Origin of the sequence: Paenibacillus sp. YIM B09110 (assembly GCF_037167145.1) — a bacterium.
In the GTDB taxonomy this organism is placed as follows: Bacteria; Bacillota; Bacilli; order Paenibacillales; family Paenibacillaceae; genus Pristimantibacillus.
In genome coordinates this window covers 56,733-114,403 of the sequence record NZ_JBANSP010000008.1, presented here as the reverse complement: position 1 = coordinate 114,403, position 57,671 = coordinate 56,733, and the positions used below count along the sequence as shown (strand labels likewise).

General features: G+C 48.8%; 59 protein-coding genes, 1 riboswitch and 1 other annotated feature (2 of these 61 cut by a window edge). Of the genes, 51 read left to right on the top strand and 8 right to left on the bottom strand.

Annotation, left to right across the window (positions count from 1 at the left end; all coding sequences use genetic code 11):
* The 7 genes from V8F51_RS14400 to V8F51_RS14370 form a co-directional block, all read left to right on the top strand.
* A protein-coding gene (locus tag V8F51_RS14400; RefSeq protein ID WP_337100973.1) for a class I SAM-dependent methyltransferase crosses the window boundary here: on the top strand, positions 1 to 358 show its 3' portion. 455 nt of this gene lie to the left of the window's left edge; the window shows 358 of its 813 coding nt (coding positions 456-813); its start codon lies off the left edge, out of view; its stop codon occupies positions 356 to 358.
* Positions 359 to 842: 484 nt separating this feature from the next.
* Positions 843 to 1,628 (top strand): ABC transporter ATP-binding protein, encoded by a 786-nt coding sequence (locus V8F51_RS14395; RefSeq protein WP_337100972.1) that lies wholly within the window; start codon positions 843 to 845, stop codon positions 1,626 to 1,628.
* Positions 1,629 to 1,735: 107 nt separating this feature from the next.
* Positions 1,736 to 1,888: a hypothetical protein gene (locus V8F51_RS14390; RefSeq protein ID WP_337100971.1), complete on the top strand. Its 153-nt coding sequence runs from the start codon at positions 1,736 to 1,738 to the stop codon at positions 1,886 to 1,888.
* Positions 1,889 to 1,971: 83 nt separating this feature from the next.
* A complete protein-coding gene (locus V8F51_RS14385; protein ID WP_337100970.1) occupies positions 1,972 to 2,868 on the top strand; it encodes a polyprenyl synthetase family protein in 897 nt (298 codons plus the stop codon).
* A gap of 129 nt (positions 2,869 to 2,997) precedes the next feature.
* The gene (gene comX / locus V8F51_RS14380; RefSeq protein WP_337100969.1) at positions 2,998 to 3,171 is read left to right on the top strand and encodes a competence pheromone ComX; all 174 of its coding nucleotides are present in this window, start codon (positions 2,998 to 3,000) and stop codon (positions 3,169 to 3,171) included.
* Between the two features lie 39 nt (positions 3,172 to 3,210).
* The gene (locus tag V8F51_RS14375; protein ID WP_337100968.1) at positions 3,211 to 5,610 is read left to right on the top strand and encodes a sensor histidine kinase; all 2,400 of its coding nucleotides are present in this window, start codon (positions 3,211 to 3,213) and stop codon (positions 5,608 to 5,610) included.
* Positions 5,588 to 6,238, top strand: coding sequence for a response regulator transcription factor (locus V8F51_RS14370; protein ID WP_337100967.1), 651 nt, complete (start codon positions 5,588 to 5,590; stop codon positions 6,236 to 6,238). Before V8F51_RS14375 ends, V8F51_RS14370 begins: the two co-directional genes overlap by 23 nt.
* A 68-nt stretch (positions 6,239 to 6,306) precedes the next feature.
* Here the strand turns inward: V8F51_RS14370 and V8F51_RS31580 are convergent, their stop codons facing one another.
* Positions 6,307 to 6,375, bottom strand: a complete 69-nt coding sequence (locus V8F51_RS31580) for a phosphotransferase (protein ID WP_442956433.1) — start codon at positions 6,373 to 6,375, stop codon at positions 6,307 to 6,309.
* Positions 6,376 to 6,475: 100 nt separating this feature from the next.
* Entirely contained in the window at positions 6,476 to 8,410 is a 1,935-nt protein-coding gene (locus tag V8F51_RS14365) for an ABC-F family ATP-binding cassette domain-containing protein (RefSeq protein ID WP_337100966.1), read from the bottom strand.
* Between the two features lie 159 nt (positions 8,411 to 8,569).
* Here V8F51_RS14365 and V8F51_RS14360 point away from each other — a divergent pair, with 159 nt between their 5' ends.
* From V8F51_RS14360 to groL, 12 genes are all read left to right on the top strand, one after another.
* Complete coding sequence (locus V8F51_RS14360; RefSeq protein WP_337100965.1) at positions 8,570 to 9,178, top strand: 5-formyltetrahydrofolate cyclo-ligase; 609 nt, start codon at positions 8,570 to 8,572, stop codon at positions 9,176 to 9,178.
* A gap of 36 nt (positions 9,179 to 9,214) precedes the next feature.
* Positions 9,215 to 9,694, top strand: a complete 480-nt coding sequence (gene moaC / locus V8F51_RS14355; protein ID WP_337101076.1) for a cyclic pyranopterin monophosphate synthase MoaC — start codon at positions 9,215 to 9,217, stop codon at positions 9,692 to 9,694.
* 26 nt (positions 9,695 to 9,720) lie between these two features.
* A complete protein-coding gene (locus V8F51_RS14350) occupies positions 9,721 to 10,215 on the top strand; it encodes a MogA/MoaB family molybdenum cofactor biosynthesis protein (protein ID WP_337100964.1) in 495 nt (164 codons plus the stop codon).
* The gene (locus V8F51_RS14345; RefSeq protein WP_337100963.1) at positions 10,212 to 11,282 is read left to right on the top strand and encodes a molybdopterin-binding protein; all 1,071 of its coding nucleotides are present in this window, start codon (positions 10,212 to 10,214) and stop codon (positions 11,280 to 11,282) included. Before V8F51_RS14350 ends, V8F51_RS14345 begins: the two co-directional genes overlap by 4 nt.
* Positions 11,283 to 11,372: 90 nt before the next feature.
* On the top strand, positions 11,373 to 11,606 hold the full coding sequence (locus V8F51_RS14340; RefSeq protein WP_337100962.1) for a twin-arginine translocase TatA/TatE family subunit: 234 nt from the start codon (positions 11,373 to 11,375) through the stop codon (positions 11,604 to 11,606).
* A gap of 77 nt (positions 11,607 to 11,683) precedes the next feature.
* The gene (gene tatC, locus V8F51_RS14335) at positions 11,684 to 12,493 is read left to right on the top strand and encodes a twin-arginine translocase subunit TatC (protein ID WP_337100961.1); all 810 of its coding nucleotides are present in this window, start codon (positions 11,684 to 11,686) and stop codon (positions 12,491 to 12,493) included.
* 321 nt (positions 12,494 to 12,814) lie between these two features.
* A complete protein-coding gene (locus V8F51_RS14330) occupies positions 12,815 to 15,634 on the top strand; it encodes an S-layer homology domain-containing protein (RefSeq protein ID WP_337100960.1) in 2,820 nt (939 codons plus the stop codon).
* 131 nt (positions 15,635 to 15,765) lie between these two features.
* A complete protein-coding gene (locus tag V8F51_RS14325) occupies positions 15,766 to 16,926 on the top strand; it encodes a YhgE/Pip domain-containing protein (protein ID WP_337100959.1) in 1,161 nt (386 codons plus the stop codon).
* A 33-nt stretch (positions 16,927 to 16,959) separates the two neighbouring features.
* Positions 16,960 to 17,553 (top strand): TetR family transcriptional regulator, encoded by a 594-nt coding sequence (locus V8F51_RS14320; RefSeq protein ID WP_337100958.1) that lies wholly within the window; start codon positions 16,960 to 16,962, stop codon positions 17,551 to 17,553.
* Between the two features lie 215 nt (positions 17,554 to 17,768).
* Complete coding sequence (locus V8F51_RS14315; RefSeq protein ID WP_337100957.1) at positions 17,769 to 18,953, top strand: DUF2264 domain-containing protein; 1,185 nt, start codon at positions 17,769 to 17,771, stop codon at positions 18,951 to 18,953.
* A gap of 217 nt (positions 18,954 to 19,170) precedes the next feature.
* Positions 19,171 to 19,452: a co-chaperone GroES gene (gene groES / locus V8F51_RS14310; RefSeq protein WP_042170723.1), complete on the top strand. Its 282-nt coding sequence runs from the start codon at positions 19,171 to 19,173 to the stop codon at positions 19,450 to 19,452.
* Positions 19,453 to 19,540: 88 nt separating this feature from the next.
* Positions 19,541 to 21,175: a chaperonin GroEL gene (gene groL, locus V8F51_RS14305; protein ID WP_337100956.1), complete on the top strand. Its 1,635-nt coding sequence runs from the start codon at positions 19,541 to 19,543 to the stop codon at positions 21,173 to 21,175.
* A gap of 205 nt (positions 21,176 to 21,380) precedes the next feature.
* On the opposite strand, the gene V8F51_RS14300 is transcribed toward groL, so the two are convergent.
* A complete protein-coding gene (locus V8F51_RS14300) occupies positions 21,381 to 22,358 on the bottom strand; it encodes a tRNA dihydrouridine synthase (protein WP_337100955.1) in 978 nt (325 codons plus the stop codon).
* Positions 22,359 to 22,580: 222 nt separating this feature from the next.
* Between V8F51_RS14300 and V8F51_RS14295 the strand changes: the two genes are divergently transcribed.
* The 5 genes from V8F51_RS14295 (at position 22,581) to tyrS (ending at position 28,874) form a co-directional block, all read left to right on the top strand.
* The gene (locus tag V8F51_RS14295) at positions 22,581 to 23,765 is read left to right on the top strand and encodes an ROK family transcriptional regulator (protein ID WP_337100954.1); all 1,185 of its coding nucleotides are present in this window, start codon (positions 22,581 to 22,583) and stop codon (positions 23,763 to 23,765) included.
* A 135-nt stretch (positions 23,766 to 23,900) separates the two neighbouring features.
* The gene (locus V8F51_RS14290; protein WP_337100953.1) at positions 23,901 to 24,806 is read left to right on the top strand and encodes an aldo/keto reductase; all 906 of its coding nucleotides are present in this window, start codon (positions 23,901 to 23,903) and stop codon (positions 24,804 to 24,806) included.
* Between the two features lie 17 nt (positions 24,807 to 24,823).
* Positions 24,824 to 25,678 carry an amidohydrolase family protein gene (locus tag V8F51_RS14285; RefSeq protein WP_337100952.1) on the top strand — a complete coding sequence of 285 codons (855 nt, stop codon included), beginning with the start codon at positions 24,824 to 24,826 and terminating at the stop codon, positions 25,676 to 25,678.
* Between the two features lie 351 nt (positions 25,679 to 26,029).
* On the top strand, positions 26,030 to 27,244 hold the full coding sequence (locus V8F51_RS14280) for an MFS transporter (RefSeq protein ID WP_442956428.1): 1,215 nt from the start codon (positions 26,030 to 26,032) through the stop codon (positions 27,242 to 27,244).
* A gap of 76 nt (positions 27,245 to 27,320) precedes the next feature.
* Positions 27,321 to 27,542: a binding site (T-box leader), on the top strand.
* 66 nt (positions 27,543 to 27,608) lie between these two features.
* Positions 27,609 to 28,874: a tyrosine--tRNA ligase gene (gene tyrS, locus V8F51_RS14275; protein WP_337100951.1), complete on the top strand. Its 1,266-nt coding sequence runs from the start codon at positions 27,609 to 27,611 to the stop codon at positions 28,872 to 28,874.
* Positions 28,875 to 28,941: 67 nt separating this feature from the next.
* Here tyrS and V8F51_RS14270 read toward each other — a convergent pair whose 3' ends face one another.
* A complete protein-coding gene (locus tag V8F51_RS14270) occupies positions 28,942 to 29,238 on the bottom strand; it encodes a hypothetical protein (protein WP_337100950.1) in 297 nt (98 codons plus the stop codon).
* A gap of 101 nt (positions 29,239 to 29,339) precedes the next feature.
* Positions 29,340 to 29,540: riboswitch (cobalamin riboswitch) on the top strand.
* Between the two features lie 160 nt (positions 29,541 to 29,700).
* Between V8F51_RS14270 and V8F51_RS14265 the strand changes: the two genes are divergently transcribed.
* Genes V8F51_RS14265 through V8F51_RS14245 form a run of 5 tightly spaced genes read left to right on the top strand, consistent with a single transcriptional unit; the run spans position 29,701 to position 35,538 of the window.
* Complete coding sequence (locus V8F51_RS14265; RefSeq protein WP_337100949.1) at positions 29,701 to 31,329, top strand: S-layer homology domain-containing protein; 1,629 nt, start codon at positions 29,701 to 29,703, stop codon at positions 31,327 to 31,329.
* A gap of 33 nt (positions 31,330 to 31,362) precedes the next feature.
* Positions 31,363 to 32,274 carry a DUF4430 domain-containing protein gene (locus V8F51_RS14260; RefSeq protein WP_337100948.1) on the top strand — a complete coding sequence of 304 codons (912 nt, stop codon included), beginning with the start codon at positions 31,363 to 31,365 and terminating at the stop codon, positions 32,272 to 32,274.
* On the top strand, positions 32,271 to 33,176 hold the full coding sequence (locus tag V8F51_RS14255; protein ID WP_337100947.1) for an energy-coupling factor transporter transmembrane component T: 906 nt from the start codon (positions 32,271 to 32,273) through the stop codon (positions 33,174 to 33,176). The genes V8F51_RS14260 and V8F51_RS14255 overlap by 4 nt, the downstream gene beginning before the upstream one ends.
* Positions 33,149 to 34,828, top strand: coding sequence for an ABC transporter ATP-binding protein (locus V8F51_RS14250; protein ID WP_337100946.1), 1,680 nt, complete (start codon positions 33,149 to 33,151; stop codon positions 34,826 to 34,828). Before V8F51_RS14255 ends, V8F51_RS14250 begins: the two co-directional genes overlap by 28 nt.
* Positions 34,810 to 35,538, top strand: a complete 729-nt coding sequence (locus tag V8F51_RS14245) for an ECF transporter S component (RefSeq protein WP_337100945.1) — start codon at positions 34,810 to 34,812, stop codon at positions 35,536 to 35,538. The genes V8F51_RS14250 and V8F51_RS14245 overlap by 19 nt, the downstream gene beginning before the upstream one ends.
* A gap of 233 nt (positions 35,539 to 35,771) precedes the next feature.
* Here V8F51_RS14245 and V8F51_RS14240 read toward each other — a convergent pair whose 3' ends face one another.
* A complete protein-coding gene (locus tag V8F51_RS14240) occupies positions 35,772 to 36,182 on the bottom strand; it encodes an ImmA/IrrE family metallo-endopeptidase (protein ID WP_337100944.1) in 411 nt (136 codons plus the stop codon).
* Between the two features lie 8 nt (positions 36,183 to 36,190).
* On the bottom strand, positions 36,191 to 36,613 hold the full coding sequence (locus tag V8F51_RS14235; protein WP_337100943.1) for a helix-turn-helix domain-containing protein: 423 nt from the start codon (positions 36,611 to 36,613) through the stop codon (positions 36,191 to 36,193).
* Positions 36,614 to 36,860: 247 nt separating this feature from the next.
* On the opposite strand from V8F51_RS14235, the gene V8F51_RS14230 reads away from it, so the two are divergent.
* The 22 genes from V8F51_RS14230 (at position 36,861) to V8F51_RS14125 (ending at position 55,623) form a co-directional block, all read left to right on the top strand.
* The gene (locus tag V8F51_RS14230) at positions 36,861 to 37,481 is read left to right on the top strand and encodes an ECF-type sigma factor (RefSeq protein WP_337100942.1); all 621 of its coding nucleotides are present in this window, start codon (positions 36,861 to 36,863) and stop codon (positions 37,479 to 37,481) included.
* 201 nt (positions 37,482 to 37,682) lie between these two features.
* Positions 37,683 to 37,871 (top strand): hypothetical protein, encoded by a 189-nt coding sequence (locus tag V8F51_RS14225; RefSeq protein ID WP_337100941.1) that lies wholly within the window; start codon positions 37,683 to 37,685, stop codon positions 37,869 to 37,871.
* Between the two features lie 3 nt (positions 37,872 to 37,874).
* On the top strand, positions 37,875 to 39,191 hold the full coding sequence (locus V8F51_RS14220) for a phage tail sheath family protein (RefSeq protein ID WP_337100940.1): 1,317 nt from the start codon (positions 37,875 to 37,877) through the stop codon (positions 39,189 to 39,191).
* A 1-nt stretch (position 39,192) separates the two neighbouring features.
* Positions 39,193 to 39,657: a phage tail tube protein gene (locus tag V8F51_RS14215; protein WP_337100939.1), complete on the top strand. Its 465-nt coding sequence runs from the start codon at positions 39,193 to 39,195 to the stop codon at positions 39,655 to 39,657.
* Between the two features lie 35 nt (positions 39,658 to 39,692).
* Entirely contained in the window at positions 39,693 to 40,115 is a 423-nt protein-coding gene (locus tag V8F51_RS14210; RefSeq protein WP_337100938.1) for a phage tail assembly chaperone, read from the top strand.
* 50 nt (positions 40,116 to 40,165) lie between these two features.
* Positions 40,166 to 40,288: a hypothetical protein gene (locus tag V8F51_RS14205; protein ID WP_337100937.1), complete on the top strand. Its 123-nt coding sequence runs from the start codon at positions 40,166 to 40,168 to the stop codon at positions 40,286 to 40,288.
* Positions 40,289 to 40,347: 59 nt separating this feature from the next.
* Positions 40,348 to 42,588 carry a hypothetical protein gene (locus V8F51_RS14200; RefSeq protein ID WP_337100936.1) on the top strand — a complete coding sequence of 747 codons (2,241 nt, stop codon included), beginning with the start codon at positions 40,348 to 40,350 and terminating at the stop codon, positions 42,586 to 42,588.
* Positions 42,588 to 43,265 (top strand): peptidoglycan-binding protein LysM, encoded by a 678-nt coding sequence (locus tag V8F51_RS14195; protein ID WP_337100935.1) that lies wholly within the window; start codon positions 42,588 to 42,590, stop codon positions 43,263 to 43,265. Before V8F51_RS14200 ends, V8F51_RS14195 begins: the two co-directional genes overlap by 1 nt.
* A gap of 1 nt (position 43,266) precedes the next feature.
* On the top strand, positions 43,267 to 44,235 hold the full coding sequence (locus tag V8F51_RS14190; RefSeq protein WP_337100934.1) for an XkdQ/YqbQ family protein: 969 nt from the start codon (positions 43,267 to 43,269) through the stop codon (positions 44,233 to 44,235).
* Positions 44,235 to 44,546 carry a DUF2577 domain-containing protein gene (locus V8F51_RS14185; protein ID WP_337100933.1) on the top strand — a complete coding sequence of 104 codons (312 nt, stop codon included), beginning with the start codon at positions 44,235 to 44,237 and terminating at the stop codon, positions 44,544 to 44,546. The genes V8F51_RS14190 and V8F51_RS14185 overlap by 1 nt, the downstream gene beginning before the upstream one ends.
* Before the next feature lie 32 nt (positions 44,547 to 44,578).
* Positions 44,579 to 44,944, top strand: coding sequence for a DUF2634 domain-containing protein (locus tag V8F51_RS14180; protein WP_337100932.1), 366 nt, complete (start codon positions 44,579 to 44,581; stop codon positions 44,942 to 44,944).
* A complete protein-coding gene (locus tag V8F51_RS14175; RefSeq protein WP_337100931.1) occupies positions 44,937 to 45,998 on the top strand; it encodes a baseplate J/gp47 family protein in 1,062 nt (353 codons plus the stop codon). Before V8F51_RS14180 ends, V8F51_RS14175 begins: the two co-directional genes overlap by 8 nt.
* Positions 45,991 to 46,563 (top strand): putative phage tail protein, encoded by a 573-nt coding sequence (locus V8F51_RS14170; RefSeq protein WP_337100930.1) that lies wholly within the window; start codon positions 45,991 to 45,993, stop codon positions 46,561 to 46,563. The genes V8F51_RS14175 and V8F51_RS14170 overlap by 8 nt, the downstream gene beginning before the upstream one ends.
* Before the next feature lie 11 nt (positions 46,564 to 46,574).
* Complete coding sequence (locus V8F51_RS14165) at positions 46,575 to 49,052, top strand: gp53-like domain-containing protein (RefSeq protein WP_337100929.1); 2,478 nt, start codon at positions 46,575 to 46,577, stop codon at positions 49,050 to 49,052.
* A gap of 14 nt (positions 49,053 to 49,066) precedes the next feature.
* Positions 49,067 to 49,567 (top strand): hypothetical protein, encoded by a 501-nt coding sequence (locus tag V8F51_RS14160; protein ID WP_337100928.1) that lies wholly within the window; start codon positions 49,067 to 49,069, stop codon positions 49,565 to 49,567.
* On the top strand, positions 49,568 to 49,681 hold the full coding sequence (locus V8F51_RS14155) for a CD1375 family protein (RefSeq protein WP_337100927.1): 114 nt from the start codon (positions 49,568 to 49,570) through the stop codon (positions 49,679 to 49,681).
* Between the two features lie 68 nt (positions 49,682 to 49,749).
* A complete protein-coding gene (locus V8F51_RS14150; protein WP_337100926.1) occupies positions 49,750 to 50,220 on the top strand; it encodes a phage holin family protein in 471 nt (156 codons plus the stop codon).
* The gene (locus V8F51_RS14145) at positions 50,207 to 50,959 is read left to right on the top strand and encodes a peptidoglycan recognition protein family protein (RefSeq protein ID WP_337100925.1); all 753 of its coding nucleotides are present in this window, start codon (positions 50,207 to 50,209) and stop codon (positions 50,957 to 50,959) included. Before V8F51_RS14150 ends, V8F51_RS14145 begins: the two co-directional genes overlap by 14 nt.
* Positions 50,960 to 51,370: 411 nt before the next feature.
* Positions 51,371 to 52,990, top strand: coding sequence for a spore germination protein (locus V8F51_RS14140; RefSeq protein ID WP_337100924.1), 1,620 nt, complete (start codon positions 51,371 to 51,373; stop codon positions 52,988 to 52,990).
* A 14-nt stretch (positions 52,991 to 53,004) separates the two neighbouring features.
* Positions 53,005 to 54,204, top strand: coding sequence for a Ger(x)C family spore germination protein (locus tag V8F51_RS14135; RefSeq protein WP_337100923.1), 1,200 nt, complete (start codon positions 53,005 to 53,007; stop codon positions 54,202 to 54,204).
* Between the two features lie 36 nt (positions 54,205 to 54,240).
* Entirely contained in the window at positions 54,241 to 54,450 is a 210-nt protein-coding gene (locus V8F51_RS14130; RefSeq protein WP_337100922.1) for a hypothetical protein, read from the top strand.
* Positions 54,451 to 54,495: 45 nt separating this feature from the next.
* The gene (locus V8F51_RS14125; RefSeq protein ID WP_337100921.1) at positions 54,496 to 55,623 is read left to right on the top strand and encodes a GerAB/ArcD/ProY family transporter; all 1,128 of its coding nucleotides are present in this window, start codon (positions 54,496 to 54,498) and stop codon (positions 55,621 to 55,623) included.
* Between the two features lie 474 nt (positions 55,624 to 56,097).
* On the opposite strand, the gene V8F51_RS14120 is transcribed toward V8F51_RS14125, so the two are convergent.
* Both V8F51_RS14120 and V8F51_RS14115 read right to left on the bottom strand, forming a co-directional pair.
* Positions 56,098 to 56,562, bottom strand: a complete 465-nt coding sequence (locus V8F51_RS14120) for a RidA family protein (RefSeq protein ID WP_337100920.1) — start codon at positions 56,560 to 56,562, stop codon at positions 56,098 to 56,100.
* Between the two features lie 51 nt (positions 56,563 to 56,613).
* Positions 56,614 to 57,671, bottom strand: the 3' portion of a protein-coding gene (locus V8F51_RS14115) for an alanine racemase (protein WP_337100919.1). Its footprint extends 82 nt past the window's final position; only the last 1,058 of its 1,140 coding nucleotides appear in the window; its start codon lies beyond the right edge, outside the window; it ends in the stop codon at positions 56,614 to 56,616.

Genomic DNA, 57,671 nt, shown 5'->3' with positions numbered 1-57,671 from the left:
TGTTATGACGTCGTTACTGTATCCGCAGTCTTGGAAGCCGAACGATACGATTGAAGGGATTAGGACTTTTCTAGAGACAGGTGTGTTCAACCATCTTGATCAAGGTCGGTTCACGGGTGCATACTTCTATAAGCTCGAGGAGATTGAGCCCTTCATGCAGGAGCATGGCTTCCAATGTGTCAAGCTGGTCGGTTCATCAAGCACGGCCGGTCTATTCCAACAAGAGCAACTCGAATATTGGCGTAACCAGGGTGATGATGCGTACGATGAGGCAATAAAGCTAATGGCCGAAATGGCAGGAGAGCAGAGCCTTCTAGGCCTCTCCCCGCATGTGATGTACATTGGACGGCGGATATAAAAGGATGTTTTACCAGCGGGCAAGGTTATCCACATCGATAAGGCGAATTGTGCATAACCTTGCGAAAGCCTTGGTACACCAACGTTTTTGATCAATTGTAAATGTGGGGTAAACGGGGATAGTTTTTTCACAGCCTTCTTGTGGATAATGTGGATAACGAGGACAATTGAGAAGGTAATTGTTAACAGTTACAGTAAGCCAATATTTTTCGTTAATTTATAATATGTCGAAATAGTCGGTATCGACTGAATTAACTAACAATTTATGCAGATATGTGGATAACTATGTGTATAAGTCTAATGAAGACGTGTATCCAATTTTGGCCTCCATTTTGCGCATTTGTTGCGGAGCGCAAAATATTTGCGGAAATTACGAGATAGGTTTTCGGTGAAAAATAGAGATGTATACGTTATCTTAAGAATATGATTTCTATGAAAACGAGCATCTCAAACTGCGCTTAAGCGTGAATGGAGGCCAATCATAAATGGATACGCAGACAGTCATTCAGGTAAGCTCAATAAGTAAGTATTATGGGTCGAACACGGCGGTTGACAATGTATCGTTTCAAGTGAAGAAAGGTGAGCTATTCGGGATCGTTGGCACGAACGGTGCCGGTAAAACAACGTTGCTCGAGATGATGATGGGCTTGCGAATGCCTGATTTGGGCACGATTCATGTGCTCGGACGCGATGTTTTGTCTGAGGCGGATTTGCTGAAGGAGGACATTGGCATTCATCTGCAAAGCACGACGTTGATCGATAAAATGAATGTTCGCGAGGCGTTGGAACTGTTCCAATCCTTTTACAAACGAAAAAATGATCTCGATTTAATTATAAATCAATTCGGTTTAGAACCTTATGTTGACAAAATGGTCAAGCGTTTATCAGGCGGCTGGAGACAGCGTACAGCGCTCGCTATTGCACTTGTTAACGATCCTCATATTATATTTCTTGACGAGCCGACGACCGGGCTTGACCCGACAGCCAAAAGAGATTATTGGTCGCTTCTGCTTGAGCTCAAGCGTCAAGGGAAGACCATCGTAGTAGCTTCACATGATATGGAAGAACTCCAGCGCAATTGCAATCGTATTGCCGTCATGCGTAAAGGGGAATTGGTTGCATGCGATAGCCCGCCGGCTCTTATCTCCAACTTGCCGGGAGGGGGAATGACAATGGAGGCCGTATATATGCAGTATGCGGTCGAATATAAGAAAGAACAACAACATCATATTACGGATGACAGCATTAGGGCGCTCAATTTGCTTATGTAATCCTCAAGGAGGGCTTTGCGCACATGGATCATGGCGATCACACCAGTAGTCCGTCAGCCCGCAAGACACAGTTATATCAGAAGAGAATGGAGATGATATCGCGTTTAATGAATCGACTAGATGAGGAGGCGAATGACGAACAGATTAGATTAACAGCCGAAGTTAGCAAAGCGAAGAAGAAGGCAGGGATTAGGGAGCGTCTATCGAAATCGATTGGGCTTGATAAATGGTTAAATGTCGTTTATCGTATGTTTACATAAGAGATTCATAGTATACTTGGTAATAAATTGTATCTCCCGGGGGCAAGCGAATGATGAACGGCAATACCTTAATAGAACAGCATATGCGAGCCTTGATTGGGCAATATTTTACCGCGGAGCCGCTGTTGCACTATGCGCTTCGATTTACGGAGGATAAGCTTAGCGAGACGATTAAATTCGGTCGGCTGACGCTTCTCCACTATCGAATGTTCGGAGGCGCAGATTCTGTTATCTACCAAGCGGCTGCAGCGGTCGAGCTGTTCATATTAGCGTCTGATATATTCGATGATTTGCAGGATCAGGATGCTCCGGGAAGAAGCTGGATGCAAGTGCCGCCGCCGATTGCGATTCACGTCGCTACTTCGCTGTTGACGTTGTCGCAGCAGGCGATGCAGAGCTGCAAGTTTGATCCGTCCGTACGATTACAGCTTGTCGATCTCATGAACAGCCAGCTGCTGCAAGCGGCTAATGGTCAGATGCTCGATCTGATGGATCATGCTACGGATGAAGAAACGTATTTGGAGACGGTAAAATTGAAGTCCGCCTCTTTGCTGCTGTTCGCTTGTATGACGGGGGTTATTGCTGCAGGCAAGCCTTGGCAGCCGATTGTGGCTGAATATGCAGTTGAGATCGGCATTGCCGCACAAATTCGCAACGATCTGCGAGATTTGCTGAGATGGGACGAGAAAAGCGACTTTTTGCAGCGAAAGCGTACGATATTAACGATGTACTTAGTAGAGAGTGCAGCCGGTGACGATCAGTGGATTGCAGATTATTTTGGAGGCTCGCTCAGCATTCAAGAAGTAGAGCAAAGATCAGAGCTGTTCGAAGAGGCATGCGAACGATCGGGAACGCTGTTATACGGGGCAGTCATGAGTCGTATGCACTATAATCGCTTCGAGGAACTGCTGAACTCCATGCAGGAAATAAGTCCCTGGAAAGCGGAGTTTTTGCACGTGTTGAACGGGGAAATTGCATAAATACATACCACGCAAAATCTATTTCGGTAAATACGAATCAGTTTTGCGTTTTCTGTCGAATCATTTCCTGTTATATTAGAAATGTGTCATACACAAGTCTATTTTAATAGTGAAACGGAGGAGTTTTAAATGTTGAAAGAAACAATTCGTCAATTGGCAAGCAGTACGGAAAAAATGTCTTTGGTTATGGGTGGACAAATGCAATTAGCGGGTGTTTCTGCAGCTGAACAAAAAGCTCTTTTCGGAGAACTGAAAAACAAAAACGATAAAAAAGAAAACTATCGCTTGTCGTTCTGGGTATAAGAAATAAGATATTCTTGTGCAGGCAATGGGGGAAAGAGCATGAAGTCCTACATACCAAATCGAGTCATATTTCTTCTATTCCTGTTGGTTTTAATAACGATATTATCCTACCTTACTATTATTATCGTTCGCGAACCTTTCATAGGCGCAGAAGTTGTAAAAAACGATGACGGACAATTCGTTGTTAAGCTAGTTGAACCTGCCGGACAAGCCGTGTTCAAGGGAATACGTGCCGGAGATCTCATTATTGAGGTTAATGGCGGTCCGGCGGGTCAATACAAGAACGTAATCAAGTTCAATTCAATCGAAATGGCCGACACTGTAATCGTTAAGCATTTGGACGGCAATGTTCAACGCATGACTTTTACCGGCGGCTGGACTGGGGATCATTCTAACTGGGAGCTTCTCATCCAACTATACATACCGCTTATTTCTTTTATACTCTTCTCCGCATTGTCGATATTTCTATATATGAAGCGTAGAAATGATGGCGCGGCGCTTATGCTTATTTTGTTTTTTGTCGTAATAGGCTTAAGCTATTACTCCTCGGCTGCATCCTATCGAAGTGATCAGGTGGGTATCTCCTTTATTTATCTATTGTTGCCTTACGTTTCTATTCTATTTATGTTATTCATGAATAAGTATCTCAGCCGTTTCAAGGTTGTGTTCATAGCCAAGAAACATCTGATCATACTGTCTATAGTTGCAGCTGTCATAGCTGCATCTTGCCTCATATATGTATGGACGGATCTGATTTCTCAAGATGCGTTTTTTTATGTGAAAATGTTCTACTTTGGCATCATTTTAGTGGGCAACTTTATTATCGTACTGCAATTAGTACGAAAGTTTTTGTTTTATCGGAATTCAAAGCTTATCTCGCTATTTAAGATTACGCTTATGTCTCATCTGGTTGCCTTTACGCCATTTACTATGATGAATTTGCTTCCGCTTTTTGTCGGTGGAGGTCAAATACTGCCTGCAGCTTTTACAGCGCTCTTTCTGTTTGTCCTTCCTATTGTGTATTTTTATTTGTTGACCTCCAATCAACTATTCGATATCGACTTTATCCTAACAAGGTTTAAATATTATACGCTGCTAGCAATTGTGCCTTCGATAGCCATTGCTGCCGTATTGTTGTTTATCGTGAGCAATACCAGCTACCATTCAACATGGGGTAGCGGATTGGTTATGTTTGTCGTTATCTATACCGGTATGACTTTGTTCTTGTATATGAAGGAACAAATTGACCATCGTTATCGTCCCAAGCTGTTCAAAGCGATGTACAGCTATCAAGATAGTCTCGATCGCTTCTCCCGCAAAATAGCTCGTGTAATGAAGCAAGCTGACTTAGAAGAAATCTTGAAGCAGGAGATCAATGAGCTTCTGCCGGTAAGCGGCATTCATTTCTTGCTCGTCGATTACTCGGAGAATGCCGTATATCCAATGGGAGAGACGCCTGAGGAGCTTATTACGGGAGAATTTCTGCTAGGGGCGTCATACTCGATGCAGGTAGGCGAGTTAATTGATCTTCCATACGGACTCGGTTTAGTTATCGGACGGCAGCGGACCCGCTATCACATTTTGTGGATCGGCATGAAGAGCAATCATACGAGATTCAACTCAGATGAGCTGCGTTGGCTGAAGACGATGTCCAACTATGCGAGCATTGTATTCGAGAATTTGTATTTAATTGAAGGCTTGATCGAGGATTTGGAATCGGAGCTTAAGAAGGAACATAACACTTCTCCTTGGGTACTGCGCCTCTTATTCTGTCTGTCCGAGAATGAGCGTCGGAAGCTGGCTGCCGATCTGCATGACTCGGCACTGCAAGATCAGCTTCTATGGTATCGGAAGTTAGAAGCGATTATGATGGATCATCCAATGACGGATAAGCTCGAGATGGAGCTGCAGGATATTAAGGAAGGCTTGCTCGACGTTATTCATCAAATTCGGGAAACGTGCAATGAGCTTCGTCCTCCCCTCCTGAAGGAGATGGGGGTTATTGAGGCGGTTGAATCCATTATTGAGCTTACACAAATGCGCGTAAACTTTGCGGTTGATTTCCGAGCGAAGCCATTCGACCGTCCGCTTAATGAAGAACAGATTACGGCCATTTACAGAATTGTGCAAGAGCTTTTGCGAAATGCAGGGAAGCATTCCAATGCTAAGCTCATTCGGCTTGAGCTGGAAATGAAGCATGACATGATATATTTCAGATATAAAGATGATGGAATTGGAATGGATGTCAATCAGATGATTGCGACATTCGAGCATATGGGGCTATCCGGCATCAAAGAGAGAGTGACGAGCCTTGAAGGCGACATCACCTTCCATTCGCAGCGGGGAAGAGGCCTAGAAGTAATTATTTTGATACCGGAGAAAATGACCTCTGGGCTGTCGGAAATGGGGATTTCGCGTGATTCGTATCTTATTGGTTGACGATCATCCTTCTGTAGGCGAAGGGACAAAAACGATGATTGAGCAAGACCCCGACATGGAAGTAACGGTCGTTCTCTCAGCGATAGAAGCGCTTGATATGATTCAATCGAAAAGCTTCGACTTGATCTTGTGTGACTTGAACATGCCGGGAATAAGCGGCCTCGAATTAACGAAGCGGTTAATACAGCAGGATGCTGAACGGAAAGTCATTATTTATACCGGTTATGAGATAGGCACGCACTTCAACTTGTTAATCGAGTCAGGAGTATCTGGGTTCATCTCGAAGACGATATCGAGGGAGCAATTACATAATGCGATCCGCTGTGCGATGCGGGGCGACGCGGTTATTCCAATCTCGCTGCTGAAGCAGCTGCGAAGGAACGAGATTAAGCTTGAACGTCCGGAGCTGTCGATTGAGGATGTATCGATTAATGAGAAGGAGCAAACGATCCTGCATGAAGTAGCAACAGGCGTCAGCAATAAGGAGCTTGCCGCAATGCTGCACGTGAGTCAGCGCAACGTTGAATATCAACTTTCCAAAATATTCGAGAAGCTAAGTGTTCGCTCACGTTCAGAAGCGATCAAAGAGGCGCAGCGCTTAGGCTTAATAAGCTTGGAGCAGTATTAAGAAGAAGCCGGTTGGACATGAATTATCCATGTCCAGCCGGCTTCTTGCCATTCATACGATTAACGAGACTAATCATATATACCGCTAACCTTATTATCCTGCCAAAGGATATTTGTTGGATGGTAGTCGCGGTGGATATGCGGGCTGTGGGTTCAATTACATTCGATAACCATTGCATCGTTTGTTCAGATAATGGATGACTGAATTGCTGCATGAAACGATTTCTCTGTTTCGTAGCTACATATATTTCTCCCATTCCTCATATGCGCTTGCCAGAGCGGTCTTGTGCTTCTCGATCTCGGCTTGTATTTCCTGAATGCGAACATAATCGTTAAAAATAGCCGGGTCAGCCAACTTCTCTTCCCATTTAGCGATCTGCTGCTCCTCGGAAGCAATATCTTGCTCAAGCTGCTCGAGCTTCCGTTGGCGACTCCGCTCTTCTCGCTTCGCTTGCTTGTCTGCCTCATACGAAGTAACGGGAGCGTTGTCAATTGCTGCCGATTTGGAGGTGTTTGTGGCTTGCTTAGCTAACGCTTCAAGGCGCGCTTCCTCGATCTCGGATTTTTTCTCTATCATATCGTCATAATTTCCTAGGAAATGATCTGTACCGTTCGGATTTAATTCGACAATACGCTCGGCCATCTTATTTAGGAAGTAACGGTCATGGGAGATGAATAGCAGCGTGCCTTCGTAATCCATAAGCGCTGCTTCAAGCACCTCTTTACTGAACAAGTCCAAATGGTTGGTAGGCTCATCGAGAATAAGCACATTCGCTTGCGCGAGCATAAGCTTGGCTAGCGAAACTCGTGCCTTCTCTCCGCCGCTTAGCGACGAGACACGCTTCAATACATCTTCACCGCTGAACAGGAAGTTGCCTAGAACAGTGCGAATTCGAGCTTCTTCCATGTGAGAATAGGCGCTCCATACTTCTTCCAAGACGGTGTTGCTTCCGTTCAGACGTGTATGCTCTTGATCGTAATAGCCGATCTTCACGTTCGTCCCCCATCGGACGGTGCCGCTGGAAGGCTCGTTCTGTCCGACCAGAACTTTAAGCAATGTTGATTTGCCGATCCCGTTCGGTCCAATCAAGGCAACCGTTTCGCTGCGGGAGAGCTGGAAGGAGACGTTATTGAATAGCGGCTTCGGTTGTCCAGGAAATGTTACGGACAAGCCGCTGACGTCAAGTACGTCCTTGCCGGTCATTCGCTCAATCTCGAAGCTGAAGTGGGCTTTCTTCAAGTCGCCCATCGGCTTGTCGAGGCGATCCATCTTATCCAGTGCTTTGCGTCTGCTCTGCGCTCGCTTTGTCGTAGAAGCCCGTACGATATTTTTTTGTATGAATTGCTCCAACTTGGAAATCTCGTCCTGCTGCTTCTCAAATTGCTTCATATTACTCTCATAATCGGCAGCCTTCAGCTCCATGTAGCGGCTGTAATTGCCTGTATACCGCTTAGAGACATGACGCTCGATCTCAATGATGGTCTGGGCGAGCGCATCGAGGAAGTAGCGGTCATGGGAGACAACGACGATTGCGCCGGAGTATCCGCGCAGGTAGCCCTCTAGCCATGTCAACGTTTCGATGTCCAAGTAGTTAGTTGGTTCATCGAGCATAAGCAGGTCTGGCGCTTGCAGTAGAATTCGGGCGAGCGCCAGACGCGTCTTCTGTCCCCCGCTTAATGTAGCGATTCGCGTATCAGGCGGGAACTGTCCGAAGCCCATCCCGTGCAGCACGCTGTTGATGCGTGTGTTGATCTCGAATCCGCCTTGCTCGCGGAACCAGTCCGAACGCTTCGCATATCTCTCAAGCGTGTCAGCATAACGTTTCTGATCATCATGCAAGGCAGGATCGGCAATCTTTACTTCAAGATCGCGCAGCTCCTGCTCAGCCTCCAGCAGATGAGCGAAGACAGCCCTCATCTCGGCTTCGATGGTTCGATCCGTGTTAAGACCGCTATTTTGCGCTAAGTAACCGATTCTGGTTTCTTTCGCTTTATGAATATCACCGGAATCGGCAGTGATCTCGCCGGCAATAATTTTTAACAATGTCGATTTGCCTGCACCGTTGACGCCGACGAGTCCGATTCGTTCGCGTTCCAGCACTTGCATTGAAATATTGGATAGTACGACGTCAACGCCGTAGCTCTTCGTTATGTTGGATACTTGCAGCAGCATCTTGAAACCTCCAGCCAATAATTGCATCAGAATTTGTTGCTTGCCATCCTCTCTAGTTTACCATAAATGGGCGCTTCCATTGGCGAAAGTTGTATAAGAGTGGTAAACTAAAATAAATGGAAGCATATGACGGGACATAGAGTAGGTGGTCTGCCCTTGATGGAGGATAAGGAACGGAATGGGAAGCAGGCTATCCGCTCGGAAATGACGCGAATACGGAATGGGCTAGCAGAGGAAGAGCGGAGAGCTTGGTCGCTCGCGGCTAGCGGACACGCAGCGGCGTATTTGGAAGAAAGCTCGGAGGAAGCCTTTATGGCGTATGTATCCTTCCGCAGCGAAATGGATCTTTCATCTCTAATCGAATGGGGCTGGGAGAAGGGGCTGGAAGTGATCGTTCCCAAATGCAATTCTGCCGATCGCTCCATGACACTCTACCGACTCAAGAACTGGGATCAATTGAAGCCTGGCGAATATGGCATAATGGAACCGGACCCGCTTGCAGCCGAGGAGCTTAATCCTAAGCGGATGCCGCAGGTCATCTTTGTACCAGGTATTGCTTTCGATCTGAAGGGCGGCAGAATGGGCTATGGAGGCGGCTATTATGATCGGTTCGCTGCGAAGCTTTATGATGCTGGGAGAGCGGTTAATCGCGTTCAGTGGATAGGAGCATCGTTCGAAGCTCAATTGGTAGAGGAATTGATGCTTGAGCCGCATGATATTCGTATGAATGGAATATTGACGCAGCGTCAGCTATATTTGACAATATAGGAAGCAGAAGAGTATGGATAGAAGGAGCGAATAGTGGTGGAGCTGACTCACTTTAACGAACAAGGCCGCGCGCGCATGGTGGATATATCGGATAAGGAAGTTACGGCTCGCTCGGCAACAGCAAGTACGCTGGTGAAGATGAATCCGGACACATTATCGCGCATCAAGGCAGGAACAATCGGCAAAGGCGATGTTCTTGCCGTTGCTCAGGTGGCAGCGGTTATGGCTGCTAAGAAAACATCAGACTGGATACCGATGTGTCATCCGCTTCCGCTAACAGGCGTGAATATTGTATTTACCGATAATGGAACGGATGAGCTTTATATAGAAGGAACGGTTAAGACGACCGGTAAGACAGGCGTTGAGATGGAGGCGCTGACTGCGGTATCTGCGGCTGCGCTGACCGTATACGATATGTGCAAAGCATTGCAGAAGGATATGATTATCGGACCGACGCAGCTCATTGCGAAGAGCGGCGGCAAGAGCGGCGATTACCGAATATCAACAAACCTGTAATCGGACTTGGATGGGAGGAATAGCAGATGCGTTGGAAGGTAGCCATACTGACGGCAAGCGACAAAGGCTCGCGCGGGGAACGCGAGGATACGAGCGCACAAGTGATTCGCGAGCTTATCGAAGAAGAGCTTGGCGGGGAAATCGTCGATTATCGAATCGTTCCAGATGAGCAGGATGAGATTATGGCGGCTATTATTGAGATGACGGAATATTTCCACGCGGATCTCGTGCTTACGACAGGCGGTACTGGGCTTGCCGCAAGAGATATTACGCCGGAAGCGACGATGAAGGTAATCGATCGTGTCGTTCCCGGACTGGCTGAGGCTATGCGAATGGGTGCTTTGCAGAAGACGAGACGAGCGATGCTATCGAGAGGCGTATGCGGCATTCGCGGCAACTCCTTAATCGTTAACTTGCCTGGCAGTCCGAAGGGTGTACATGAGAGCTTGATGGCGATAATGGATCAATTGCCGCATGCATTGGACATTTTGTCGGGAAGACTTGGTGATCATAGAGCATGAGCAACACGAACGATAAACCGGAAATAACGTCTGCATCCGCAACTGAGTCGTCCGTTCAATCCACGAGGCTGAGGGAAGTGTCGGTGTACGATGCGATCGGCTTGCGACTTGCGCATGATCTCACGCAGATTATCCCTGGTCAGTTCAAGGGAAGGTTATTCAAGAAAGGCCATCTGGTGACGGAGGCTGATATTCCTAAGTTGCTCGACATTGGCAAAGAGCATATTTACATCATGGAGCTTGGCGATAATGATCTCCATGAGGATGATGCTGCGATACGGATGGCTAGAGCTTTGTACGGCGAGGGTATAGTGCTTAATGAGCCGCATGAGGGCAAGGTCAGCATGAAGGCGAGCGCTCAAGGCCTTGTTCATATTGATCGTTCAATTGTGGATGCTATTAATCGTCTTGGCGATATTGCGCTGGCTACGGTGAAGACGAATACGGTCGCTGAGACTGGCAGGCAGTTGGCGGCAACGAGAGCGATTCCTCTTTATGTTCCGAAAGCGAAGGTCGAGGAAGTTGAACGAATGGCGGAAGAATACAGGGCAGCACATGATGGCGCTGCGCCCATCCGTGTGCGTCCGCTTCGTTCATTAAAAGCGGGATTGCTTACAACGGGCGGAGAAGTGTTCAGTGGACGAATCGAGGACAAATTCGGTCCAGCCGTTAAGAGCAAGCTGGAAGCACTCGGATCAAAGGTTGCAGAACAGCGCTTCGCCCCTGATGATCGACAAATAATTGTCAAGGAAATACACTACTTGCTGGGCAAACGGTATGATATGATACTAGTAACAGGCGGAATGTCGGTTGATCCAGATGATCGAACGCCAGGCGCGATTAAGGAAGCCGGTACTCACATTGTCAGTTACGGAACGCCGATGCTGCCAGGCTCTATGCTATTGATCGGCTATTTGGACGGGGTGCCGATAATGGGACTGCCAGGCTGCGTTATGCATGATCCTTATACATCATTCGATGTACTGCTGCCTCGTATTCTCGCTGGAGATACGATTATGCAGGACGACATTGTAGATATGGGGTACGGAGGGCTATACGGCTGTTAAAGCGAACCTCGCATTGTCTTGCCACACAGAGCTAGGTAATAATTGTGAGACCGCAACTGCTAATTACGTTATTGTATAGGAGGTTTTGGAATGTCAGGCATAGGCGCAACAGGTATTATATTGCTCGTTCTTGTCGCATTGCTGCTGTTCGGTCCTAACAAGCTGCCAGAGCTTGGACGGGCATTCGGACGGACGCTGCGCGAGTTCAAGGCAGGAGCAAAGGACATCATGGAAGACGATGATCGCAAGGACAAGGATACGAATCGTGTTGAAGTGAATCGGGTAGACAATTTGGAGAAGAACAATAAGCGGCTTCCGGACTGACCGGGCCCGCTTTTTTGTTGAACGATATTTGTATAAGTATGATCAAGGCCGTTCTTGCAGAATGGAGGATATAATGGATGGGATCGGATCAAAACAGCTCGTCAGAGCAAAAGTCGCGCAGGCAGCTAATTGGTGAAGAAGGGCTTATGCCGCTGCTTGGACATCTCGGCGAACTGCGCAAACGTATCGTATACATACTGATTGCTCTTACGTTAGGACTTGTAGTAGGACTTCTGCTGGCTCAACGGGTCTACAACTTCCTAATGAGTCAGAAGCCTGCGAATACGATATCGCTTCATACGTTCTCGCTATGGGACGGTATCGGCATGTACATGAAGTTTGCTTTCGTCATAGCGTTAATTATTGCGTTGCCGATCATTGCTTACCAGCTATGGGCGTTCGTAAAGCCTGCGCTGCATGAGCATGAGCAGAGATCGACCTTAAAATATGTGCCGTTCGCGCTCATTATGTTTTTGATCGGACTCGCCTTTTCGTACTTTGTTGTGTTTCCGCTCGCCTTTAACTTTACTAGGAGCGTATCGGAGCATTTGAACTTAGAGGAAACGTACGGAATTGCGCAATACTTTACGTTTATGTTTAATATTCTAATACCGATCTCGTTACTGTTCGAGCTGCCGCTCGTTATTATGTTCCTCACAGCGATTAGGCTGCTTAATCCGAAACGGCTGCGCAAGATGCGCCGCGTCGCTTACTTTATTATGATATTCATTGGCGTAACAGTGACACCGCCGGATTTCATATCGGACGTACTGGTTGCCATACCGTTAATATTGCTGTATGAGGTCAGTGTTATTCTGTCAGGCTTTGTGTATCGCAAGCAGCAGGATAAGGATGCCAGATGGGAAGCGGAATTCGGACAAGGATAGCTCGATTTCAGTTTAACGAGTAACTTATGTGTATCCAATATGGCTGTCGAGGTTTTTCTCGACAGATTTCTTTAATAGCGCAAACGCAGTCCAATTGGACTGCGTTTTTATTATGGTTGAAATTGGCCGTATTTATAGGAAATAATCATTTATTTCAATTTTTTATTTAAATTTATCTATTTATTGACTGAATAATTTTGTTAAAATGATACTTAATACCTAGTTATTAAGTCGAATATTAACTTAAACTGGTGTCGAGTCATGCAATAATTTTAAAAATGTACACGAAGTTTATTAAAAAGAGAAGAGGATGACAACAAGATGATACGAAATTCGTTTCAAGCAAGAATGGCTGCTGTACTGATGAGTATTTTGCTGGCGCTAGGTTCGTTGGGCGTAAGCGGAACCGCCTCGGCGGCTTCGTATACCCCCAAGCCTTCCGAAACGCCACCCTATACGGGACCGTTGACATGGATGGATTTTACGGACTCTATTTACTCTCAAGTAGGTAGCTCATCAGTGACGGATGATGTATATGTTCCATATTCGCTGGCCATTGACGAGGATGACAACTTTTATGTAACTGAGTTCGGTGGATTCATGAGTGATGATAACATCGCCGGCAAGTTGGAGATTTTATCGGACAACGGCCAATCGGTAACCGAAATTACATACGATTCTGATGTCACCTATCCGCTCGGCATTGCGGTCGATGAAGATAAGAACGTGTATGTCACCGATAACACGACAAGCGGTTCCAACCTGAACAACGATGCCCGCATTCTGAAGCTGGATAACGGTACAGATTCATGGATCGATATTACGCACGGCGAGACACTGCGGTATGCGATGGGCGTTGCAGCCGATCGGGAAGGCAACGTGTACGCAGTCGACAGCAGCAACAACGGCGGTATGTCCGTGCCGGCGCCGCGAATTTTGAAATTGTCGAGCGGTGATACAGAATGGGATGACATTACAAATTCTGCCTTTGCCACCTTGTCGAACGTAATCGTATTCGATATTGTGGTTGATGGCGAAGGCAATTTATTTATCGGCGTGTTGCCATACTCGGGGATGTCGAACGGCGGCGGTGGGGAAATTCTTAAGCTGCCGGCCGGAACTTCCGATTGGATAAATGTAACGCCGGCTACAACAACGGGTGCGATGCCGTTCCTTCCATACGGAATGGGTATTGATGTGTACGATAACGTACATGTCGTGAGCTTTGTTACTGGAAGCATTATGAAGCTTGGCTATAATGGCGATTCGAACGATTGGACGGAGCTAGAGGCTATGCCTGCTGCCCAAGGTATTTTCGATGTCGCTGCTGACAGCTCCGGTCACGTGTACAGTACCAATATTTTCCGTGGAAACATCTCGACGTTGAGAGCTTCCGTTATTTACGACGGCAATGGCAGTTCCTCAGGAACGGCTCCGCTGGATGATCGGGCCTATGAGCCGGACGAAATCGCTACGGTAGCCGACGAAGGAGATTTGGAGAAAACCGGATACGTATTCACGGGATGGGCTACGTCACCAGACACGACGACAGTCGAGTATGACCCAGGAGATACGATCGACATGACGCAAAGCATCCAGTTATATGCAGTCTGGACGCCAATTCCTACGTACACGGTTTCCTATCAGGCAGGAACCGGTGGAAGCATCAGCGGTCCGAGCAGTGAGCCGGTTATCGAAGGAGGCACTCCAGTTTCTGTGCCAACCGCAACGGCTGATTCAGGTTATACGTTCGTAGGTTGGAACAGCAATGGAGGATCGAGGCTTCTCACGGAAGATCAAGTGGCAACCACCGTTGTCAGCCGCAATATTACGTATACGGCGCGCTTCAAATCGGATCGATCCAATAGCACGCCGGAGCCAACCGATCCCGGTATCGAAATCATCCTTGACGGCGTGAAGCAGGAGCAATTGGCAACCGCGCAGAAGAGCGAGGAAAACGGAAGAAACGTGACGACGGTCGTTCTGGATAGCTCTAAAGTGATCGACAAGCTGAATCGCGACAATAATAAGCTGCTAACCATTCCGGTAACGGGTGATAGCCAGGATATTATCGTCCAGTTGAACGGAAGCTTGCTCAAAACGTTGGTGTCGAAAGACGGCACTATTGAAATCATAACCGACAAAGCGACATACACGCTTCCGGCAGCACAGCTGAATATCAACGACATCTCTTCGCAGCTCGGCAAAGATGTGAAATTAGAGGATATTACCATTAGCATTCGAATCCTCGAGACTTCTGAAACGAACAAGAACAAAGCACAGGCGGCAGCGCAAGAGAAAGGCGCCCAATTGATTTCAGCGCCGATTGACTTCGAAATAACTGCGACATACGGTTCGAAATCCGTAAATGTGAGCCAATTCAACAGCTACGTAGAGCGATCCATTGTTATTCCGAACGGAACCGATCCGAATAACATTACGACAGGTGTCGTCCTTACGCCAAACGGCGAGTTGCACCATGTACCGACCGCCGTCGAGCAACGTGAGGGTAAAACGTATGCGAACGTCAACAGCTTGACCAACAGCACGTATGCGGTTATCTATAACCCGAGCGAAATGGAAGACGTCAAAAACCATTGGGCGAAAGCAGACGTGAACGACATGTACTCGCGCTTGATCGTCCAAGGCGTAACGGCTACGGAATTCGATCCCGATTCGTCGATTACGAGAGCGGAGTTCTTGGCAATCGTTATGCGCGCGCTTGGAATTCAGGAAGCGAATTATGAGAACGACTATAAAGACGTTAGTGCAAGCAATTGGTTTGCTGGTGCTGTACAGGCAGCAACCGATTATAATCTGATCTCAGGTTATGATGACGGTTCGTTCCGTCCGAATGCGCGCATTAGCCGACAAGAAGCGACGGTCGTGCTTGCTCGTGCAACGAGCATCGCGAAGCTGAAATCGGAATTAAACGCCGAAGAGGTTAACCGTATGTTGACTGCGTTCGCGGATGGAGGCGAAGTGTCCGCTTGGGCGCGTAACGATGTCGCTGCCGCAATCAGCTTAGAACTATTGAAAGGCCATGACGGCAAGCTGGATCCCGAATCGGATCTGAGCCGCGCGGAGGCGGCTGCTCTCGTGCGCCGTCTTCTACAAGCAGCAAATTTGATTAATCGATAAATCATATCCCGAAAATCCCCTGCCATCATTAGGCAGGGGATTTTTAATTATTGACAGAAAAGAAATCCGGCAGTATCATTTAAACAGTTGTTTTAAACGAATGTTTAACATAGACAGAGGAGTGGATAGGAATGGGAGCAGCAATAAAAGCATTTATGAAACGGCCGACGACGATCGTTGGTATTGTCACAGCTTTGATGTTTCAAATTATTTTTTCGGTCATTTGGATGACGGGCTATAACGGTGTAACGGATCGCGTAGATCAGCTTCGTATTGCGGTTGTTAATGAGGATGCGCAGTTCGGGCAGCAGATTGCAGCTAATTTGGTGAAGGAGCTGCCGTTCGACATGGTTCAGCTCGATAATCTTGATGAAGCGAAGGAACAGCTTGACGCACGCGATCTGCAGATGATTGTGTACGTACCGGCCGACTTCTCGCAGAAAGCATCTGCGCAAGGCGAGCAAGCTTCGGTGCAATACTTGCTCAATGAGTCGAATCCGGCTCTAATTAAAAGCATTATGAGCGGCGCGGCTGCGCAGATTACTTCGGAGGTCAACACACAAGCCGTAACGGCAGGACTGCAAAATGTACTAGGAAGCTTGAACATGCCGCAAGAGCAAGCTACGACTGCAGCTGCGAGCTTGTCACAACGTGTCGTATCCGATATTCAATCGACAAATGTGGTACAAGGGATGAACAATCAGATGGTTCCGATGATGATGGTACTTGCATCATACGTTGGAGCGATGATTATGGGGATGAATTTAGAGCAATCTTCGATGGCCGTAAGCGGCCAACTAAGCAGATGGAAACGTTTCGGCGCGCGCAGCATCATTAATATTGCGGCTGCATTCTTCGTATCTCTCGTAGGCGCTTCTCTACTAGTCGCTCTTGGGGGGCAGATCGAACAAGGATTCCTGCTGCTTTGGCTTTTCGAGTTCGTATTCCTGCTTACCTTCATGTTCGTGTCCCAAATGTTCCTGTACTTGTTCGGAATGGCCGGCATGCTGTTCAACATTATGCTGCTATCGGCACAGCTTGTATCGTCCGGAGCAATCGTTCCGCGGGAGCTGTTATCTGATTTCTACACGGGCTTAGGCAGTGCGCTGCCGGCTACTTACGCAGTCGATGGCAATATGAATTTGCTATTCGGCGGTCCAGCGGTCGGTTCAGATATTATTAGCTTGCTCATTATCGCTGTAATAGCCGTTGCTGTTAGCGTCTTCGCGGTGGCGGTTAAACGTCGTCAGCCTGCTCCGCAGCCAACGGCTGCCATCGCAAGCCATAAATAATTAGCTAAAGAACAGCTTTGACGGAGGAACGCCATGTCAAACTTGGATAGCGATATAAAAGTAAGAATATTGCATGCAGCTAAGAAGCTGTTCGCCGAGAACGGCTTCGAAGGTACATCAGTAAGGCAAATCTGCGAAGCGGCTGGCGCTAATGTAGCCCTTGTATCGTATCATTTTGGAGGCAAAGAGAATGTGTTCGCTGCCTTGTTCGAAAATTTTTTCCCTAATGATAAAATACGCACCTTGCAGGCCGAGCAGATCGAACCGGTCGCTGGCGTCCGGCTGCTTATCCGTGAGGTAACGCTCTACCGCCAGGCCGAGCCTGAGCTTATCCGCATTGTTCAACAGGAGATTGTGCTCAACACGCCACGGATCAAGAAGATTCGTGAGCATGTGATGCCGATGTGGGAGCAGTTGCGCATTTGGTTAGAGCAGGGCCGTGAACTTGGCAAGTTCGATTTCCGTTCATTGGATACCGTGCTGATGTCGATTGTCGGTACGCTTCTATTTCACCGCGATAATGAGTATTGGACAGTGCTGCAGGGTCAAGAACGAGACTCTATAGAGATGATGATTGAAGATATGACAGCATTCATTATGAACGGTTTGCAATACCGCTCGGAGTAGGATGTTGTCACAATGGAAGCCGCAGACGATGTATACATCGTGATGCGGTTTTTTTTTGAGCAATCGCTATTTTGGTAGAGTAGATGGATCGTCGATTAATAGGAAATAGAGTATAATTTACCACATAACAACTTATTCCTACTTAGGCGTGCAGACATAGAGAGAGCAAGGTGATTACCATGTTAAACCAGGCTGAAAGGAGAGTCGGGTATAGGATGCGAAGCGGCAAAACGATTCACGATGAGGTGGAGGACCGGGATTATTGGTTGGAGCAGCTTGATGCGATTGGAGGTCCTGTTCTGGAGGCGCTGGCAGAACGACGGTTAAAGCTGGCTATGCCGATTGAAACGAGCAGCGGAACGGCGGAATCCGCAGTAGAAAGGGGCAAGTACTCGCATTTGGAGGCGTTTGGCCGATTGCTGTCCGGTATTGCGCCATGGCTGGAGAACGGTGAGCGATACGGAGCGGAAGGAGAGCTGCGCGAACGTTATGCGGAGCTGTCAAGGGCCGGATTGGATGCGGCAACCGATCCGTTATCGCCCGACTATATGAATTTCGGGGACGGTTTGCAGCCGATCGTCGATGCGGCATTCGTTGCGCAAGCGCTGCTTCGTTCACCGAAAGAGCTGCTTGGGGCTCTTGAGCCGCGCGTGAAAGAGAATGTCATTCATGCGCTTAAGCAGACACGATTGAGGAAGCCTGTGTTCAGCAACTGGCTGCTATTCGCGGCTACCATTGAATCAGCATTATGCCTCCTTGGCGAGGCCGATTGGGATCATATGCGCGTCGATTACGCATTGAAGCAGCATGAGCAGTGGTATCTAGGCGACGGCGTATATGGAGATGGGCCTGATTTCCACTTTGATTATTACAATAGCTTCGTTATTCAGCCTATGCTTGTCGATGTTTTGGCAGCCGTAGGGGATACGTATGAAGAATGGAGCTCGATGCGGGAAGCGGTTCATACGCGGGCACGTCGATTCGCCGAGGTGCAGGAGCGCTTAATCGCGCCTGATGGTACGTATCCGCCGATTGGCAGATCGCTTGCGTATCGGTTCGGTGCGTTCCAAAGTCTTGCGCAGAGTGCGCTGCGTGACGATCTGCCTGCCGGTCTCGATCCAGCTGGGGTACGCAGTGCGCTAACAGCTGTTATAAGGCGAACGCTTGAGATGCCGGGCAACTTCTCGGAGGACGGATGGCTGACCATCGGCTTCTGCGGGCATCAGCCGGGCGTTGGCGAGCATTATATATCCACCGGCAGCGTTTATTTGTGCGCAGCTGTATTTCTCCCGCTTGGCTTGCCTGCCGATCATCCGTTCTGGAGCGGTGCAACACAGGACTGGACGTCGAGAAAGGCGTGGTCGGGCATGTCTTTTCCAATCGATAAAGCGATCAAATAATGTACACATGAATGGTACGTGATTAGGATAAGCTAACAAGTAGGCTTGGCGACGATGTCTGTACATAATCAGGACTTATGAATTTATCGCAAAATAGTCCCAAGCACTTGAAATCAGACCTGAAAATGAGTATGATAAAATGGATTGTTAGCACTTCATGCTTACGAGTGCTAACGAAATACCAATAAGCGACAAATTTAGAAGGAGGCTATTTTCAATGATTAAACCTTTGGGTGAACGCGTATTGATCGAACCGATCGCGAAGGAAGAAACGACTGCTAGCGGAATCGTATTGCCGGATTCGGCAAAAGAGAAGCCGCAAGAAGGCAAAGTGGTGGCAGTTGGCAGCGGCACGCTTAAGGACGGCGTTCGCGTTGCATTGGAAGTTAAAGAAGGCGATCGCGTTCTGTTCTCCAAATATGCAGGAACAGAAATCAAATACGAAGGCAAAGAGTATTTGATTATGAAAGAAAGCGACATTCACGCTATTTTTGGATAAGCTGCCCGTCACTTATTCGGGTCACATAGAACGCTAGACAGTAAGAGGCAACACTACTTAAACCTATTTCTAGGAGGTCAAGACAATCATGGCTAAAGAAATTAAATTTAGTGAAGACGCACGTCGCGCTATGCTTCGCGGGGTTGACGCGCTTGCGAACGCGGTTAAAGTAACGCTCGGTCCTAAAGGCCGCAACGTTGTTTTGGAGAAAAAATTCGGCAGCCCGCTCATCACGAATGACGGTGTATCCATTGCCAAAGAAATCGAGCTGGAAGATGCGTTCGAGAACATGGGCGCTCAACTGGTTAAAGAAGTAGCTACAAAAACAAATGACGTAGCAGGCGACGGTACAACTACTGCGACTGTTCTTGCACAAGCGATGATTCGCGAAGGCTTGAAAAACGTTACAGCTGGCGCTAACCCTATGGTTATCCGCAAAGGCATCGAGAAAGCCGTTAAAGCAGCTGTTGAAGAGCTGAAAGCAATCTCGAAACCAATCGAAGGCAAACAATCGATCGCACAAGTTGCTTCGATCTCCTCTGCTGACGAAGAAGTTGGCCAACTGATCGCGGAAGCGATGGAGAAAGTCGGCAACGACGGCGTTATTACAGTAGAAGAGTCGAAAGGCTTCGTAACAGAGCTTGAAGTGGTTGAAGGCATGCAGTTCGACCGCGGTTACGTTTCCCCTTACATGATTACGGATACGGATAAAATGGAAGCGATTCTTGACAACCCGTACATCCTGATCACTGACAAAAAAATTACGAACATTCAAGAGATCCTTCCGGTTCTTGAGAAAGTCGTACAATCCGGCAAGCAATTGCTGATCATTGCTGAAGACGTAGAAGGCGAAGCGCAAGCTACGCTTATCGTCAACAAACTTCGCGGCACATTTACATGCGTAGCGGTTAAAGCTCCTGGCTTCGGCGACCGCCGCAAAGCGATGCTGCAAGATATCGCGGCTCTTACTGGCGCACAAGTGATCACGGAAGAGCTTGGCCTTGAGCTGAAATCGACGACTGTCGACCAACTCGGTTCCGCTCGTCAAATCCGCATCACGAAAGAAAACACGATCATCGTTGATGGCGCTGGCAACTCGGCCGACATTAAAGCTCGCGTGAGCCAAATCCGTGCTCAACTGGAAGAAACAACTTCCGACTTCGACCGTGAGAAGCTGCAAGAACGTCTTGCTAAGCTTGCTGGCGGCGTAGCGGTAATCAAAGTTGGCGCAGCTACAGAAACAGAATTGAAAGAGCGCAAGCTTCGCATCGAAGATGCCCTGAACTCCACTCGCGCAGCTGTGGAAGAAGGTATCGTATCGGGCGGCGGTACAGCTCTCGTGAACGTATACAAAGCTGTTGCCGCTGTTCAAGCAGACGGCGACGAGCAAACGGGCGTTAACATCGTGCTTCGTTCCCTTGAGGAGCCAATCCGCACGATCGCAGCGAACGCAGGCCAAGAAGGCTCCGTTATCGTTGAGCGTCTGAAAAACGAAGCAATCGGCGTAGGCTACAACGCAGCTACTGGCGCATGGGTGAACATGTTCGAAGCAGGTATCGTTGACCCTGCTAAAGTAACGCGTTCCGCGCTGCAAAACGCAGCTTCCGTTGCTGCTATGTTCTTGACGACTGAAGCGGTTGTTGCTGACAAACCTGAGCCTAAAGGCGCAGGCGGCGGCATGCCAGACATGGGCGGCATGGGCGGTATGGGCGGCATGATGTAATGAAATCATTATCGAAGTAATTCGATGATGAGCAACCGCGTTTAAGCGGTAGATTTCATCACTGATGGAGCAAAGTGCGCTCCATGCGGTAATAAGGGATTAATCCCTTATACATCAAGGGTTTTTCGTAAGAAAACCTCTAAATGGTAACACAAAAGAAGCCTCGTAAGTTCTTTGAACTTGCGGGGCTTCATTTTTTGTAGTTTCAATCTAATTCTTGCTCTAATACAGGAAGTACTAGACGACGTACTTCATCAGTAGATCGGGTATCCATTAATTGGTTTCTTAGTTCGCCTGCGCCTCTAAACCCGCGAACATAGATTTTGAAAAAGCGAAGAAGCGGTTTAAATGAACGCGGTGAGGTTTCTGTTGAATAATTATCGTGAAGATCTAACTGTAAAAGCAGTAGATTGAGAAACTCCTTCGCGCTATGTTCTTTAGGTTCTTTTTCAAAAGCAAATGGATTGGTGAAGATGCCGCGGCCAATCATGACGCCATCAACGCCGTATTGTTCAACTAGCTTCAATCCTGTTGCACGGTCAGGAATATCTCCATTTATCGTCAATAACGTATTTGGAGCTATTTCATCGCGTAATTTTTTGATTTCAGGGATTAGTTCCCAGTGCGCCTCTACCTTACTCATTTCTTTCTTTGTCCGAAGATGAATGGATAGATTCGCAATATCTTGTTTCAATATATGCGATAACCAATCGTGCCACTCTTCAATCTCAAAGTATCCCAATCTTGTTTTAACACTAACGGGTAATCCGCCTGCTTTGGCTGCTTGAATAATTTCTGCCGCAAGTTCAGGATGTTGGATTAAACCCGCACCTTTTCCATTGGATGCGACGTTTTGTACGGGGCACCCCATGTTTAAATCGATACCACGAAAACCAAGCTTTTTCATATCGATACTCATCTGTTCAAACAATGCGGGCTTATTGCCCCAAATATGAGCGACGATCGGCTGCTCATCTTCTGTGAACGTTAGCCGACCACGAGTACTGTCTATTCCTACGGGGTGACAATAACTTTCTGTACTTGTGAATTCCGTGAAAAATACGTCAGGTTTTGCAGCTTCGCTAATGACGTGACGAAATACCACATCTGTGACATCTTCCATTGGGGCTAATATAAAAAACGGCCTCGGTAAATCAAGCCAAAAATTGTGTTCGTTACTCATATAATCTCCTTTGTTGCATCATAATGATGAGTTGCTTATTGTAAAGTCCTTTACCCATCATACATAGTATCATTTTTTTGCGTTTGATGCACAGAATCCGTTTTCTTCGGCTGGAGGATAGCTTGACTTTCGCTGCACCCGTTCATACACTTACTTAAGTAAATGAAATAAGTTAGCGGGTGCGCAGCAACGATGAAAATAGATAAAAGCGTTATAAATACGATGAATAAGAGAAATGTGCTGCAGGCCATCCGGGCTTCAGGACAAGTATTCAAGGCGGAAATTGCCCGCAGTACGGGCCTGAGCATTCCAACCGTTATGAAGATAACGGATGAATTGATCGCACGCGGACTTGTGAAAGAGACTGGCAAAGGGGAGAGCAGCGGAGGCAAGCCGCCCCAACTGTTGGAGTTTGTACAGGATCGCCATTATGTTGTAGGCGTCGACATTGGAACGACGAATATTTTATGTATTCTGATGGATATGTCGGCGAACATTGTGTATAAGCACTCGGTGCCGACTATGGTAGACGATTCGCCTGATGTCATTATTGATCGTATCGCTGCTTCCATCGATACGGTCATCGCTCAATCGGAGGTCGAGCAGGAATGCCTGCTAGGCATCGGACTTGGCATGCCTGGACTGCTTGATAAGGAGACTGGCACGGTACTGTTCTCGCCCGACTTCCATTGGGAGCGGATCGAGCTACTGTCCGCGCTTAAAGCTCGGTATGCAATGCCGATGGTAGTCCATAATGTTACCCATTCCATGGCTATGGCTCAGAAATGGTTTGGTTATGGACGCGACGACGTTAATAGCTTCATCTGCGTCAATCTAGGGCATGGCATCGGTTCGGCTTTGTTCCTTGACGGCGAACTGTTCAGCGGAGGCTCGGGCAGCGCAGGTGAATTAGGGCATATGACGATGGAAAAGGACGGCCCTATATGCGTATGCGGCAATCCTGGATGTCTTGAGGCTCTTGCATCGGGTGATGCCATCGCTAGACGCGCTCGTGCGGAGATCAGCGTTCTGGAAGATGCGATTATTCGGAAGAAAGCCGATGAAGGCCGGCTTGAGGCGAAGGATGTTTTCGAGGCCGCAGGCCGTCAGAACGACGCTGCGCAGCGAATCATAGGAGATGCTGCAGAATATATCGGTCTCGCGCTTGCGAAAGTGATTAACCTGCTCGATCCGGAAATGATCGTCCTTGAAGGAGGGCTGTCACGGGCAGGATCAAGCTTTATTACGGCTATACATGATAACGCCCAGCGCTACCAAATGAAATATGCCGGTCGCAACACGAGGATTGTCGTATCTGAACTTGCAGAGCAATCCGCGGCTATCGGATCAGCTACTTTCCTCATCAAACGGTTGTTTGATGTTGGGGGAGATCAGACCTTACTGTAAGCGCGCGTATGCCCCTCTCCGAGGGGCGTATTTATTTGATTGACACTTAGAGGAGTCGACCTATATACTTACTTAGTAAAGTTAAGTAAGTATATAGGTAATTTATTTTAATAACTAACAAAGGTGGCTATTCGCATGCAATATCGGGCGTTAGGGAATACAGGCTTGAATGTGTCGGCACTTAGTTTTGGAGCTTCTTCGCTCGGTTCCGTCTTCAAGAACATTGATGAAAAGGAAGGCATTCGTACCGTCCATGAGGCGCTCGATCAAGGCATTAATCTCATTGACGTCTCGCCTTACTATGGGCTGACGAAAGCGGAGACCGTGCTGGGCAAAGCGCTGCAGACCGTGCAGCGGGACCGATTCATTCTGTCGACGAAGGCGGGACGCTATGGGGAGAATGAATTCGATTTCTCGGCAGATCGAATCTTTCGAAGCGTGGAAGAAAGCCTTGCAAGATTGAATACGGACTATATCGACATCCTTCATCTGCATGATATTGAATTCGGCAATATAGACCAAATCATAGAGGAAAGCATACCAGCCTTGCAGAAGTTAAAGGAGCAAGGAAAAATCCGGTTCACCGGCATCACGGGATTCCCGCTCATTATCTTCCGTTCTGTGCTTGAGCAGACGCAAGTAGACGCTATTATTTCGTACTGCCATTACAGCTTGAATAATAATCGTCTAACGGAGCTTCTTCCGCTGTTGCAAGAAAAAGGAGTGGGGCTTATCAATGCGTCGCCAATCTCAATGGGATTGTTAAGCAGGCAAGGGCCTCCCGATTGGCATCCGGCAACGGAAGAAATCAAACGCGCCTGCCTAGCGGCAGCGCAGCTATGCCAGGAACGAGGCAAGGACTTATCTAAGCTAGCCATCCAGTATGCGATCGCTAATCCGGCCATTCCGACGACGCTTGTCGGTACAGCGAACCCGGCCAATATCGTCAAAAATGTATCGTGGGTGAACGAACCGATTGATCTGGATCTGTTCCAGGACGTGCAGCAGCTTCTAAGACCTATTCATAACCTTTCTTGGTAAGCATTGGAGTGAAAATAATGAATAACGAAGAAGGTGAAACTATGCGACTCGACTCGCATCAGCATTTTATTGATTATCGTCCTGAGGATTATCCGTGGATCGGTGAGCAAGAAAGCATTTTGAAGCAAAAATTTTTGCCCACGGATCTTAAGCCGCTGCTGGATTCCATAACATTCGATGGGGCTATTGCGGTACAAGCGAGACAGATGCTGCAAGAGACCGAGTGGCTTCTTACTCTCGCGGATCAGTATGACTTTATTAAAGGCGTTGTCGGCTGGGTAGAGTTATGCTCGCCTGATATTCGTCAGCAACTCGAAGCATTCAGCAAGAAACCGAAGCTAAGAGGAGTCAGGCATGTTATTCATGACGAACCAGACGATGGTTTTATGCTGCGAGATGACTTCTTGCGCGGATTGTCGATTCTAGGGGAGTATGGTTTGACATATGACTTGTTGATCTTCGAGAAGCATTTGCCGAATGCGATTCGTTTAGTAGAGCGATTGCCGGAGCAGCCCTTCGTTGTTGATCATCTAGCGAAGCCCCGAATTAGCGATGGATCGATAGTCGAATGGAGCTGGAACATAAAGGCGTTGGCAGCCAACGATAACGTATATTGCAAGCTGTCGGGCATGGTAACGGAAGCGGATACGTCGGTATGGAATCCGGAGCAGTTCAAGCCGTATTTGGACGTCGTATTCGAAGCATTCGGGCCTGATCGGCTTATGATTGGATCGGATTGGCCAGTTAGTTTGCTTAGCCGCGATTATCAATCTGTTATGAATATCGTGATTCACTATGCGGATCAATTGTCGAGCGAAGATAGGGAAAAGGTACTTGGCGGCAACTGCGCGCGATTCTATGGGATTGTATAAGGGCTGTCTTGGTCATTTGTTGACATCGTAGGATAGCCATACTACAATGGCATCAAATGAAAGGATGTTCGAAGATGGACACTAGTCGCTTGAACACTGTGAAACGTTATCCAACACGCTGCTCCGGACAAATGACAAACGATGAACGTTGTGCGGAGCTTAATCGGGAAGCGTAATCGCTTACGCTTCCCATCTATCATCGGCAGATCGCATGTATGGAAAAATAGCGTATGTTTGTACGCTTCTTTCGTGATGCTCTCTGCCGATAATGTAGGATTAAGAAGCTGCTGACGGTTTTGTCGGCAGCTTCTTTGCGTGTAAATATGATAATTTAACAGGAGTGTTCACATTATGCATATCGATAACAACATAAATGATAAAGGTTGGCAGCGAAAAATAACGTTCTTCCTGACCGCTCAGACGATTTCCTTATTCGGTTCTTCCATGGTTCAATTCGCGATTATTTGGTATATCACTTTGCATACATCTTCGGGGACGATGCTTATGATTTCCACGGTGTGCGGCTTCTTGCCGCAGATTCTAATCTCACTGTTCGCGGGGGTGTGGATCGACCGTTACAACCGCAAAAGGATGATTATGCTTGCAGATGGTCTAATTGCCAGCGCCACACTCCTATTAGCATTACTGTTCATAGCAGGATATAACGATATAACGCTGCTCTATCCGGTATTGCTCATTCGCTCGTTCGGCACGGGTATTCAGACACCGGCCGTTCAAGCGATCATTCCGCAGATTGTGCCTAAAGATAAGCTCATGCGAGTAAGCGGCATCAACAGCAGCATTTCTTCGCTGATGATGTTTCTGTCGCCTGCGGCAGGTGCGGCAGTGCTTTCTTTTGCCACGATCGAGACGGCTCTGCTTATTGATGTCGTAACGGCAGCGATAGGAATTAGCATCATGCTGGGGATTGCTGTGCCGACGCTCGTGAATGAGTCCAAGGCAGGAACCAACAGCGGTCAAAATATAAAGCAAGGATTCGCGTACTTGAAGGAGCATGCCTATATCCGCCGCTTACTCGTCTTTCTATTCGCAGTTATGCTGCTTATTAGTCCAGCCGCTTTTCTGACACCGTTAATGGTTAGCCGTTCGTTCGGCTCAGAGGTATGGCGCCTATCTGCGAGTGAAATGACTTTTAGCGCAGGTATGCTCATCGGGGGAATCGTCATAGCAGCATGGGGCGGCTTCCGAAATCGGCTGCTGACGACACTGCTCGCATGCTCGCTGTACGGTCTGCTAATGATTGCACTCGGTACCGCTCCTTATTTTGGTCTGTATTTGCTATTCAATCTGCTGATAGGCATTACATCGCCCTCTTTCAACTCTCCCCTCACTGTCATGCTGCAGGAGAAGGTTGATCCACAGATGCATGGCCGTGTATTCAGCTTCATGCAGGTGTCGAATTCATTCGCGCTTATGCTGGGCATGCTGCTGTTCGGTCCTCTCGGAGATGCTGTGAAAGTGGAGACAATCCTTATTGCAGCTGGCGTTCTAGTTGTTGCGTGTGCCGCAGTGGGATGGCGGTTATTGATCGAACGGAGTGAATAATGGAGTTATGAACCGACGTCATTTCGTTTGTTGACTTTCGATTCGCAATTCTCTATAATTGTCGTAATCTCATACGTGATATACGTTGAACGAGCGCAGTAGCGGCTTTGTCCCTGTTACAGAAAGCCAGGGGTCGATGGGACCTGGCACACACAGAGATCGCGAAGTACACTCCGGAGTATCTTGGGTAATGCCAAGCGGAATGGTGAACGATACATCACCGAGAGTGGCACGAACGTTTTTGTTGTAATAGGTTCGTGTAATTTGGGTGGTAACGCGGTTATTAATCGTCCCTAGTCTTTTATAGACTAGGGGCGTTTTTTGTTTTTATTTACATTTAACGAAAAAAGGGAGTTGTGTGGCTGTGAACATTATCGACGAACTCGAATGGCGTGACGCCATTAATCAGCAGACAGATGCAGAGGGCTTGCGTGAATTAACGAATACGAAGGCGGTATCGCTTTATTGCGGCGTTGACCCGACGGGCGACAGTATGCATATCGGACACTTGATTCCTTTCATGGTGCTGAAGCGATTCCAGCTAGCCGGTCATCGTCCGGTTATTCTGATCGGGGGAGCGACAGGTACGATTGGCGACCCGAGCGGACGTTCTACTGAACGCTCGCTGCAGACGCTTGAGCAGGTACAGGACAACGTGAATGCGCTAAGTGCTCAACTGCGTAAGCTGTTCATCACGGACGGCGACAACGAGATTCGCATGGTGAACAACTACGATTGGACGCATAAACTCAATATCATTGACTTCCTCCGTGACTACGGCAAAAACTTCAATCTCAACACGATGCTGGCGAAGGATGTCGTAGCAAGCAGGTTGGATAGCGGTATATCGTTTACGGAATTCTCGTACCAAATTCTTCAATCGCTCGATTACTTGCACCTGTACCAACACGAGGATGTGCAGCTGCAAATCGGAGGCTCTGACCAATGGGGCAATATTACGAGCGGTCTTGATCTGATCCGCAAGAAGGAAGGCTCTGAGGCGAAGGCGTTCGGTCTTACGATTCCGCTTATGCTTAAGGCGGATGGCACGAAGTTCGGCAAGACGGCCGGCGGAGCCATATGGCTTGATCCGAACAAGACGACACCTTACGAGTTCTACCAGTTCTGGGCGAACACCGATGACCGCGACGTTGTGAAATACTTGAAGTACTTCACGTTCCTCAGCAAAGCGGAAATCGAAGCGCTGGCGGAAAAGGTGGAGACCGAACCGCATAAGCGTGAAGCACAGAAGGCGCTTGCGGAAGAGATGACTCGTTTCGTTCATGGCGAAGACCTTCTGGAGCAAGCAAAGCGTATAACGGCGGCGCTGTTCAGCGGTGATATTCGTTCGCTTACGGCAGACGAGATCGAGCAAGGCTTCAAAGAAATGCCGACGTTCGAGGCTAGCGGCGAAGGCGAAGCGAAAAACATCGTGGAGTGGCTCGTCGAGATTGGTATCGAACCGTCGAAGCGTCAGGCACGGGAAGACGTATCGAATGGCGCAATCTCAATGAACGGTGAAAAGATTACCGACCTGGAGTTCAGCATTTCCGCTGAGCATGCAATCGGCGGCAAATTCATCATTATCCGCAAAGGCAAGAAAAACTACAGCCTTGTCAAATTAACGTAAATTGCTTTTTAAAAAATAGAGCTTCCGAAGGCATGTTATCATGCGCTAAGGAAGCTTTTATTTCTTATTACGGCTTCGACTTAGCAAGCTGCTGTCTAAGCTCGGCGTTTTTCGCCGTTAGTTGTTTCGTTAAGTCTGCTTGCGAAGCTTCAAGCTTCGCTGCTTCATCCTTCAGCTTTGTAAGCTGGGTCATTTTGCTGCTTAGGTCGCTTGGCGAAGAGCTCAGTTTACTGTCTTTTTGCAGTTGTTTTATTTTCGCGCTTACTTTTGCAAGTTTTGTTTTATCGTTCGCAAGCTGTTTCTGCGTATCGGTAATTTCTCTTTTTAGACGGCTAATAATTGAAGAAGTGAAGCTAATGGACATATGGGCACCTCATCATCGTAGTGTGTGGCTTCGTCCTATTTTACCACATTTAAAAACTATAGCATGACAAATGACGGGCAATCATATAATATTAGCAACATAATTTCATAGTAAGAACAGGTGCCAATGAATAGTCTCGATTTCGTCGAGCTGTCGATTGGTTAAAAGGGAAGCGAGTGTAAATCTCGCGCGGTCCCGCCGCTGTATTAGAAGAGTTCTTGCAAAAAGCCACTGGGAAACCGGGAAGGATGCAAGGGCGATGACGCTTGAGCCAGAATACCTGCCTGTTTCGATATGCCATTCATTCTACGAGCGATAGGAGGATGTTTTTTAGTGCGGGCTTTTTGCTGTGTGCTCTATTAAACCTTTTGCCGATTGCGGCGGAAGGTTTTTTTGTGCGGACTGATCCATGTTAGAAAAGTTTAGTAGAAATAGAAGGACTTGAAAGGAAGTAATAAAAAGATGACCAGGAAGAAGTATTTAGCGTGGCTGCTTGTTGCAAGCATCCTATTCTCTGTTGTATTTACGAACGGAGCTAGTATAGCATTCGCTGCAGAGGACGAGAATACTCCGATTACGATACAAGATGAGGTTGCAGATATTTCCAAATTGTATGCGGACAGCGCTTCGATCTCGCCATGGGCGTACGAAGCAGTCGGAGCAGCGAGCAACCGCTTCTTCGTTGAAGGCAGCAACGGCAAGTTCAATCCGAAAAAAGCGGTAACGCGTGCCGAGTTCACGAAGATGCTTGCCGTTATGTTAGGACTTGATACGACAATCGAGCAGGCGATTAGCTTCAAGGATGTTGACCGTACGAACTGGTTCTACCCGTACGTGAACGCCGCTTATAAGGCTGGCATTATTAACGGCTACGGCGAGCAATTCAAGCCAAACGACAGCATCAACCGCGAGCAGATGGCAGCAATCATCGTTCGAGCATTCGGCGTAGAGCAGGCTGAGCCTGCTGTTGCAGTAGAGGATCTAAGCAGCGTCTCCGCCTGGGCAAAAGGCGATGTGCTCACAGTCGTAGGACTGGAGTGGATGCAAGGCTACGCGAACCTTTTCCAGCCGAAAGCGGTTGTAACTCGCGAGATGGCGGCAGTCGTTGCTATGCGTGCTTACGGTCACAAGGAGCAAAGTGCTGGTGATTCTGGCAACAGTCGAATAAGCAAGCAGTTGGAGGAAACGGCAGCTTACTTGCAGACAACGGTAACCGATCCGGTTATCGCGAGCATCGGCGGCGAATGGACGGTGCTTGGGTTGGCCCGTTCGGGGGTGACTGTACAGAGCACGTATTATGAGAAGTATTATGCAAATGTGGAACGGATCTTGAAGGAGAAGGAAGGCAAGCTTCATAGCGTCAAATATACCGAATACGATAGGGTCATCTTGGCCCTATCGGCGATCGGCAAGAGGGTTGACGACGTAGCCGGCTATGATCTGCTTAAGCCGTTGGCTGATTTCAATACGGTTATTAAGCAAGGCATTAATGGACCGATCTTCGCTCTGATCGCGCTGGACAGCAAAGCGTATAACATTCCGGTCGACCCTGAAGTCAAGGTGCAGACGACGAAGGAATTGTTGATCGACTTCATTCTCGGGAGAGAAGTAGCCGGCGGAGGCTGGGCGCTTGGAGAAGATGCCGCAGCTGCGGATCCGGACATTACCGGGATGGCGATCCAAAGCCTTACGCCGTATTATGTGACGGATGCGAAGGTTAAAGCGGCTGTCGACCGAGGCTTGGCATGGCTGTCCAAGGCGCAGCAGGCAGACGGCGGCTATAAAAGCTGGGGCTCTTCGAATGCCGAGAGTATTGCACAGGTCATCGTGGCTCTATCGGGACTTGGCATCGACGCGGCTAAAGACCCGCGTTTCGTGAAGAACGGCAAGTCGGCGCTTGACGCGCTGCTTGGCTTCTCGGCTAAAGGCGGCGGCTTCTATCATGTGAAGCCGGGCGGTATTGACAACGGAGGCGCGAAGCCTGGCGAAGTCGATTTGATGGCAACGGATCAATCTTTCTATGCGTTAGTCGCTTATGATCGATTCGTTAACGGGCATAACCGATTGTATGAGATGTCGGATGTCGCTTAATAGAGCAGATGCAAGCGAGGCAGGTGTATCAATATGAACAATAAAAAATGGCTTGCAGCGCTGGCGATAATCGCTGTTCTGGCGGTTGCTTTCTTCTGGGGCGGAGATTATGGCAAAAGCACGCAGCCGGGCAAGGGCAGTGAGGCCGCTTCGCAGGTGGTGGAAGAGGACGAGGTTCCGCTTTACGAAGAGAGCGAGCAGCCGACAACGACTCCGGACATCGCCGGTGCGAACGAGCCGAGCTTAATTCCGCAGGAGACGGAAAGTGTTATTGCTGAAGCGGGCGAACCATCGCCTGTTTCAACCGATACCGGCACACCTTCGGCAACGCCGGAGCCAAAGCCAGATAAGGATGCGCCATCGGCTACGAATCGTCCAGCTGAGACGAAGGCGCCGGCAACGACGCAGCCGAGTAAGGAACCGAGCAAGGATAAAGAAAAAGATAAATATTTAACTGATCCTGTTCCATCCGGCAAGCCAAAGCCAGTGGAGCCGCAGGACGTAACGGTCGATAAGAGCAAGGAGCTAACCGTAACCTTATCCGTAAGCGCCGCTACTATACTAGACAATTTGGATAAACTCGACAAGGATAAGCTAGAAGTGCTACCGAAGGACGGGGTCATCTACAAGGCGCGCAAAGTGACTTTTTACGAAGGTGAATCGGTATTCGACGTACTGCTTCGGGAAATGAAGGCGAATAAAATTCATATGGAATTCGAGATGACTCCGATCTATAACAGCAACTATATCGAAGGTATCAACAATTTGTACGAATTTGATTGCGGCGAGCTGAGCGGTTGGATGTACAAGGTGAATGGATGGTTTCCGAACTACGGCAGCAGCCGCTATACGCTGAAGGACGGCGATGTCGTTGACTGGGTATATACATGCGATCTTGGACGCGACGTGGGCGGCGATACGGCCACGGGAGGAACGGGACAATGAATAGAGAAGCGAACCGCGACAGCTTCTCCGGTTACCATCCATTCATAAGCTTCGGATATTTTGCCGTCGTTATTGCTTTCAGTATGTTGTTCATGCATCCCGTTATGCAAGCGATAGCGCTATTTAGCGCTATCGCTTACTCTATTATGCTGAAGCGCAATAAAGCCGTTAAATTCAACGTTCTATATATGCTTCCGCTGCTGCTCGCGATGGCGGCATTGAATCCGCTTTTTAATCACGCGGGTGTCACGATTCTATTTTATTTGAAAAACGGCAATCCGATTACGCTGGAATCGATCTTGTACGGGCTCGCTTCCGCGTGTATGTTCGTAACGGTTATTGTATGGTTCTCTTGTTATAATGCCGTCATGACTTCGGATAAATTTATTTATTTGTTCGGGCGCATTTTGCCCGCGCTGTCGCTCACTTTTTCTATGGCGCTCCGACTCGTGCCGCGCTACATGAATCAGATCAGGATCATATCGAACGCGCAGCGGAGCATCGGCAGGGACGTGACTCAGGGCAGCCTGCTTGCAAGAGTTCGCAACGGGCTGACGATCCTTTCCATAATGACGACCTGGGCACTCGAAAATGCGATTGAAACGGCCGATTCGATGAAAGCCAGAGGTTATGGGTTGCCGGGGAGGACGAGCTTCTCGCTTTATCGGTTTGATCGGCGGGACAAAACGGTGCTTGCCAGCATGTTGGTACTCATAGCCGCCATACTATACGGGTGGGCAATAGGAGAAAATACGATGCGTTATTTTCCCTCAATGAAAGCGGCTGAAATGAAAGCGGATAGCCTGGCCGTGTATGTCGCGTATTTCGGATTATGTATGCTGCCTGTCATTACAAATGCGGTGGAGGAACTGAAATGGAAAGCTATCGAATCAAGGACTTAGGCTTCAAGTTTCCTCTTGCAGAAGAGGAGGCGCTGAAGGGCATCAATCTCACAATCCATAGCGGTGAGTTCATTACGATCTGCGGAAGGTCCGGCTGTGGCAAGAGCACGCTGCTAAGACAGCTGAAGCCGATGCTTGCGCCGCACGGCGAGCGTTCGGGTCAGATCCATTTTCGAGGCATTCCTATCGAGCAAATCGACCAAAGAACACAGGCATCGGATATCGGCTTTGTGCTGCAGCATCCCGACAATCAGATCGTGACGGACAAAGTGTGGCATGAGCTGGCTTTCGGCCTCGAGAGCTTAGGCGCCGACAATGCGGCGATCCGTCTAAAGGTGGCTGAGATGGCGAGCTTCTTCGGCATTCAGACTTGGTTTCACAAAAACGTGACGGAATTGTCAGGCGGGCAGAAGCAGCTCCTCAATTTGGCTTCCATTATGGCAATGCAGCCTTCCGTGCTTATTTTGGACGAACCGACCTCTCAGCTCGATCCGATCGCGGCGACTGATTTTCTAGAGACGGTGTTCAAAATTAACCGCGAGCTCGGTACGACGATCATTATGACCGAGCATCGGCTCGAAGAGGCGCTTCCGCTTTCGGATCGCGTCATCGTCATGGACGAGGGATCGATTATAGCGGACGATTCGCCTTGGGTTGTAGGCGAAGCGCTAGCCCGCATGAATCATCCGATGTTCGCTTCAATGCCATCTCCCATTCAAATCTGTGCCGGAGTTGACAGTGAGCTGCCTTGCCCGATTACAGTTAAGGAAGGGCGACAATGGCTGAATGCATATCTGGAAGGCAAGACGGCTGCCGAATCGGAGATCGCTGAGGGGCGACGGGACGTATCCAAGACGTCACGCAACAAGGCAATCATATTCCAAGACGTATGGTTCAAGTACGAGAAGAACGGGCCCGATGTCATCAAGGATTTGTCGCTGGAGGTTGGCGAAGGCGAGTTCCACTGTATCGTCGGTGGGAACGGGACGGGGAAGTCTACCGCGCTATCCTTAATTGGCGGTATTCTGAAACCTTATAGAGGGAAGGTGCTCATCGGCGGCAAAAACGTCGCGAAGCTGAACGCCAGAGAACTGTTTACAAGCAATCTTGGCATTCTCCCTCAAAATCCGCAGCATCTGTTCGTGAAGAAAACGGTTGAGCAGGATTTGTACGAAATGCTTGATTCATCCGGATTGACGAATGAGGAGAAGGCCGCCAAAGTTGCGGCTGTAGTCGAGTTCGCCGAGTTGGAACGGTTATTGGCTATGCATCCTTACGATCTGAGCGGCGGAGAGCAGCAGCGTGCCGCGCTTGCAAAGGTGCTATTGCTCGAACCGAAGATTTTATTGCTCGACGAACCGACGAAGGGGCTGGACGGTTACTTTAAGGAGAAGCTGGCCGCTTTTTTGAAGCGCTTGAATACAAAAGGCATCACGATCGTAATGGTATCGCATGATATCGAGTTTTGCGCCAGGCATGGTGAGGTTTGCTCGATGTTTTTCGATGGGAGCATTATTGCGACGAACGAGACAAAAACGTTTTTTGCAGGCAATAGCTTCTACACAACGGCAGCCAATCGCATGGTTCGCCACGTATGGAGTGACGGTGTAACGGTAGAGGATGTGATTGAGCAATGCCGGAGAAGCGGATAGTGAGCGACAGGCTCAGCCGCCGGACGCTGATATCCACCGCGCTTATCTTGCTGGTTATTCCTGCAACGATTATGTTTGGTATCTTCGTTCTGGACGACCGCAAATATTATTTTGTTAGCTTATTGATTATTTTATATACGATGTTGCCCTTTGCGCTCGTCTTCGAGAAGCGCAAGCCGCAGGCGCGCGAGTTAATCGTTATTGCCGTATTGTCAGCTATTGCTGTAGCCGGACGGGCGGCTTTCTTCATGCTGCCGCAGTTCAAGCCGGTTGTGGCGATCGTTATTATCGCGGGCGTCAGCTTCGGCGCGGAGGCAGGTTTTCTCGTCGGAGCAGTCGCGGGATTCGTCTCTAACTTCTTCTTCGGACAAGGCCCATGGACGCCATGGCAAATGTTCTGCTTCGGCATCATCGGTTTTGTGGCGGGTATATTGTTCAAGAAAGGTTTGTTGAAGAAGACGCGGCTGGCGCTTTGTCTATTCGGCGGACTGGCAACATTCTTCATCTATGGGGGCATTATTAACATTGGATCGTTGATGATGTTCACGTCCACCTTCTCATGGGAGGCGCTGCTCGCAACCTACGCTTCGGGCTTCTGGTTCGATATGGTGCATGCCATCGCGACAGTCATGTTCCTGGCCATTCTCTCGCGGCCGATGCTGGAGAAGCTGGAACGAATCAAGAGCAAGTATGGGCTGATTGAGCGCTAATTGCACATAAAAAAGCTAGCAATCCGAGGATGGGCTGCTAGCTTTTTGTGTTGTACATTTGAAAGCGTACTAACCGTTTAATTGGATTTCGTACAGTCAAATGGACGGAGATAGGTCATTCAAGGTTAAAGTGACGGTTTTGACTGTATGTTATCCAATCAAAAGCCACTTAACAGGGGATCGGGCACGATTAGACTGGATGAAATACAGGCTAAACGACAAGCTCCTATTTATTAGTAATAGAACTTTTGCATCTCTGGAGGGACGCCGTTACGCCGCAGCAGCTCCTCAAGGGTTTCGCTTCTCACAGGAGCATCACCGGCGGTTAAAAGCCGGACGGCGAACTTGCTTGCCTGCCGCTCATACTTGCCTACATTAAAGAATGATTGCTCGTCCAGCCAAAACCGGTTGAATCCGGGATGCAGACGGTCATGTCCAAGCTCATGCGCGCATACGAACCGACGCCAATCTTCGGGGAGTTGTTCGTGAATAACGATGAAACGCCTGCGCAATATTTTATAATAAATGCCTCTCGTATCCTCGCCTAAATCCGCGTACCGCAAATGGATGCCAAGCCCTTCGGCTATCGTGAAAGGGTCGTTGGTCTGGAACTTTCGGATCAGCTTACGAATTAGTTTATCCATAGCAACAGCTACCTTCCGGCATCGTCAGTTCTAGCGTCCTGCGGTGCAGTCTTCTTATGCTTGTTCATTTGCTTCGCTTCCCAGAACAGTCCGGTAAGCACATCCATGACACGCTGACGGTCAGTAGGGCTCATCGGCACGCCGTCGAACATCACTTCTCCGTCGTCCTCCAGCAGTTTCTTGAAGTCGCGCTTATCTTTATACGTGGCCCATTCCGGAATAGTTGCCGTGGTATGGTCGCGGCCAAGTAAATAATCGGTTGTCGTTGTTAAAATATCCGCTATTTTCTGCAAGTCCTCGCTCGTTGGCGTAACACGGTCGTTCTCGATATGGCCGAAGTTGGAACGGCCCATTTCCAGTTTAGCAGCAATTTCCTGCTGAGTCAGCCCTCTTTCGGTGCGCAGTTCTTTGATTCTCGACCCTAGTGACATTTTGAATACCCTCCATTATTGTTATAACGGTATTTAAACTACTTGACGGTATTATAAATACCGAATACAATGAAATTCATCAGAAGGAAACATATGGCTGTCTAATGAATAGCGGGGTTGCTATTGAAAATACTTCACAGCTAGTATATTTCTCGAAGATGGTATTGTCAATACCGAAGTTTAGTTATATTTTTTTGCGTGGTAGGGTATTTAAAATACTTAAATAATAAATAGGAGGTCGTATCAAATGAATAAGGAAGAAATCGCACTTGAATTGCTGGGCTCATATCGCCGTTTGACGGCGCGCATGAAGCAGCTTGAGAAAACATCGGTCGGACCGGGCATCCGACTTAGCGCTGTGTCAGAGGACGATAAACTGCAGGAGCTGCACCGAGAGCTTCGTAAGCTGCCGACTTATATGTATCTGGACGAGAGAGAACAGCAGATTGAATCGGCTGCTCATGCGAACTTAACGAAATATCCGCTTGGGACGCGCGCGCAATTAAAGGAAGTGAAACGAATCCAGGCTTCAGCAAGCCCAGAGGACGAACAGTTGCTTAAAGAGCTGGAGGCCAAGATCAAGAAGGTGCTGGAAGCGCGGGCAGGAGCTTCCTCTTCGGAAGGATATCGTGGCGTGCTCGATAAGATTAGCGAGCTTCAGGATCTGGAGCGTCAGAAGCGGGAGATCGACGAAGCGCTTGAAGCGCTGGAGGAATGCGAGCCCCAATACGCGCAACTGTTGAAGCTTCGATATATAGAAGGAAAGCAAGCGGAGTTCGTTGCTTCAGAGCTTGGTATTGTTGATCGCACGTTCCGCAGATGGAAGCAGAAGGCTGTGCAAGAGCTTGTCCGGTTTATGTCCGCTTAATGTCCCAAGGTTGTCCGCTGGATGTCCGATATCGCCAAAAAATCCGTGCTACTATGATATTGTGCAAGAGATCATGAGCGAGGGACAAGCGGCTGAGGGATAAGCTGCTTGTCCCTTTTCTGTACCAAGCCCGAGAGGAGTGATTCATATGTAGCAGCCGGGCAGCGCGACGTAGGCTTTAGAAGATGGAGGTAAGGATCGATGAAGAAAAGCGACAGGAAAGCAGCGAAGTCGGAGCAAAGCTTCAGCAAATCACAGCTGCTTGCAGCGAGCAGGTATTCGACTTCCGAGAAAGACGTTCTAGCCGCAGTGCTGGATGGGGATGAGACTTACTCGCATGAACAAGCAGTGAAACAAATCAGCGTTTATTTGACAAAGGAGGTCATGTAGAACATGGCAGGAGGAAATTGGACAACGCAAAACAAAATTCGTCCCGGCGTTTATATTAATGTGGTCGGTGAGAAGAAGGCAGTAAGCAACATCGGTGAGAGAGGTATTGTTTCCGTCCCGTTAACGCTCGATTGGGGTCAGCCTCAGCAAATGATCGAAATCAATGCGGAGTCGGATGTATTCGGCTTGCTGGGCTACAGTCTTGACGAACCGGAGCTTGGTTGGCTTGCAAGTGCGCTGAATCGTGCGAAGACAGTTCTGGTGTATCGCTTGAATGAGGGCACGAAAGCAACGGCTGTGATCGGCAGTCTTACGACAACAGCGAAGTTCGGCGGCTTACGAGGCAATGATATCAAAGTTGCTGTTCAGGAGAACGTCGATGACAGTGATTTGTTCGATGTGATCACTTACGTATCGAACGTACAGGCGGATGTCCAGACAGTGAACAGCATCGCATCGCTTGTTCCGAATTCTTTCATTGTATTCGGCGGTACTGGCACTCTTAGCGCAACTGCGGGCACGGCGCTTGAGGGCGGTGCGAACGGCTCGATTACGAATCAGCAGCATATCGACTTCCTGTCGAAGATCGAACTGCTCGACTTCCACACGATCGCGCTCGTATCCAGCGATGATTCGCTTAAAGCGGCGTATGCGGCTTTTGCCCGTCGGCTACGCGAAGTAGAAGGCCGCAAAATCCAAGTCGTCGTTGCGAAATACGCTGCTGCGGATCATGAAGGCGTCATTAGCGTCAAAAACGGCGTTAAGCTGGCGGATGGTACGATCGTAGATGCGCAAAATGCGACGGTATGGGTGGCAGCCGCAACGGCTGGCGCTGCAATGAACAAATCATTGACTTACGATGCTTACGAGGACGCTGTCGATGCGGATATTCGCTACACGAATACGCAGATCGAGGCAGCTTTGCAAGCCGGCGAATTCGTATTCACGGCAAGCAACGGTCAAGCGATCGTCGAGCAGGATATTAATACGCTGACAACGCTAACGGCTGGCAAGAGCCAGGTATTCGCCAAAAACCGTGTCATTCGCGTGCTGGACGGCATCGCGAACGACCTTAAACATATTTTTGAAGCTTCGTACATCGGCAAGATCGACAACAGCCTAGATGGCCGCAGTTTGTTCCGCAGCGAATGCGTGAAGTATTTGGACAGCTTGCAGCGCAGCGGTGCTATTCAACAGTTCGATTCGCAGACGGATCTGACCGTTACGAGCGGGGAGTCGTCTGACAGCATCTTCATCGATGCGTATATCAAACCGGTAGACAGCGTAGAAAAAGTATATATGAAAGTGACGGTGAAGTAAGATGGCATTTTTGAACGCAGGTGATACGATTTCCGGTCAAGAGGGACGAGCGTATGCCAATATTAACGGAATTAACGAGGAAATGTTCTATATTAAGACGCTAGAGGCGAGCATCGAGAAGACGAAGGCCGAGATCAAGACGCTCGGGCATCGCGGCTTGCAGCATAAGGCGACGGGCTGGTCGGGAACGGGCAGCATGACGATCTATTACGTGACGACGAAGTTCCGCCAAATGATGCTGGACTATGTGAAGACGGGCATCGACTCCTACTTCGACGTCGTTATCGTGAATGAGGACCCGGCTTCCTCTATCGGCAAGCAGACGGTGACGCTGTATAACGTCAACCTGAACAAGGTCATTATCGGCAAGCTGGATACGGAAAGCGAGGCGCTGGAGGAAGAACTGGAGTTCACCTTCGAAGGCGTTGACATCGAAGTCCCGTTTAATAAACTTTCGAGCAATTAATCCAAAAAATCATATAAACATATCGGAGGACGAACATGAGTGAACTAAGCCTATTTTTTGCGCAACACGCGGCTGCGGAGGAGACTGAACCTTTTATCGTATCGAATCGCTTCAAGAACGCGGAGCGCGAGCCGATTGCATGGCAGCTTCGCAGTATGACCGAGGCAGAGAACGAGGAATGCCGGAAGTCGGCGACGCGCAAAGTGAAAGGTAAGAATGGGGTATTCGTACCTGAGACGAATACGGATGAATACTTGGCGAAGCTAGTCGTCAGCAGCATTCATTATCCAAACTTGAAGGATGCGGAATTGCAAAAGTCGTACGGAGTCATGGGCGCGGAAAATCTGCTTCGCACCATGCTTCGTCCAGGCGAATATGCGTCCCTTGTCCAGCGTGTGCAGGACATTAATGGTTTCAACCAAAGTTTAAACGATCTGGCTGACGACGTAAAAAACTAATTAAAGAGGGCGACGGCGAAGCGAACTACGCTTACTACGCCCTCCACGAGTTGCGAATCTTGCCCCACGAGCTGATGGCGATGTCCCGCCGCGAGAAAGCGGCTATCTATGCTATGATCGACGTCCGCATCGAAAGCGAGAAGAAGCAGCGAGCCAGATCGAAACGAAAATAAGGACGGGCAGCGCTCTCGGCACCTGAGAGCGCTCTTGCCCGTGTGAAGGGGGTGAAGGGATGTCAGATCTTGTTTCTTCTTTTACAGGGAGTGGTTCTATTGAAGTAAATGGAAGCACTCTTGCTGTGACTGGTAATTTCTTGGTAAATCTCACTAACTTTGCAGAGCAAGGGAGACTAATGCTCGAAGGCATTTCGGCTGCTAAGCAAGAAATTGAGCAAATGGATACAGAGTTCAAGAAGGCAACGACCTCAATGAACGAGTTCACGGAATCACTTAAGAAGTTGAAAGAAGCTGCAGATCAAAGCTCAGGATCAGGTGATCCGAACAATAATGGAAATAACGGTAACAATGGTAACAACGGAAATAATGGAGATAACGGTCGACGTAGTTTCCGTGAGCGTCTAGAAGATCCGTTTGAAGTTATTGCTGGATTAGGAAATATTGTTGGAGCAATAGCTGCAATAAATGAAATGACTCAGAATCAAGCGCCTCCAGAAGCAGCGCCTCCGCCAGCAGATATTGCTGCGCAAGCTGAAGAAGGGGCAACCTTGTGGGAAACGGCTATTGTCAGAGCTGGTGAAACAGCTGCTAAGATGATCGAAATGGCGATATCAGGTGCAGTGGAAGAAGATAAGATGCGGGCAATGCTTATTGCTAGAAGTGGCAGCGAGGAAGTTGGAGCTCCATTATTCGATCATATCCGTAAAAATGCGGTTGATAACGGGGTCGATGTTACGGAAGGGGTGAAGGCAGCTCTTACGCTTATGCCTGCAGCTAACGATACTTCTCAATTAGACCGTATGTCAACGATGGCTATGAAAATGTCCAAGTTCGATATTGGCGGAGGCGGTGCGGAAGGTGCAGCTTCAGCGATCAAAGATGCTATGGCCTCTGGAGACTTTTCAGACATAGCCAGTCAATTCAATATTAGTCCCGAAATCGTAGAGGGAATCGATATCGCAAAATTCACTGCGCCAGGCGAGGATAGCGTGGATGGATTCCTGAATGCGCTCGATGAAGTGCTTGTAAAGGCCAATATGGGTGAAGATGCGTTGGCTACAGCTATGAACACGCCGAGTGAACAAATTGCTGATCTGCAGAATAAAGTCAAAGCCGGATTTGCAGGAGCAGGGGCTGGGGCGATAACAGCTTTCACGCCGATTCTTACGGCAATCAATGAACTATTCAGTTCTGGTAAGCTCCAGCCATTCTTTGATATTTTCGGTGCGGGACTCTCGTTCGTAGCTCAAATGCTCGCTTCTGTAGCGGATGGCGCATTATGGTTGGTCAACCAGTTCATTGCGTATTGGCCAGCTATAGCGACTGTATTTCTATTAATCGGTTCGATGTTTTTACCAGCTATCCTTACAGCGCTTTGGGGAATGCTTGCGCCATTATGGGCAGCGATACCGCCATTGCTGGCACAGGCAGGAGCATGGCTGCTTATAAACTGGCCGATCCTTCTTATTATACTGGCGATTGGCATATTAATTGGAATTATGATTTACTTCGGCGCAGAGACGGAAGCTATTGTCGGCATTATTACCGGCGTATTCTATGCATTCTTCGCAGTATTAAAAAATCTGTTCGCTGTCTTCTGGAATATTATTTTAGATGTCGTGGGGTTCTTTGTGAATGTCTTTAATGATGCTACTTATGGCGTACGGAAGTTTTTCTTTGATTTGGTTCAGACGGTGCTCGGGTACTTTGAAGGATTGATCAATAAGCTTATCGATAACGTGAACTGGCTTATTGAAAAGTTAAACGCCATCAGCGGAGCTAAGATTCCACTGATAGCTGAATTTGAAGCCAGCGCACTGGAAAAATTCGATCCCGAGAATTATAAGGAAGGCTTTGATCTATCGAAGTACAAAATGGCGCAGACTGATGTTGGCGATGCCTTTGATAAAGGCAATAAAGCAGGTAGCGGCTTTATGAGCAATATGAATGACGGTCTTGGAGATCTAGGCGCTAAGCTTAAGGAAACAACCGCAGGTACAAAGCCAGGTGAACAGCCAGATGGTACGCAAGGTTTGGGTGGAGCCCAGCCAAACATTAACCGTGTCAATGAAGTTGGAAGCATCAACGAAACGGTTGATATCTCTAGTGAAGATTTAAAGACGATGAGGGAGCTTGCCGAGATGAAGAACATTCAAAACTTCGTATCCTTGCAGCCTAGCGTCAGCGTGCAGACCGGCGATATTAACAATGGCCACGACATTGATACGATCATTGGACGTATCGAGAAGACGCTCAATGAGCAGATAGCGACCTCCGCGGAAGGAGTGTACGCATAATGCAGATAAACAATTATTCCGAGTATGGTATTTGGCTTAGCTATAACAATCAGCAAGAGGGCTTTCGAATCCCGGTTAACCCCCCTGATATTCAAATCGGGAATTCTGTTGGCGGCAAATCTTTCGAGGTGTCCGGCTTAGGTGAGATTAACGTTATTCAGAGTCCGAAGCTGACAGATATTTCATTCAAAAGCATATTCCCGGCAAATCATTATGCTTTCGTCGCAAGTCAGGCTTTGTACGATCCGGTATATTACGTGAACTTAATTCTGAATTGGATGAAAACAAAGCATCCGATCCGATTCGTCTTCACTGGCGCGTCATTCGATCTCAATATGGCTGTAAGCATCGAGAAATTCGAGTGGGCGGAAATCGCGGGTTCCTCGGATATCGAATACAGTATCGGGTTGAAGAAGTTTGTTTTTTACGGCGCTCGGAAAGTGATATTGGGTAATAATCAAACCGGTGTTAAGAAGCAGGTGAGTCGACCTTCAGAACGTCAGATACCTAAAACTTATCGTATGAAAGAAGATGAGTCGCTTCTGGATGTGGCTAAGCTGCAGCTTGGAAATGCAAATCTATGGCGAAGTCTACAATATGCGAATGGTATTCCGGACTACTTGCTTAATGAAAAAGATGGTCTTATCGGTAGAATCCTCAAGCTAAGGGAGTTATGAGATGCTAGAGATACTAATCGATAACCGAAACGGCAATGTGTGGGACATTACGAGCATTGTTCCGTCACTGACCTACAAGACGAAGCGAATCGGATCTGCATCCAGTTTAAGTTTGACGCTTGTTAAGGGCAGCTTGTTCCAAAGCGATGTATTTGCGGTGAACGTTGGTGACGTTATTCGCGTGATGAAAGACGGGATTGGGGTCTTTTATGGCTATGTGTTCGATATTGATTCTGGTAAGGACGAGAGCGTGTCGATTACGGCGTACGACCAAATCCGGTATTTGCTCGCTAATGACACCTACGTGTTCACCAATATTACCGCGTCGGATATCGTGAAGAAAATTGCATCCGATTTTAAGCTGCAGCTGGGAACGATATCGGATACGGGCTACAAAATCCCGAAAATGTCGGAAGACAATAAGAAGCTGCTCGACATTATTTGCAAGGCACTGGACCTGACGGTTATTAATGAAAGAGGAAACTTCTTTCTATATGATGATTTCGGCAAATTGTCTCTTCGCAATATTAAGGAGATGAAGCTGGATTTCGTTGTCGGCGACTGGAGCTTGATGCACGATTATGGTTATAAACGTTCGATAGACAGCGATACGTATAACTATATTAAAGTGTATCAGGACAATAAGAAGACGGGGAAGCGGGATATTCATCTTGGCCAAGACAGCGCGAATATCGCCAAGTGGGGCAGGCTCCAACTGTACCAGCAGGCGGATGAGAAAATGAATGAGGCGCAGATCAAGACATTTGTCGATCAGTTGTTGACTTTAAAAAACCGCGAGCAGAAGACTCTCAGCATCGAAGCGCTTGGCGATCTTCGTGTTCGGGCAGGCTTCTATATTCCAATCGTGATTCAAGAGCTTGCGATTAGCCAGTATTTTCTCGTGGAAGACTGTACCCATAAGTTCGATGCGGATGCGCATACAATGAGTCTGGAATTGAGGGTGATTTAATGGCATTGTTGGATTCGATCAAAAAAGCAGGTGCCGCAGCTTATGCGGCAGGCAATCCGATGGCCGTCCTGGTGGGAAAAGTAACGAACCTAAATCCTCTGGAAGTGAACGTGGATCCACGTTTCACGCTGCCGGAGGATTTTTTGATTTTACCGGAAAGTTTAACGAGGTTTGAAGTGGACCTGGGAGAGTCAGCGACGGGGGGCAAGGTTGTTATTCGCAAGGGGCTGGAGGCTGGCGATGCCGTGCTACTTCTTCGCGTACAGGGCGGACAACAATACGTTGTACTCGATAAGTTGGTACGCCCATGATTCCGCAGGGGACAAGCTTGGGCGGATCAGAATTGACAGAACAGGCTGAGACGAGCAAGACGTATAAGCTGGATACTGTGGCGAATCGCATCATTGGTCTAACCGATGGGCCGGATGCTGTGAGGCAATCGGTCTTTAAAATTTTGCAAACGGAACGTTATCGATTCTTTTGCTATAGCGCTGACTACGGTGTTGAATTGGAAGGTTTGGTTGGCGCTGATCCGGCGTTTGTTCGTTCGGAGATTAAACGAAGGATAAGTGAAGCTCTGCTTCAAGATGATCGGATTAGTGAAGTGAATGATTTTTCAATCGAGATCGATGCTGATGTGGCAAAGGCGACCTTTACCGTTGTATCTGACTTTAGGAGCTTTCGAGAGGAGGTGAGGCAAGATGTATGAGGACGTTACATTTAGTACACTGCTGCAGCGTATGCTGGATCGCGTGCCTAATGATGTGGACAAGCGTGAAGGCAGCATCATCTATGACGCGTTAGCCCCAGCGGCGGCAGAATTAGGAGAAATGTACGCGCAATTGGATATCCAGATGGCGTTAACCTTTGGCGACACGGCCAGCGGTGAGTATCTGAGTAGGCGTACAGCGGATTTCGGTATTACAAGGCAATCAGCCACGAAAGCGAAGCGACTGGGACGGTTTTATGGAGAGGGAGATGGGCCGTTCGAGATTCCAGTTGGCAGCCGGTTTTCGGTTAGCCAATTGAACTTCAAGGTATTAGAACGTATTGCTGATGGTCAATACGAGCTCGAATGCGAGTCCGTCGGCCGCAGTGGTAATGAGCCATATGGCGCTATGCTCCCTATCGATTATGTGAACGGGCTTGCGTCGGCTGTACTGCAAGACATATTGGTGCCAGGCGAGGATGAGGAGTCGGATGAACAGCTGCGCAGTCGCTTTTTTGAAGAGATACAAAGTCCGGGTACGAGCGGCAATCAGTCCGATTATCGGAAATGGGCGCTATCGATTGCAGGTGTTGGCGATGTGAGGGTAGAGCCGCTGTGGAACGGGCCTGGGACGGTTCGCGTTGTAGTCATTGACAGCAACAAACAACCTGCGAGCAGCCAGCTTGTGCAGGATGTGCAGCAGTATATTAGTCCTACGGCTGGAGCTGGTGAAGGGGTTGCGCCGATCGGCGCGAACGTCTCAGTCACTGCCGCGCAAGGCGTAGTGATTAACGTATCGGCTAACGTTGTGCTAAATGGTACAGCCAATTTGGAAACGGTGAAGACTGCTTTTAGTGAAACATTGGAAGCGTATTTGCGGGGCATTGCGTTCTCTAGTGATCCGTCACCTAAGTATGTACGCATCGGATCGATGCTGCTTGACGTACCGGGTGTTCATGACTTTGAGAGCTTGACGGTGAACGGTGGCGAGGTAAATGTGTCCGTATTGCCTGGGCAGGTTGCTATTATCGGGGAGGTGGCCTTGAGTGAATGATTTGACGAGTCCTATGGGGCGCGAATGGCTAGGCCACCTGCCTAGCTTTTATGAGGACAATAAAGAGTTTCGATTGTTAGCCGAGGCTGAAGGTGAAGAGTTAGATGGCCTTGTGAAGGCTATTGAAGCTGGCTTCGATCAGCGATTCGTTGATTCAGCCACATGGGGGTTGGCTAGGTGGGAGCGGGAGCTTGGCATTAAGCCATCCGCAGGCCAACCTTATGATCAGCGCAGATCGGTCATCCGCTCGAAATTGCGTGGGACGGGGACGGTAACGGCGCGACTGATTAAGTCGGTAGCGGAGGCTTATGCGAATGGGGAAGTCGAGGTGATTGAGGATAACGCGGTCTATAAAGTATCGATCAGCTTTATTTCAACACTAGGTGTTCCTCTGAATCTAGCAGATCTGGAGCAAGCGATTCGTAATGTGCTGCCGGCTCATTTGGTTGTTAAATATGTGTTTAGGTTTCTAACATGGAACGAGATCACATTTACTTCGAAACCGTGGGACGCGTGGGATGCACTCGAACTTACATGGAACGAAATGGAAGTATATAAAGTATAGGAGGACGACAAATGCCGGATATTACTCCGCGAATTGGTTTAAAGAAACCGCTAGGGAATGAAGTCTTTAGTCGTGCGGGATATAACGAAAATCTAGATACTCTCGAAACAGTCGCCGAAACGCAGGCGGGAGCGCAAGCGAAGGCATCCGCAGCAGTCGCACCAGTGACGGCACGCCTCGACGCTCAAGAGGCGGAGCTAAACACGACGATTCCGCTTGTACAAGGTGCGCAAACGGTACTAGGCGGAAAGGCGGCGGCATTCGCGTTCCCTCGTATTGACGGACGCTCACAGGTTAACGGTCTCGGATTTTATGGGAATTTCTCGTCGACAAGCGGGTGGAATGGGTTCGGTAGCGGTACGCTTGCGGCGGCCGGTAACGTTATAACGGTTACTGGTAACGGAACGATAACAAATCCACAAATTGCGCGAAATGTCTCGCTCGCTACTCCAATAGTAGGCGATAAGATATTTTTGCGGGCATATATGCGGCAAGTGAGCGGCGCGCCTACTTCGCTTCAACTCGTTATCTATGACAACGTACTGCAGTACACAGCACAGGCCGTGGCCTCTCCCGTTCTAGGTACGTGGTATCAACTCGCGGGCGTTATAACCGTTACACAATCTCTTATTGATAATTGGGCTAACGCCCGCGTAACGGCAATGTCAATCTATTCGTCAGCGACAGCCTCTAACGGTTTTAAAACGGACATTCGGGAAGTCGCCATTTTTCCACTTCCGGCAGCAGACGCAGCTCTAACGCGCGACCAGTTGCTCGTAAAGTATCCATGGACGGGAACCGGACTAAACTCCGTCGTTAATCCGTCGGTTACGAGCATACAGGACAATTTGCTCCCGCCGTTTAACGAGTGGACGAACAGAGCGGCGGGCATAGTTCCCTCCGTGTATAACGCTACAATAGTCGCCAGTTCAACGGCGGGCGTGAATATGTGGCACGAAATGACCGTTAAGGCCGGAGAGACGTATACGTACAGCGTAACGCACACGGGGCGTACAGCAATCGACTTCACGGCGGGCGGCGTATCAATCTCATCTCCGACCGGATGGAGCGCAGCGCAAAACCTCACCGTAACCGTTCCAGCAGGTGCGGAAACAATGCGCGTATTTGTATCAAACGGAAATTTGGTCGGTACGTTTACTTTTTCCAATCCGATGCTAGTTAAAGGCACCGTTTCGCAAACGCATAAACCGCAGGTTAAGTCGACGTTAACGTTCCATACACGCTTACATGGATTGCCGGACGGGACCGTATCAGACGATGTTCGTTATATCGATGGTAAGGCGGTAAAGCGTAAGCGCGTCGAAAAGTTGGTTCTCGACGGTTCGCTCGCGTGGGTTTGGAATGCAGACGCTACGGGATATAAGTCCGCAAAGGTGTTGATTGCTACGCCGATCGATTATAAGGGAACGGTAACGAAGTACGACGGTAAGGTCTTGCTAAGGACGGGAACGGCGACAGCGGCGGATCAATCGATAGTACGGGCGTCCGATAGCTCCCTGTATATTACCATAGCCGACGCAGATTCCGGGTGGGGGGAGTCGTACGAACCGACCGCCGCCGAGATCAAAGCGTATTTTAACGGTTGGCGTATGTTTCTTTGGGGCGGCGCGCCGAACGTTCCGTACAACGGAACAGGATCTAAGGGTTGGGCTAAAATCTATTTCGGTATCGGTTCGGACAATTTTGGGTCAGTAAGCGGTAGCGCAATACAGACTTTGCCAACAACCGCGAATGATCAAGGGTTTACTCCGTACCAAGTTCATTATCAGCTCGCAGACTCCGTTTATGAAGAAGTGCCAACGTCCGGCGCACTTGTTATCGAGTCCGGTGACAATCACGTCGTAGCTCCCGTCGCGAACATTCCGGCGCAATCAATGACGATTACGTACGCAGCTACCGCATATAGCGCGCTTGCCGAGCTGCAGCGGGCGCTCGCCGGAGTTATGGACGGACGAACGGCAAAAATGTCTACGGCAAATTTGTTCTCGGAGGATCAAGGGGTAAAACGAGCGCGTCCGACGTTTTACTTATGGGATACGGAGATAGGGTCAAAGGCCGCGAGCATCCACGCATACGAAAACGCGTTAGTAGTTAAAGGTCGAAACAACGTGGATAACGCCAATCTAGGCGAGGTTTTTCGTGTGAATTTAGACACAGGCGAGGCATACGCAGGTAGCGGTGGCACTAATAAGGTTTGGCATGACGGAAACGCAGCGCTAAGCCTCACAGGAAACGGTTATCAAAAGCTCCCTAGCGGTGTAATCATACAATGGGGTGTAGCAGCCGCGACAACTACGCTATCCACCGTAACGCTGCCAATCGCGTTTCCAAACTCGGTATTTTCCGTGTCGGCGACAGCCACAGGCACGACGGGGATATACGCAACTGTCAACGCGGCGGGGCTTACGAGCTTTAGCGTGAGGTCGAGTGCCAGTTCAAACGTGAATTGGATCACAATCGGATGGTAGGAGAGGAGACGAATATGAGCGAACCAAATAATTATGAACTTCAGCAGAAGTCGCAGTATTACGCCGATTTTAATGAGTCGGGTAATATAGCGGCTTTTTATGTTGACGAGATACACCGTGGAAATATTCCGGAAGCAGCGCTCCCGATTACGTTCGAAGAGTGGCAGACATTCAGTGCGAACGCGAACGCCTATAAGCTAGACGGCGAGACGATTCGCGAGAAGACGGAGCAGGAAATCGCGGAAGAATCTACAGATCTACCTCTTGTCTTGGAATCGACAGAGCAGAATGTAGATAGACTTGAAAATGACAATATTGCAACGATGTTAGCTTTGGCTGAGGCATACGAGACGAGCGTTAGAAATAATGCTCAACGTGAACAGGAGAGCCTTGATACGATGTTAGCTTTAACCGAAGCTTACGGCCTTGTCATTGAACAGCAAGCAACGATCGAATCCTTAACGACACGTTTGGAAGTTTTAGAAACCGTATTTGCCTTGGAGGTGAGTGATTAGATGGCGACGATATATGCAACGTTAATTCGCAAAGGATTGAAGACTATTGGGGATGTACCAGTAGGTAAACGGGAGGAAGTAGAAGCCATTTTGACAGCCGATGATAGTGTTTAAGTTCGAATAGGAATATAGAAGCTCCGCTCACGCGGGGCTTTCTTTATTTAGAAAGGGGGAGTAAGGTAATGAATCAACTGAAAGAAGCATTGTCAACGATATTGATTGCCGCAATCGGAACAGGCGGCAAAGAAACCGCCCTCAGCAGCTCCATCGCTGCCGCGGGCGTTATTGTTTCCGGCTGGCTAGGCGGCTGGGACAAAGCGCTGCAAGTATTGTTGCTGCTCATGCTAGTTGACTACGTCACTGGCGTACTTGGTGCAATTAAGACGAAGCTAATCGACAGCGAAGTCATGTTCTGGGGCGGTGTTCGCAAGATTACGGTGTTGTTCGTGATCGGGCTTGCCGCGTTGATGGATGATTGGGTGCAGCCAGGCGTTCCGATCTTTCGCACGGCGGCTGTCTATTTCTACGCGGGTCGGGAAGGGCTATCCGTTATCGAGAATCTCGGTACGATCGGCGTGCCGCTTCCCGGCAAGCTCAAGCAGTTCTTAGCCCAACTGAGCGACAAGGGAGAGACGAAGAATGGGAATGGTTAACTACGTTGTCGATCACATCCCGCTCTCCACGCCTTTCAATCGCAGACCGGCGCATCCGATGCTGCAACCAACGACGATTACGGTGCACAATACGGGCAATCCAACGAGTACCGCTAGAAATGAGAGAGACTGGCTAACAAATCCTACGAATAGCCGAACCGCTTCTTATCACATTGTCATTGACGAGCATCAAGCGATCGAGTGCATCCCGCTCTCTGAGAATAGCTGGCACGCAGGTGATGGCAGCGTGCCGGCGAGCGGTAACCGGACTTCGATCTCTGTCGAAATATGCGAGAGCGGTAACTACGCGCAGACGCTAGACCATGCAGCTGAACTCATCGCTAAGCTATTAGCTGAGCGAGGCTGGGGAATCGACCGGCTTCGCAGGCATTTTGACTGGTCGGGCAAAATATGTCCTAGGCTTATGTACGACAAAGGAAAATGGACAGGCTGGCTGCAATTCAAGCAGCAGGTAGCCGCCGAGCTGACACAATTAGATTCAGGGGGAGAGACGATGACGAAGGAAGAGAAAGCGTTACTGGAAAGTCTCAAGACGACGGTCACCCATTTGGCAGAACGCGTTGTCTATCTAGAAAACAAACAAAGAATGAACATACCGGCTTGGGCGCAAGCGGCAGTGGATTCTGCTGTAGGCGCTGGCCTTATTCATAAACCCGATGAGGGGTCGGAGGATTTCTACCGACTCCTTACCATTATTCACCGCAAAGGTCTAATCTGAACAAGCATGAGCGCCGCCTCGAGAAATATTCAATCTTTGCGTGCTGCTTCCCTACATTAGCATTCACCAACCTAACGAGTAGGGAAGTACGCCGCTCATCACGAAGGAGAACTACTATAGCGCCCTTTTGGGACGTTATTTTCAATTCTTCAACTCCCGGAATCGATTTAGTGTCCTTTCGTAAAACTAAATTGAACTTTTCGAGTCTTTTAAGCAAAACCTCCAATTTAGTTCGACTAAATGCTGTTAAACCCGATTAATCCCCTATTACTCAAAATTAGTTTGACAAAATCGAACTATTGCCGCATCCATCACAATCCTTAGCGACATCCACTGTCGAAGCCGTTTATCCGTAAGCCCTGATGGTCATAATGGGTAAAAGACCATCATGAGAATCGGAGTCGGTACATTATGCCAAAGCGCCCTATGCGTCCCATGTTTTCTTCTCGCGCAAAATCGTCCACGAGCTCTGATAATGAAAAAAACTCTTTCGAGCCATATCCGCCTCACGAGCATAGCGACAAGCCGATTGATCCCGATGTTAAGGTCAACATGGAGCGGGTTTGGAGCGAGTTGGGCGGCAGCGATGATCTCGTACTGCGTGAAATTCGATACGAAGGCAGCGAGAAGATCGCAGCTGCAGTCGTCTATATGGATGGGATGGCGGATAGCGCCATTATTAATAGTTATATTTTTGACGTATTGAAGTTCAGCATATCGCCCAATCAAAGCTCCAATGACAGTAACAGCGAACCTGAAGCTGAAGCTGCTGCGAACAAAAAAGGGCTGGCACAGTCGTTGCTCCAAGGAATCGGTTCGATCCATCCCGTTCCAGATATGGCCAATCTATATCGCAACCTGCTCTCTGGAGAAGCGATCATCCTGCTCGATGGCAGCAACGAAGCGTATCGCGCCGACATTCGGCAGTGGAAGGGAAGAGACGTTACCGAATCGACGAACCAGACGTCCATCCGTGGACCGAGGGAGAGCTTCACGGAGACACTGCGCACCAACACGTCGCTCGTTCGCCGGAAAATCAAGGATCCGAGATTATGGCTGGAGACGATTACGATCGGACGCGTGACAAAGACGGATGTGACGCTTCTATATTTGAACGGGATTGCCAAGCCATCGGTCGTTGCAGAAGCACGCAGACGTCTAAGGACGATCGACATAGACGGTATTCTCGAGGGCGGATATATTGAGGAGCTTATTGAGGATGCCAAATTCTCGTTGTTCCCTACAGTCTATAATACGGAGCTGCCGGATAGCGTAGCGGGCGCATTGCTGGAAGGGAAAGTAGCGATTATGGTCGACGGGACACCGAATGCGCTCGTCGTGCCGGCTCAGCTCGTTACGTTTTTCCAATCGACTGAGGACTACTACCAGCGCTGGAGCTATGCGAGCATGCTTAGGCTGCTGCGCTTCATCAGCGTATTCATCTCGCTGTTGTTCCCATCAATGTATATTGCGATTACGACGTTTCATCGCGATATGTTGCCAACTTCTCTGCTTATAAGCTTAGCTGCACAGAGGGAGGGCGTACCTTTCCCGGCGTTTATCGAGGCGCTTGCGATGGAGCTTACATTTGAGATCTTGCGGGAGGCAGGGCTCCGGATGCCAAGGGCGATCGGCCAAGCCGTCTCTGTCGTTGGCACGCTCGTAATCGGCCAGGCGGCGGTGGAGGCTGGCATTGTATCTGCGGCAATGGTCATTGTCGTATCAGTCACGGCCATCTCGACCTTTACACTGCCGGCTTATACGATGTCAATTCCTATTCGAATGCTGCGTTTTCTATTTATGGGGGTGGCTGCAAGCTTTGGTTTGTTTGGTATTATTATGGGCTTGTTCGTCTTAATCCTGCATTTGTGCTCGTTGCGTTCTTTTGGCGAACCGTTCATGGCCCCATTCACGCCTTTTTCGACCGCAGATAATCGGGATACACTGATTCGCATGCCTCGTTGGCTTACTTCTAATCGACCTGGCAGCGCGCAGTCGGGCAACCGGGTTAGACTGAAGCGGCGAACCTGAGGAGGCGTGATGCAATGTCAACTATACGCGAACGAATACAGAAGACGCTTCTGCTCTTGCTATGCGTGCTGATGCTGTCCGGCTGCTGGAGCAGACGTGAGCTAAATGAGTTAATGATCGTGTTAGGTATCGGATTAGACTGGGAGGATGGCGAATTTCTTGTTTCTTTCCAGGTCGTCAATCCTAGCGAAATTTCGACGATGCCCAAGGGTGGCGAGCGCCCCCCGATGACACTCTACCAGTCTAAGGGAAAGACGTTATTCGAAGCGGCGCGCTCTTTAACTGCTGAAGCACCGCGCAAGGTATATATGGGGCATTTGCAAATCTACGTCATTGGCGAGGAGCTTGCGAGAATGGGAATCAGCAATTTTATTGACAACTCTTTGCGGGATAACGAGCTTCGAATGGACTCCAACCTCATTATTGCGAAAGGAATGAAGGCACAGGATTTATTGAAGCTATTCACACCGCTAGAGAGGCTGCCGACCCAGAACATGCTTCATTCTTTGCAGACGTCGGAGAAGTCCTGGGCGCCTACGGTATCGGTCAACCTCGACGATCTATTAAATAAATTATCTACGCATGGCGAGGAGCTGGCTGTAACCGGCATTCAGCTTGTAGGCACCAAGAAGAAAGCCTCGAGCAAACAAAATGTTGAGACTTATATGCCTTCTACCCGATTTCGATATACCGGCATTGCCGTGTTTAAGACAGATAAGCTAATCGGTTGGTTGAATGAGCAGGAGAGTAAAGGCTTCACCGATATTAGCGGTAAATTGAAAAGCACCTCAATCGAACTGCCTTGCGGAGAGAATAGCTATATTGGGATTGAAGTCACGTCTTCCAACTCCAAAATTAAAATGGAAATAAAAAATGGGCAGCCGGAGGCGCATATCCAAATTAGAACAGAAGCTAATATCGTGGACCGTATGTGTAAAAACATTGATTTAGAGGATCCCGCGACCATTCAAGAGCTGAACGAAGAAATTAAGGTGGTCATCCAGAACAATGCCGAAGCTTCTATTAAAAAGGCGCAAAAGCTAAAGTCTGATATTTTTGGATTCGGCAGTACGCTAGGCAGGCAGCATCCGCAGTTTTGGAAGCCAATTATGAAAGAATGGAATGAAGAATGGTTTCCGGGCCTGAAGGTTCAATACCACGTTGAATCTCATATTCGTAAGCTGGGCACGACGAGCAACACAACGATGTATTAGAGTAGTTAACGCAGTAACACGGGAGGGAGACGGAGCATGTCATCGTTAATCGGGGTAATTGCGCTGGCAGCAGTCGTTGCCTTGCTGGACATCCCTCCCCTTGTGCGGAAGAGCAGGAAACGGGAACTGTTCGTATATATCGTACTGCTTCTGACGGCAACGGCTCTTTATAGCGCACTGGTAATGGAAGTGAAGCTTCCTAATCCTTATGCTATTTTGGAGATCGTATATAAACCTTTTAAATAGCGTAAGCAGAAGTGGCAGACGAATGAGGATGGGAGGGGAATCGCGATGAGCAAATACAATAATGCGAAAATATCAATGCGTCAATTCGCGATCTTAATTGCGTTCGGTTCTATAGGCGACTCCATCCTCATCATTCCGACGCTTACCGCCAAGCTTGCAGGGCAAGACGCATGGATATCGATGCTGATAAGTTTTGTACCGGGCTTCGCGACGGCTCTTCTCTATGTTGCGATTGCGAATAAGCTCCAAGGAGACGGACTTATTCATTACGTACAGAAGTCGCTTGGCGTTTGGTTCGGAAGTGTGGTTGGTCTGTTGTTTCTGTTCTACTTTTTTTTCTGTCATGTGACGTTAACAAGCGAGATGAGCCAGTTCATGACGACGCAGATGATTCCGGAAACACCTGCTAACGCGGTCATCATATTGTTCATGACAGTCGTCATTATTGCATACCGCTATGGGGTGGAAGCTTTCGCCCGAATGGGAGAGCTGCTTTTCCCAATCTTCGTGCTGTTCTTCTTGTTTCTTGTGGTACTCCTGCTGCCTCAGATTGAGACAGATAACCTGAAACCAATAATGGCGAAAGGCCTTATTCCAGTAATTAATGGCATGAGGCAGCCCTATACCGTCGGTTTTACAGAGATGATTGTTTTACTGATGATCGCTCCCCGCGTTATCGGCGCGAACAAGATGAGGCCCATTATGACCGGATTTGTCATCAGCGCTGCAGTGCTGATCATTACGATGCTGCTTTGCGTGTATGTGCTTGGCCCTAATTTGATGGTAACCAAATTTTATCCGACCTTCGTGCTTGCGCAAAAGCTAACGATCGGCAATTTTTTGGAGCGAATGGAGGCCGTATTGGCATTCATTTGGATCATTACGGTCTATTTTAAAACACTGCTATTTTTCTACGCTTTGGTGCAAGGCATTGCCGAGCTGCTGCGATTGAAGGAAAGCAATATGCTGACGATACCGCTTGGGATGATCATACTTGTGTTTTCAACCATGGTGATGCCAAATACGACGACCTATTACTACATCCTTTATCATTATTGGGCGTGGTTCGATATAACCTTTTGTGTGGTGCTGCCGCTGCTCTTGCTTGGTTGGATTTATGCGAAAGGAATGTTCAGCAAGGGGGAGAAGAAGGGCACTGGACCATCTAAATGAGCATGAAAGTGGACTGGCGCGAGGATGATTGGCTCTAGGTGTGGGCTCCAGGCAAAAATGAGCAAACGCACAATTTATATAATCGCCTATACCGATTGTACGTTTATACATAGGATACTGTACCTTAAGAAAAAGGAGATGAACAAATGAGCTATGGAGTAGCAGGTGCAAACACTGGACACTGTGCACCATCTTACCCTGTTGCAGGTGTTGGAACTGGACCTTGCGGAACTGGAGTCGGCGGCGCATTCTCGGGCTTAGGAATTATACTTGTACTTTTCATTCTGCTTGTAATTATATCCCGTGCTTGCCTGTTTTAGTAAACCAACGCTTGCTTGCTAATCAGTATAAATGCGTATCCGCTATTTAATGGCAGGATCAAACTTATAAGTTTGATATTCCGAAAATAAAAACCCCCAGTCGACTGGGGGTTTTGCCATGCCATGAAGTGTCTTGCCGAGCCGAATAGTAGGCTTAATCGCGAATCTCGGCGATCAGCTCGATTTCAACAGGCGTATGAAACGGAAGGTCACTCGTCCCAATCGCGGAGCGGGCGTGACGGCCGTTCTCGCCGAACACCTCAATAAGCAGATCGGAAGCGCCGTTCATGACGTAGGGCTGATCGCCAAAGCCCGGCGCGCTGTTGACGAAACCGAGAATTTTGACAATCTTCACGACGCGGTCAAGATCGCCGAGGTAAGCCTTCATAGCGGCAAGCAGATTGATAACGACTTGGCGTGCCGCCTCTTGGCCTTGCTCAATCGTTAGATCCGAACCGACCTTGCCTTCATACATAAGAATGCCGTTAATGCGACAATCGAAGCCGGACGTATAGATGAGGTTGCCGGTTTGGTTAACCGGAATATAGGAGAACTTGGGCGCCGCTGCTTCTGGCAGCGTAATGCCGAGCTCGGCAAGCTTTTGATCAATAATGGACATTTGGGGACAACTCCTTTGATATAGTACATAGTAGGTAGATAAAGCTCTTCATTATTCGAGCATACCTCGGGCGGCCACGGGAACTTTGCGAGGCTGGCCGTCGGCATCTACGATGTATACCGAATTGTGCAGGTTGACGGTGCTGCAAATATGGTTAGGAATTAGGGTTAGCCGATCGCCGACGCGATAAGCGCTGCTTGGATGCACGGATATCATGCCGTGCTCTTCATTCATTCGCACAAGGACAGCGCCCGGATCGCCGACTATGTGGGCGAAGCCTTTGAGAAAGAGCGGCGCATTGCCGGGCTGCACATCGGTCGCGAACGTCTTGCTGCCTCCGTCGACGATGATTAGATCGTCGGCTGGACGGCTGACGACCGTAGCATGCACGGTCGCGGCGCAATCATCAAGCGAGCATACGCCGAAGGCGGCTTGCATCCGGTCTTGATAAATATAAGTGCCCGGACGAATCTCGGTCACGCCTTCGATCTCGGCCGCGTAGATCGCGGTCGGCGTCGAACCGACGCTGACGTCCTCGATCGCGATGCCTGCGTCGCGAAGCAGCTGCGCAGCTTCGCTCATAAGGCGGCCTTCCTCATGTCCGGCCGCCTGCAGATCGAGCGTCGAGGCGCCGCCAAGCATCGCGCCCCGGTAAGTGAAGATGCCGCTCAAGCGAATGCCGCCAAGCGCATCGATCTGCTTAGCCAGCGCTACGGCGGCGTCTGCGCTTACGCCTGTACGGTGCAGGCCGGTGTCGATTTCCATCCGGACCTCCAGCACCGAGCCCTTCGCGACTGCCGCCTCGGATAGGCGCATTGCTCCATCCAAGCTGTCAACCGCCACGATGATGCGCACGCCAGCATGGCTAAGCTCTATCGCACGTTCGATCTTCCTCGCCCCGACCAGCGAATAAGCGATGAATATATCTCGAATCCCGCCTGCGGCCATCACTTCGGCTTCGGAGACTTTGGCGACGGTGATGCCCTTCGCTCCAGCCGCTAGCTGCCTCAGCGCCAGCTCCGGCAGCTTATGCGTCTTCGCATGCGGCCGAAGCGCCACGCCGCGGCGGGATGCTGCTTGCGCCATCGATTCTATATTGGCGTCAATTC

Coding starts and splice junctions, on each gene's coding strand:
- V8F51_RS14395 (WP_337100972.1), top strand. CDS start 843: ATGGATACGCAGACAGTCATTCAGGTAAGCTCAATAAGTAAGTATTAT.
- V8F51_RS14390 (WP_337100971.1), top strand. CDS start 1,736: ATGAATCGACTAGATGAGGAGGCGAATGACGAACAGATTAGATTAACA.
- V8F51_RS14385 (WP_337100970.1), top strand. CDS start 1,972: ATGCGAGCCTTGATTGGGCAATATTTTACCGCGGAGCCGCTGTTGCAC.
- comX (WP_337100969.1), top strand. CDS start 2,998: ATGTTGAAAGAAACAATTCGTCAATTGGCAAGCAGTACGGAAAAAATG.
- V8F51_RS14375 (WP_337100968.1), top strand. CDS start 3,211: ATGAAGTCCTACATACCAAATCGAGTCATATTTCTTCTATTCCTGTTG.
- V8F51_RS14365 (WP_337100966.1), bottom strand. CDS start 8,410: ATGCTGCTGCAAGTATCCAACATAACGAAGAGCTACGGCGTTGACGTC.
- V8F51_RS14360 (WP_337100965.1), top strand. CDS start 8,570: ATGGAGGATAAGGAACGGAATGGGAAGCAGGCTATCCGCTCGGAAATG.
- V8F51_RS14350 (WP_337100964.1), top strand. CDS start 9,721: ATGCGTTGGAAGGTAGCCATACTGACGGCAAGCGACAAAGGCTCGCGC.
- V8F51_RS14345 (WP_337100963.1), top strand. CDS start 10,212: ATGAGCAACACGAACGATAAACCGGAAATAACGTCTGCATCCGCAACT.
- V8F51_RS14340 (WP_337100962.1), top strand. CDS start 11,373: ATGTCAGGCATAGGCGCAACAGGTATTATATTGCTCGTTCTTGTCGCA.
- tatC (WP_337100961.1), top strand. CDS start 11,684: ATGGGATCGGATCAAAACAGCTCGTCAGAGCAAAAGTCGCGCAGGCAG.
- V8F51_RS14330 (WP_337100960.1), top strand. CDS start 12,815: ATGATACGAAATTCGTTTCAAGCAAGAATGGCTGCTGTACTGATGAGT.
- V8F51_RS14325 (WP_337100959.1), top strand. CDS start 15,766: ATGGGAGCAGCAATAAAAGCATTTATGAAACGGCCGACGACGATCGTT.
- V8F51_RS14320 (WP_337100958.1), top strand. CDS start 16,960: ATGTCAAACTTGGATAGCGATATAAAAGTAAGAATATTGCATGCAGCT.
- V8F51_RS14315 (WP_337100957.1), top strand. CDS start 17,769: ATGCGAAGCGGCAAAACGATTCACGATGAGGTGGAGGACCGGGATTAT.
- groES (WP_042170723.1), top strand. CDS start 19,171: ATGATTAAACCTTTGGGTGAACGCGTATTGATCGAACCGATCGCGAAG.
- groL (WP_337100956.1), top strand. CDS start 19,541: ATGGCTAAAGAAATTAAATTTAGTGAAGACGCACGTCGCGCTATGCTT.
- V8F51_RS14300 (WP_337100955.1), bottom strand. CDS start 22,358: ATGAGTAACGAACACAATTTTTGGCTTGATTTACCGAGGCCGTTTTTT.
- V8F51_RS14295 (WP_337100954.1), top strand. CDS start 22,581: ATGAATAAGAGAAATGTGCTGCAGGCCATCCGGGCTTCAGGACAAGTA.
- V8F51_RS14290 (WP_337100953.1), top strand. CDS start 23,901: ATGCAATATCGGGCGTTAGGGAATACAGGCTTGAATGTGTCGGCACTT.
- V8F51_RS14285 (WP_337100952.1), top strand. CDS start 24,824: ATGAATAACGAAGAAGGTGAAACTATGCGACTCGACTCGCATCAGCAT.
- V8F51_RS14280 (WP_442956428.1), top strand. CDS start 26,030: ATGCATATCGATAACAACATAAATGATAAAGGTTGGCAGCGAAAAATA.
- V8F51_RS14270 (WP_337100950.1), bottom strand. CDS start 29,238: ATGTCCATTAGCTTCACTTCTTCAATTATTAGCCGTCTAAAAAGAGAA.
- V8F51_RS14265 (WP_337100949.1), top strand. CDS start 29,701: ATGACCAGGAAGAAGTATTTAGCGTGGCTGCTTGTTGCAAGCATCCTA.
- V8F51_RS14260 (WP_337100948.1), top strand. CDS start 31,363: ATGAACAATAAAAAATGGCTTGCAGCGCTGGCGATAATCGCTGTTCTG.
- V8F51_RS14255 (WP_337100947.1), top strand. CDS start 32,271: ATGAATAGAGAAGCGAACCGCGACAGCTTCTCCGGTTACCATCCATTC.
- V8F51_RS14250 (WP_337100946.1), top strand. CDS start 33,149: ATGGAAAGCTATCGAATCAAGGACTTAGGCTTCAAGTTTCCTCTTGCA.
- V8F51_RS14245 (WP_337100945.1), top strand. CDS start 34,810: ATGCCGGAGAAGCGGATAGTGAGCGACAGGCTCAGCCGCCGGACGCTG.
- V8F51_RS14240 (WP_337100944.1), bottom strand. CDS start 36,182: ATGGATAAACTAATTCGTAAGCTGATCCGAAAGTTCCAGACCAACGAC.
- V8F51_RS14235 (WP_337100943.1), bottom strand. CDS start 36,613: ATGTCACTAGGGTCGAGAATCAAAGAACTGCGCACCGAAAGAGGGCTG.
- V8F51_RS14230 (WP_337100942.1), top strand. CDS start 36,861: ATGAATAAGGAAGAAATCGCACTTGAATTGCTGGGCTCATATCGCCGT.
- V8F51_RS14225 (WP_337100941.1), top strand. CDS start 37,683: ATGAAGAAAAGCGACAGGAAAGCAGCGAAGTCGGAGCAAAGCTTCAGC.
- V8F51_RS14220 (WP_337100940.1), top strand. CDS start 37,875: ATGGCAGGAGGAAATTGGACAACGCAAAACAAAATTCGTCCCGGCGTT.
- V8F51_RS14215 (WP_337100939.1), top strand. CDS start 39,193: ATGGCATTTTTGAACGCAGGTGATACGATTTCCGGTCAAGAGGGACGA.
- V8F51_RS14210 (WP_337100938.1), top strand. CDS start 39,693: ATGAGTGAACTAAGCCTATTTTTTGCGCAACACGCGGCTGCGGAGGAG.
- V8F51_RS14200 (WP_337100936.1), top strand. CDS start 40,348: ATGTCAGATCTTGTTTCTTCTTTTACAGGGAGTGGTTCTATTGAAGTA.
- V8F51_RS14195 (WP_337100935.1), top strand. CDS start 42,588: ATGCAGATAAACAATTATTCCGAGTATGGTATTTGGCTTAGCTATAAC.
- V8F51_RS14190 (WP_337100934.1), top strand. CDS start 43,267: ATGCTAGAGATACTAATCGATAACCGAAACGGCAATGTGTGGGACATT.
- V8F51_RS14185 (WP_337100933.1), top strand. CDS start 44,235: ATGGCATTGTTGGATTCGATCAAAAAAGCAGGTGCCGCAGCTTATGCG.
- V8F51_RS14175 (WP_337100931.1), top strand. CDS start 44,937: ATGTATGAGGACGTTACATTTAGTACACTGCTGCAGCGTATGCTGGAT.
- V8F51_RS14165 (WP_337100929.1), top strand. CDS start 46,575: ATGCCGGATATTACTCCGCGAATTGGTTTAAAGAAACCGCTAGGGAAT.
- V8F51_RS14160 (WP_337100928.1), top strand. CDS start 49,067: ATGAGCGAACCAAATAATTATGAACTTCAGCAGAAGTCGCAGTATTAC.
- V8F51_RS14155 (WP_337100927.1), top strand. CDS start 49,568: ATGGCGACGATATATGCAACGTTAATTCGCAAAGGATTGAAGACTATT.
- V8F51_RS14150 (WP_337100926.1), top strand. CDS start 49,750: ATGAATCAACTGAAAGAAGCATTGTCAACGATATTGATTGCCGCAATC.
- V8F51_RS14145 (WP_337100925.1), top strand. CDS start 50,207: ATGGGAATGGTTAACTACGTTGTCGATCACATCCCGCTCTCCACGCCT.
- V8F51_RS14140 (WP_337100924.1), top strand. CDS start 51,371: ATGCCAAAGCGCCCTATGCGTCCCATGTTTTCTTCTCGCGCAAAATCG.
- V8F51_RS14135 (WP_337100923.1), top strand. CDS start 53,005: ATGTCAACTATACGCGAACGAATACAGAAGACGCTTCTGCTCTTGCTA.
- V8F51_RS14130 (WP_337100922.1), top strand. CDS start 54,241: ATGTCATCGTTAATCGGGGTAATTGCGCTGGCAGCAGTCGTTGCCTTG.
- V8F51_RS14125 (WP_337100921.1), top strand. CDS start 54,496: ATGAGCAAATACAATAATGCGAAAATATCAATGCGTCAATTCGCGATC.
- V8F51_RS14120 (WP_337100920.1), bottom strand. CDS start 56,562: ATGTCCATTATTGATCAAAAGCTTGCCGAGCTCGGCATTACGCTGCCA.